We start from the raw sequence: 57671 nt of genomic DNA, 5'->3' as shown, positions 1-57671 counted from the left end.
GGACCGGATATTTTTATGAAAACCCGGATAAAGGTGACAGGCGGTACCTGACCCTGGGCGGAGGAGTTCGTTACAGGCGTTTTAACCTTGATTTTTCATACCTCATCGCGAGTCAGCAGCGGAGCCCTCTGGCAAACACCCTGCGTTTTACTTTTACATATAATATAAAATGAAGATTAGAGTAGGATTTGGATTTGATGTTCATCAGCTAAAGGAGGGACATCCTTTTGTATTAGGAGGAGTAACCCTTGATCATCATTCAGGAGCTTATGGGCATTCGGATGCAGATGTGCTGCTGCACGCTATTTGCGACGCCCTTTTGGGTGCAGCTAATCTGCGTGATATTGGTTATCATTTCTCCAACAAAGATGAGCGGTGGAAAGGGATCAGCAGTATTGTATTGCTGAAAGAGTGTGTCAGGCTTCTTGCTGAAAAGGGCTGGCGTACAGGTAATATCGATGCGATGATCTGCCTGGAAGCCCCTAAGATCAATCCTCATGTATCTCAAATGAAAAAGAATATTGCAGAAGCTATTGGTATTTCAGAAGAGGATGTGTCTATAAAGGCGACAACCAATGAACAAATGGGCTTTATAGGCAGGGAAGAGGGTGTAGTTGCTCATGCGGTGTGCCTGATAGAAAAGTAAAGGAACCGATCAGGCTTCTACTTTTCTTTTACCGGGCGGGATGGCTGTATACCGGAGAAATCGACGCCGCATTTGCCACATCCGGATGCGCAACCTTTTTTGGAATTGAGGTTTCTGTAGATGATTCTGATAATATATCCGAGCGCTATGATAAATAACCCGGTAACGATAATTTCCTGAGCTCCCATAACACAAAGGTAAAATAATCTTAATGCCTGATTGTCATTTGTTTTTAAGCTTTGCAAAAGCACTGAAATACGAATTTAAAACCGTATCTTTGCCGAAATTTTTTGAGAGCATTTTTCATGCAGAACATTAGGAATATTGCAATTATTGCACACGTTGACCACGGTAAAACTACTCTGGTAGACAAAATTTTACACACATGCCAGCTATTCAGGGACAACCAGGAAACCGGTGAGCTGATATTGGATAACAATGATCTCGAACGTGAGCGTGGGATTACGATCGTATCTAAAAATGTGTCGGTAAACTACAAAGGAGTAAAAATCAATATTATTGATACTCCGGGGCACGCGGACTTTGGGGGAGAAGTGGAGCGGGTATTAAAAATGGCGGACGGTGTGTTACTTCTGGTGGACGCATTTGAAGGTGCAATGCCTCAAACCCGTTTTGTTACACAGAAAGCACTTGCGTTAGGTTTGAAGCCTATCGTAGTTATAAATAAGGTAGACAAGGAGAATTGCCGTCCTGACGAAGTTCACGAGGCTGTATTCGAACTTTTCTTTAATCTTGAAGCGACAGAGGAACAGCTTGAGTTTCCTGTTATTTACGGATCCTCCAAGCAGGGCTGGATGAGCACAGACTGGAAGAAGCAGACTGAGGATATCACTCCTTTGCTGGATGCTATACTGGAGCATATTCCTGCAGCGCCTGTGAATGAAGGTACTCTGCAGATGCAAATTACTTCTCTTGACTATTCGTCCTTTGTTGGCCGTATCGCTATCGGAAGAGTTGCACGGGGACTTATAAAGGAGAATATGCCGGTATCCCTGGTAAAAAGGGATGGCAAGATACAGAAGTCACGTATTAAAGAGCTGTATACATTTGAAGGTCTTGGAAAGATCAAAGTTCAGGAAGTTAAATCAGGTGATATCTGCGCTGTTGTTGGTATCGAAGGCTTCGAGATTGGTGATACTATCGCTGACTTTGAGAACCCTGAACAACTTGAAGTGATCCACATCGACGAGCCGACGATGAATATGCTGTTCACTATCAACAACTCTCCGTTTTTTGGCAAGGAAGGTAAGTTTGTGACATCCCGTCACCTTCGTGACCGTCTTCATAAGGAGATGGAGAAGAACCTTGCTTTAAAAGTGGTTGAAACTGATTCCCCTGATGCATATCTTGTGTATGGGAGAGGAATTCTTCACCTGTCGGTTCTGATAGAAACGATGCGTCGTGAAGGATATGAACTGCAGGTTGGTCAGCCGCAGGTAATCGTTAAGGAAATTGACGGAGTGAAATGTGAGCCGGTAGAGACACTGATCGTAGATGTTCCGGGTGAGGTTGCCGGTAAGGTAATTGAGCTTGTGACTCAAAAGAAAGGTGAGCTTTTGGTGATGGAGCCTAAGGGTGACTTGCAGCATCTCGAATTTGAGATTCCTTCAAGGGGGATTATCGGACTTAGAAATAACGTGCTTACTGCAACTGCGGGAGAAGCTGTTATGGCGCACCGTTTTAAATCTTATGAGCCATGGAAGGGTAATATCCCCGGAAGGCTGAGCGGAGTATTGGTGTCAATGGAAAAGGGGCAGACGACTGCTTATTCTATTGATAAGCTGCAGGACCGCGGCCGGTTCTTCGTGGAACCGGGCGAAGATGTTTATGAAGGCCAGATCATGGGTGAGCATATCAGAGATAATGACCTGGTAGTAAATGTCGTAAAAGGCAAGCAGTTAACAAACATGCGTGCTTCCGGAAGTGATGACAACGTCAGGATTGCTCCCGCAATTAAATTTTCGCTTGAGGAAGCAATGGAATATATTCAGAATGACGAGTATATTGAAATTACTCCTAAGAGCATGCGGTTACGCAAGATCTACCTGACAGAAAATGAGCGTAAGATAAATGCTAAAAAGTTTGTTTAAACAAAAGTAGCTGTCATAATTAATATAAAGAGGCTAAACTCAATTTGAAGTGAGTTTAGCCTCTTTTTTGTTTTTTAGTATTATAATTAACCTTCCTTGTAATCCGGAATTTACATCAGCCGCGATCTTTATTACACAGAGTTTGTCAGTTTGCTATTTAAGATACTTTCCGGGCAGTCTCTTACTTTTAAATTTTTGTAAGGGCTAACTGCTATTTAAAGACCTTTTTTCTCAAACCATCAATGGTGTCGTTCATCTCAGGAGCGATCTTAAGAGAATATATGATTCCGGTATATAAGAGCGTGATAATTCCTGACCTGATAATGATATCCGGAATAAGAGGTAGCTCCGGCAGATAGTGTATGAGGAATAATATAGCAAACCCTATCAGCATGATGTACAGATTTCGTATATCGAAGGGCTGCAAACCGAATTTTTTCCAGAGAAATATATACCTGTAAAGATTGAATATAAGAGTTGTAAGGGTACTTGCTGCAGCTGCACCGGCTATTCCCCAAACGGGGATGAAAAAATAATTTGCAAGTATTGTTACGAAAATCAGCCCCAGGAAGAAATAAGTATCATAACGGTAGTACCGCGATGTGGCAAGGATCATTCCGTTCATGCCGGTCGCCATATCAATTAAGCCGCTCATGGCGACAAACAGGATGACATATTTGCCCTGCGCATATTCAGGGGGGACCATTTTTAAAATGTTGTCAATATTTGCCCAGATGCCAACGAATAGAAGCAGTCCGATCAACAACTGATTCAGGCAGCTCTTCCTGTATATAGAAGCGATTCCGGGCAGATCATCCGATTTCCATTTTTCTGCGACTATAACACCCCCGATCCGGTACATCACCCGTGCCGGCATAGAAATTACAGTGCCAAAGAACGCCGTGATTCCATATATCCCGGTAAGGGACGTATTCAGCATATCTTTAATCATGATCTTGTCAATGTACTGGATGATCATAGTGGTCAGCCCGGTGATAACGGCGAAAAGGCTTACACTGCTCAGCATTTTAACGATTGGCTTGTCCAGAAAACTGAAGTCGGGAGCCAGATTGATCTTTTCTTTCTTCTTTACATTAATAATGATGAGAACGGTCGGGATAAGGTTGGCAAATAGCCAGATCCAGATAAACTGCGAGAATGGAAGCGGATAGAAGAACACAACCGCCAGGGCACAGGCGACAGTCAGCTTCTGCAGAAATTCCTTTAATATTGAGCCTGTTGCTGCATCAAGGAGTGCCACGCGATTATAGTTGTCAAAGGCACTAAAAAGAAGAGTTCCAGTTGTCAGGATCAATATGACCGGTGAATAATTGTTAAAGAAGTCCTCGTAGTCAGTATACGCAAAAATAACCGGTTTCAGAAGGAGGAAGAGGAGGCAAATGATCAAGGTGCCAACAAGAGGCACCGCAAGCATCAGGAACAGAAATCCATGGTGGTTTTTCTCCGCATTCCGGAAATAGGGGAAACACCTGGTACTCGCAGAAAAAAAGCCAAGCGACCCGAACTGTGTAAGGATTACAGCGAAGGCCATGATCAATTCCAGATATCCGTTTTCCTCAGAACTGAGCCCATGAGACCGCAGAAGCGTAACGCTAAAGAAGCCGATAATTACACCGAGGTAAGAATAAATGCTTCCTTTGATAGTCTGCTTGCCGATCATGTTCATAACTGGCGGCGAAGTTAAAGATTTTCCCAGCTTAAAGGAGTTCCCGCTTTAAGATCCGTATTTGCAGTTTTTCCTATTACAGAATCAATGAATTTTGGAGGGAGACCTATAGCCGGCCTGATGACTTTGAGATTATCTTCAGAAAATGCTTCCCCTTTTTTGATGTCTTTTGATACATAAATGGAGCGTTTAAAGAACACGCTCTTCTCTTCTGCTGGTTGGATGCCATATTGGATCTGACCAAGGGCAAGGAACGCTCTTTCAGTTTCTGTGACGAGTGCCTGCAGCTCCTCCGGTTCTAAAGAAAACGTACTGTCTACCCCGCCATCCGCTCTTCTTAGTGTAAAGTGCTTCTCAATGACGCGCGCTCCCAGCGCTACCGCAGCTACAGAGGCTCCTATCCCCATGGTGTGATCTGAAAGGCCTGTTAGGCAATTGTGTAGTTGCCTGAGATGCGGGATGGTCAGGAGATTGGTATTTTCAGGACTTGCCGGGTATGTGCTCGTACACTTTAATAAGATGATATCCTTGCAGCCTGCAGCCCTGAGTACCCTGACGGTTTCGTCTATATCTGCAATTGTGGCTACCCCGGTAGAAACGATCACGGGTTTTCCGGTAGCGGCCACTTTACGTAAAAGGGGATGGTGCGTGTTTTCAAAAGACGCGATCTTATATGCGGGGACATTGAGACTTTCAAGAAAGTCTACTGCTGTTTCATCAAAAGGAGAGCTGAATGCAGCCATGCCTTTTTCTTTCGCCCTGTCAAAGATCGCTTCATGCCATTCCCATGGAGTATACGCCATTTTATACAGGTCGTAGAGTTCGCGGCCGTTCCATAACGACTTCTCATCATGAATGGTATAAGCGCCCTGCATTGTGATGGTATTTGCCGTATAGGTCTGAAGTTTCAGTGCATGAGCCCCCGCCCTGGCTGCAGCATCCACAAGCTCCAGCGCCCTCTCAAGTGATTGATTGTGATTACCGCTCATTTCAGCAATTACGAAAGGCTTGTGCTGGTCGCCTATTGTGAAATTGCCAATTTTAATATCATTCATAAATGTCTTTCCTTTCCAATTTGTAGCTTTTGCATCCGCTGATATCTGTTATTGCCGCTGTTATGAACCCAGCTTTTATAAACGATTTATAGGACGCCGTATTTTCTATCTTTATGTAGGCGCTTACTTTTTCTTCCGGATGGTGGGCAAGATAGTGCCTGCTTGCTTTCCTAATCATTTCAGGAGCCAGCGACTGGCCTCTGAAGTTCTCATCAACTGAAATACCGATAGTGGTTTCTACTCCGTCCCTGCTAATCCTGACCTGTCCGGCAGGAGAGCCCTCTTTATCCAGAAAGAGATAAAAATAATAATCAGGATCGTGAATATGCTCATGAAACCACCGGAGATGGTGTTCAAGACTGATATTGTGCTGTTGAAATGAATTAGCTCTTACTACGGGGTCGTTCGTCCATTTAAAATATAACATGGCATCTTTCTCCTCCGCGAACCTGAAATGAAGTTTTTCATTCTTAAGTTCTTCAAATACACTCCTCAATCTATCAGCGGAACGGCCGTCTATCAGCTTTTTCTGATTTTGTATCATTCCGGAGATTTGATGCGGCTCTTTAATCAGGCTTTCTACATGAAGCTTAATGCCGCTCGTGCTGATCTTCTGCAGATCTCCCAGGTCTTTCAGAACCTGTGCCGACTTTAAGCCATTTAGAATGGACTTTTGGTTATCTGCCGAAAACCCTGATAACAGCCCTATACCAACAGCACAAGCTTCCAGCGCAATCGTGCTTGCAGGGCAGATTGCCAGATCGCTTCTTTCTAATAATTGCCGGAGGCCGGCTGCATCTATGTTGATGTGGATGCTGATCTTTACCTCTGTAACAGTCATGGCAAGATGCCGGATCTGTTGAAGGTGAGGATTAACCGCTCCCAGCATAAGGTGAATTTCCTCAATTTGGCGGATATCCAGTAAGGCCTCTGTAAACTTCCAGGTCAGATTGTCTTTGTCTGCCGCCCCCATGCTGATAAAAATACTTCTCAGAGGTCCGGGCTTGCGGGATTCGGTATCGGCCAGAAAGGGTTTCCTCAGCATGGCATATTTTGAGCCAAGACAAAAGCGTACATCATCTTCGGCCTCATAATCCAGAGGTGAGATCCCTTCAGCGTGATTGATGACAACATCTGCCACCTGGCGCCAGCTATGCAGGTCGTCTATATAGACCAGTTTGCATCCTTTTCGTTTTATCCCGTTTTGATACCTGGCAGTGAATCCATAACCATCCAGTATAACAATTACTCCTGGCCGGAGATATGGTTGAAAATTCAGGAAGTCTTCTTCAAAATCGGAGGTTTGCGGCAGGGCTATGATTTCAATCGCCCTTTCCCTGATCATTTCAATGACCGGATTGCCGGGCTCCTGAACGGCAAAACTAATGCTAAAATGTTCTTTGAGCATGTCTGCGAGTGCCAGACAGCGGACGATATGCCCCATTCCAATGGAAGTTCCGCCGTCTGCTCTTATGATAATATCCTGTTTCAATAAGAAGTCCTATACTTTTTTCTGCTCAATATCAGCATTAATAGACGTCAGCTCAGGGTGGCCTATCAAAAGTTCCTCAATACTATGATAATCAAGTTTGTCAGCCTGATACTTTTCAATTAATATCTTAATCAGCTCATAGTCCTCAGGGGTGTCCACTGTAATTCTCAGGCTGCTATGATCCGTGTCCTGCTTTATATGATAAAACTCTGTGTTTCCCGAAGTGTTTTTCCAGATATATGGAGTTACATGCTCCTGGTCTGCTTTGTCAACGGCCTTCAGAAATGCTTCTTCCAGTAATTTAAAGCTGAAAATCTCAAAATCGAAACCCCTGGCAAATGTTCTTTCAATAGCATTGCTCATGTAAAGGTTCTCATTGTTGATTTTAAGATACTTTTCTATGCTGTTTCTTATTAGATGCGGGTCGATGAGAGGACAGTCTGACGTGACCCGCACAATAAGACCGAAATGGTGTTTGGTAGCCGTTTCGTAAAACCGGCTCAGTACATTCTCTTCGCTTCCTCTGTGAACTTTTAAGTTGTTCTGAGCCGCGAAGTCTGATACACAGTCGTCCGTTGAATTCAGGGTTGTTGCTATAGCAAGGTCAAGTCCTGTTTTCTGCAGCCTTTCAATGTGATAAGACAGGAGAGGCCGACCGTGAGCCTCTCTGAATATTTTACCCGGGAGCCGGGTACTTGTCATTCTAGCCTGCGTAATAATTCCAATATTCTTCACAGTGTCCTGCTTTATTAAAAAACGGCAAGGTTGAAATATCTCAGGATGGTATTAATTACCCTGTCCTGGTCTTCGTCTGTTAAAGCGTGATACATCGGGATGCTCAGACACCTTTCGTAGTAAGCCTCAGCTGCCGGAGCTTCACCTTTCGAGTGTCCCAGTCCTTTATAGTAAGGAAGTAAATGCACCGGTATATAATGTACCTGTGCATAGATATGCTGTTCTCTTAAGTAGTCGTACAGTCCCTTTCTGTCATCAACCTGGATGACGTAGAGGTGCCAGGCGTGCCCTCCCGTATTTACTGGCTTGATCACGGGGCTGTTTTCAAACGCTTTATCATACCTGGCTGCCAGCACCCTTCTTCTCTCAAGGTTTGCTTCTGCGCGTCCGAGCTGCGAAGAACCTAAAGCGGCCTGAAACTCTGTTAACCGGTAATTATAGCCAAGTTCCTGCATTTCATAATACCAACCTCCCTGGGCGACCTCATCGGGTGAATTGAGGAACATAGACGGATCTTTCGTGATGCCATGTGTTCTGTAAAGGATCAGCTTATCATATAGCTGTTTGCTGTTTGTGGTAATCATTCCCCCTTCTCCGGTTGCAATATGTTTTACGGGATGGAAAGAGAAAATGGACAGCTCGGCAAAGTTTCCGTTTCCACAGTTCTGATGGTTGCCCTGGCTGTCTGTAAAGTACCCGCCCGGAGCATGGCATGCATCTTCGATGATCCACAGACCATATTCATCTGCCAGCTTCCTGAAGGCCTCGAGGTCAGCTGCCTGTCCCGCGAAATCTACAGGGATGATACCCTGGAAAAAACCTTTGGGGTGAGCTTCCAGCAAGCTCCTCACTTTATTGATATCCAGTAAATATGTTTCAGGATCAATATCTGCAAACCAGACCTCTCCGCCACAATACTTTATGCAATTCGCGGAAGCGGCAAAAGTAATAGGGGTGGTGATCACCCGGCTTACGCTGTTTACGCCAAGTGCCATTGCGCAGAGGTGAAGTGCAGCAGTGCCATTAGATACTGCAACCGCATACTTTGCGCCGACATATTCTGCGAATTTGTTTTCGAAGGCGGGAATTTCCGGCCCCTGCGTGAGATAATCAGATTTAAGGACGCTGACAACGGCTTCAAGATCTGATTCTGTAATTGTCTGACGTCCGTAAGGAATTGGATTCATATTCTATGCTTTGAAATCAGGATCTACATGTTCAATGATAAGTTTTCTGATCTCATCGACCGATACCCATTCGGAGTTTTGCCCTGAGTTATACTGAAATCCCCTTTCCACCGGCTTTGCACCGAAGTGCCTGATATAATCATTCAAATCGAAATTGGTTACCTGGGGAAGAATCGCATAATACTTTCCGAGATCATAAGTAGTGAATGAGTCGGACGAAGTGATCATTTCCTCATGTACCTTTTCACCAGGCCTGATCCCTACAATTTCCTGCCGGCATTCGGGGGCGATGGCTGTTGCCAGCTCTGTAATCCTGTAGGAAGGAATTTTAGGGACAAAGATTTCACCGCCCCAGGCTGTTTCCATTGCATGGAGAACCATATCCACTCCACCCTGGAGGGTGATGTTAAAGCGGGTCATTTCCGGATCTGTAATAGGGATCACCCCATCCTTTCTTTTGTTAATAAAGAAAGGAATAACTGAGCCGTTCGAGCCCATTACATTACCATAGCGGACGACTGAAAACCTGATGTTCCTTTTTCCACGGATATTATTAGCTGCGATGAAGAGCTTGTCGGATGTTAGTTTTGTGGCTCCGTAGAGATTAATCGGGGCAGCAGCCTTATCTGTTGACAGGGCAACAACGGATTTTACATCCGTTTCGAGGGCAGCGTTGATGACATTTTCTGCACCCAGGACGTTTGTTTTAATACACTCACTCGGGTTATATTCTGCAATTGGTACATGCTTCATTGCAGCTGCATGTATTACATGATCAATGTCTTTGAAAGCCCGTTTTAAACGATCCGCATCCCTCACATCGCCTATAAAATACCTGATACCAGGATATTTTGAGTTCGGGAAGAGCTGCGACATCTGGAACTGTTTTTGTTCATCCCTTGAGAAAATGACAAGTCTCTTTATCCCGGGATACTGGGATAAGATCGTCTTTGTAAGATGCTTTCCAAGGGATCCGGTCCCTCCTGTTATCAATACCGATTTTTCGTTTAAGTCTAACATTACTCTTTAGTTTGTGTGATTTCCACCCTTTCAAAACTGTCAATATAGCTTTTGGCAGAGGCATTCAGAATTTCAGACCCTTGCGATGCCGCATATTCCTTCATTACCTGGTAGCTTTTAAATGCTTTATGAAAAGACAGGAAACAATCTGCTATGGTTACCTTTTTGTCGTTGATCCGGTCGTGAACCAATATAGGTTTTACCGGCTGTTTGTCGTAGAAGTGAACATCCGAGATCATGATCCTGTTGTCTTCCAGCTTAAACTGCTCATGCCATGAATGGTCGGCCCCGAATATAAAGATCTTCTTAAATCCCCGGTTGACGGCAAGATACAGGCAGGAGGCGAGTACATTTTCGCATTGAAGCATTCCCAGGCCATTCCTGAAAATGAAGTGTGTGAACCATTTAAATCCTTTTGTGATCACATAGTTAAAATAGAAAACCTTAATATGTTTGTTTTCTTTCTGAAGATTCCTGATAAAATAGGAATTTCTCCCGGTATAGGGGACAAACAGTTTTATGTCCCAGCTTACATTTTTAAAAAGCTCGAATGTGGCCCTTATATCTGCCCGGTTGTGAGTGGTGTCGTTAAATATAAAATAATAGCCATCTAGCAGAACATAGTTCTGAGGCATTAGAATTTCGAAATACTCTGACTGGATGAAATTATTGACGCAGAACATCTCGTTCTTCTTTATAAAGTCAATGTCCTTTTCAAGTGAGGTATTCAGGGAAGGGCCGTTTCCAAGAACGGAACAGACGGAACCTGTTGCAGGCGGCAGTTTTAATCCGAACTTTGATCTTACCAGTATTTTTAAGGTAGATGTTATGACGGAAACAGTTAAGGCAATAAATTTATCTAACTGTTTATAAATCGACTCAAGCATAGTAAATCCCCGGCATTAAGCCAGCATACCTGCAAATATAGTATATTGTATACTGAAAGAGTGAGAGGCCGGGGCTTTAACTTATTTTCTTGCCTGAAGGATGATGTAGGGGGATAATTGTTTTGACTCGAACCGGAGTGTTTTTGTCAGCACCTTTCCGGCCAGCCAGAGAGATTTGAGAAATGCCCTGATGAAGGGGGAAACCTGATCCTTATTTTCAAGCCATAAACTAAAGCCTCCAAAATAATCTGCTTTTATATCCTTTAGCTCAAGTTCGTTGGCAATAGACCTCAGCAGGTCAATATCCATAGAGTTGATATTGTGTTTTTCGTAGTTCTCAGGATCAAATTTTTTCTGCACCCATCCGTTGACTCCCCTGAAGTTCGGCAGCGTAATAAATAATTGTCCACCAGGCTTCAGAAGGCTGAGATGTCTGGCGATAATGTCCTTTGTATCGTGGAAGTGTTCTATTAACCCGCAGGACAGGACCAGATCATATTGCTGACTGCTTTCGTAATTAAAAAGATCGGCTTCGATTACCCGGATGTCTCCTGATGACAGGTTATTTGCATGAAGCACATCCTTTAATATGCCGGGGTGAACAAAATAATCGAGTAGTGTACTATTAATATTGAAGTGCTTTTTAAGAAAAATAGCATAGTATCCGGGGAAGCCTCCCAGCTCAATAGCGTTTTGGGGATGGTTTTCAGCAATGATCCCGGACAGCTGCTGGTGGAACAGGTAATTTCTGCCAACAGGGAAGGCCAAACCCGATTTAGACTCCCAATAGTTACTCCAAAAGCTACGGTCAGTGAGTGTATTAGACATACTTGTGCAAAGAAAGAAAAAAAAGAGGAAAGACATTAATGAATTGTATTTTTGGCGGTTGTGAGAGTTGCACATCTAAATGCATATGACGGAAACGGTGGAGCAGGACGTGCCTGCCTGCGGTTAAATGAAGCGCTGCGATCTGAGGGGATTGATTCGGAAGTTTTAGTGAATTATAAGTTTGGGAAAGATCCCGGTATAAAAAGCTTCAGCAATAGTTTTTTTTCAAAAGCTTTTACTGCTTTTTGCATCCTGACCGAACGCTTTATTACTTCTTTTTTTTCGAAGAAGGTCAAGGTACCCTTTTCAGTCCCCGTGTGGGGCAAGAATGCAGCTGCCAATAAGGAGCTCAGCAATGCAGATGTCATCCATCTGCATTGGGTGAACCATGCATTCCTCAGGCCGCGGGATGTGGCCAAATTGGCGCAATTAAATAAACCTGTTGTATGGACCTTTCATGACAGCAACGCCTTTACCGGCGGATGTCACGTGCGTTACTCATGCGAACATTTTGAAAATGAGTGTGGTATGTGTCCCCTGCTGAAACGATCCTCGCCCGGCGATCTTTCTCACAGGATCTGGAAAGCTAAGGAAGATGCATATAAGAAAGTTCTTCCGTCGGTTATTGCACCAAGTACATGGATGGCTGCATCGGTTAAAAGAAGTAAACTTCTGGGAAATGCAGGAATACAGGTTATTCCGAACACCCTTGATACCTCTACTTTCAAGCCGCTCGATAAATCAGAGGCGAAGAGAAGAGCTGGACTTTCAGCAGGAAAGTTTATTATGCTCAGCGGGTTTATGCCATCACGCAAAGATCTTCATAAAGGAACTCCTTATCTCCTTGAATCTCTTCAGCTCCTGGTTGATGGAGGGAGGATTGATCCTGAAAACGTAGAACTGGTGGTGTTCGGAAATCGTGACGAAAAAAACGTTCCTGATTTTCCGGTAAAGGCAACTTTTCTTGGTACTATTTCGGACGATGAGCAGCTTGCGATGTTTTACAGTGCTGCTGATGTTTTTCTGACCCCTTCCCTGGAAGACAATTTACCCAATACCGTGATGGAAAGTCTCGCGTGCGGTACTCCTGTGGTCGCTTTTACTACCGGTGGAATTCCGGATATGGTGCGGCACAAGGAAAACGGCTATCTTGCGGAATACAGATCTTCTGCGAGCTTCGCACAGGGAATTGAATGGGTATTATCATTCGGGGACCGCGAAATGCTTAACAGGTCTGCGAGAAGAACGGTCGAAGAGAATTTTTCAGAAAGGGTTATTGCTGAGCAGCATATTGCGCTCTATAAGAAATTGTTAAATAATACTGATGTCATCCAAGCCGATGAAGAATAATTCAAAGCCCCTGCTGAGCGTTATCACTGTCGTTTTTAATAACGCTGAATGTATTGAGCGGACGGTATTATCGGTTGTCAATCAAACTTATCCGAATATAGAATACATAGTAATTGACGGAGCCTCAACTGACGGTACCTTAGATATCATAAAAAGGTACGAAGATAAAATTGATGTGCTCAGGTCTGAAAGGGACAAAGGGATATATGATGCCATGAACAAAGGGCTTAATCTGGCTACGGGAGATTATGTGCTTTTTATGAATTCCGGCGATGAAATTTATTCTTTAAATACCGTGGAGCGTATATTCAATTCATCTTCTGATGCCGACATTTATTATGGAGAGACAGAGATGTATGATGAACACTGGAACAATCTGGGCGTAAGGCGGCATAAAGCACCGGAACAACTCACTTATCACAGCTTCCGGTATGGTATGAGTGTAAGTCATCAGGCTATTTATATCAGAAGAGATATTACTTCACCTTACAATCCCGAATATCAGCTAAGCGCTGATATTGACTGGATATTAAAAGCCTTAAAAAAGGCCGGTAAAGTGGTTAATACAAAGATGTTTGTTGCGAAATACATGGTAGGGGGGATGTCAAAAAAGAAGCACAGACAGAGCCTTATAGAACGGTTTAAGATTTTTAGTGAGCATTATGGCTTTATACCAAATGTGTTAAACCATTTTATTATTGCAATCAACTTGTTTGCTTATTATCTGAAGCATGGAAGAACAAATGACTAAAAAGAAAAAGCGTCTCCTAAGGGGACGCTTTTTCTTTTTAACTTTATTTCCAGGCTAACTTTTAGCCTTTTTCTTTTCATTATCAGGCTCTCCCCCCCGCTTCCTTTCTCTGAAACCTGCAAAGCCAAGGCCCCCTATGAGAAGGATAGAAGCTGCCAGCGAAATTTTCTCTCCGGCAAAATATGAAGTTGGCTCGAATTTAAACTCCAGCTTATGATTCCCTCCGGGAAGCTGTGCTGCGCGAAGAATATAGTTTGCCCTGAAATGAGGGATTTTTTCTCCGTCGACATATGCGTTCCATCCCTTGTCATACCAGACTTCGGCGAACACCGCTATCATATCTTTGCCGCAGGAATACTCATAGGTGAGATGGTCGGGATGATAATTTGTTAACTGTATAACAGCATTAGGGTCCGGCGTCCCTGCCTTTTTTGTATCTATTACAGACTTAAAGCTTTCATCAACAATAGCTTCTTTGTGAGGGTCGAAGCTGTTAATGCCTGTCATCTCTTCTTCCGCGTTTTTAACGTACAGGATATTTGAAACAAACCAGGCGTTCCCACATGCGGAACTTCTGTTTTGAATACGCTGTGATTGTCCTTTCTCGTCTGCCGTAATAACATACTTTGTATTGAGCATATCGAGAACGTCTTCGTTGATCGCATTGTTAAACTGCTTGTCCAGTACTTCCTGAAAACGCTTCAGCTTAGCAGCATGGTAGCCACCTACTGTGTTGTGAAAATAAGAGGCAGAGGCATCAGAAAATGTATTAATGGTGAGATCAAGTACCCTGTAATTGGGACTGGTATCACGCATAATGAGATCATCCACTTCGCGCTTTTTAAAAGTCTGGTTAATGGTTGCCTGATCCACAAACTTATCGTTATTCAGATAGCGTTTATCGACAGACCACATGTCAATCAGGATTGTCAATCCTATCAGGATGAAGGCCAGTTGTGAGTTGATCTTTTTCTGAATCAGCATCCACAAAATAGCAGCCCCGATCAGTACAAATATCAATGACCGGAAGGCGTCCATTCGTGCAATGCTTGTCCTGTCGTCTACCAGGCTGTTTACTAACAGACTGGCAAAACCCTGGTCGCCGCCAGTTACCTGTGTAAGTCCCTGCAGGATTGATTCATTGTTGGGGGATTTGAAACTAAGAATAAGCCCCGGGATAACTATCAGGATAAGCAAAAGGCCTCCTGTTATATAGACAGAATATTTCAGATTCTTCAGTAATTCTTTGGCGTCACGTTTACCGTCTGTAATTTCTTTTATAGCCAATACAGCTAAAACCGGGAATAGTAACTGCGTGACTGCCAGAATAGATTCTACTGCTCTGAATTTGTTATATAAAGGAAAATAATTGAAGAACAGATCGGAGACAAAAGGGAGATTCTTTCCGAAGGAAAGGAACATGGTCAATATGGTAGCGCTTAAGATCCACCATTTGATCCGGTCACGCACAATGAACAGTCCTAATACGAAAAGAAAGCAGATAGCCGCCCCAAAATAGTATGGTCCGGAAGTGAAAGGCTTAGAGCCCCAATAGGTATTAACGAGCCCCATGCCCTGCAATTGCTGCAAAGCTCCTTCTACCTGGGCTTCGGGAATACCTTTTGTCATCAGTGCTTTTGCGACTTTCGAATCTTTGTCCAGCTTCTTACCTGATTCACCTCCATAGGCGTCGGGTACGAGGAACGTCAGAGTTTCGCCGACACCCTGGCTCCATTGATAAGCATATTCCCTGTCAAGCCCGTTGGATGGTTTATCTCCTTCTGTTTTGATATTAGATTTTCCGCGAATAGATTCCTGGCCGTATTCATAGGTTGTCCAAAGCGTTCCTGCGTTTACCGCTGCTCCGAGTATTACTGCCGCCACAATCCATACCGCTGATTTCAAAAAGTCTGATGTTGTTTTTGACTTAACAGCATGGTAAAGTTCTATGAAGCCAAGAATGAGCAGCACCAGGAACAGATAGTAAGTCATCTGGATGTGGTTTGCTCTGATTTCAAGAGCAATAAACAGTGCCGTAAGACTGGCTCCCAGTAGGTGTTTACCCCTGAAAGTTAGTATGATACCCGCCGTTATAGGACCAAAGAAAGCAATAGCCATTGCTTTATTAAGGTGTCCGGCTTCAAGAATGGTGAAATTATATGTGGAAAAAGCAAAAGCTATGGCACCCGCGGCGGCAAGCCATGGGTTTACCTTCAGCAGTGAAAACATAAGATATGATCCCAGCAGAAGCAGCAAAACGATATGAATCGGATTAGGAAAGAATGTAGTGAACGCCTGTATTATATAAGAAGCTACATTCATGTAGTATTGTGTCCAGATCTGGTAAGATGGCATTCCTCCAAACATAGCGTTCGTCCACAATGGGGCTGTTCCATCTTTGGCCTTGAAATCCATAATCTCCCTTTGCATGGCTTTGGCCTGCAAAACATCTCCCTGGTAAATAATCTTACCTTGAAGAAGCGGGCTGAAATAGATAAAACACAGTACAATAAAAAAAACTATAACGGCTATATGAATGCCATTTCGCTTAAACCAGTTACTCATTATTCAAATATTGGTCACCAAAAATAGAATTTTTTAGCCTATGCTATAGCGGCTTTTACTATTGGGGCGAAATATTTTGAAAACGGAGCCTTAAAAATAAGGCACGTGAGTGGTTGCGTTTATTTAATTTCTTCGAAATCTATAAAATCGCCTGCTCTGTCTGCAGCCCGGGCTTCCTTGTCTTTGGGAGGGATATAATCTATATTTAATTTGCCGGATGGCTGACTCTGTTTCCGCTGATACGTTTGCTGCTGGTAAGGATTGTTAACCCGTTGCTGTGCCTTATTTACCAGTTTTTGGAACAAAATAGGTAGGAGAAGGCGCACAAGCATTCTTATAAGCCAAAGTACGCAGATTATTATGAGAAGAAATTTTAGTAATGCTGTCATTTTTATATGTTACAAATATGACGAATAAACTCTTTAAATATTACACCCGTAAAGGAACATTTACAATCCCGTGAATTTCGGAATGCTAATCTTCTTCGACTATTTCTGCTACACGGCCTATCTGTCCGTCTTCGAGGCGCACTTTAATCCCCCGGGAGTGAAAGGCTGAGCTTGTCAATAGATTCTTTACAATTCCCCGCGTCAGTTTACCTGAGCGCTGATCTTTTTTGAGGATTATATCCACCTCCAGTCCCGGGAATATATCTTTTCTGTATTGTCCGTTCATTATTAGATATTAGTTGTCAGCAATTGGCTTTTGGTAATTAGCTTCTGGCTGACTGTTATTGTTTATCTTGTTTGCACTAAAGTTATTAGTCACTCATAACACATAATTCATGTGTCCTTAGCCTCTTCCTTCCATCTCTTTCTCCAGGGCGAACATTTCGTCCCTGAGCTTTGCAGCAAGTAAGAAGTCCATGTCTTTTGCAGCAGCAAGCATATCCTTTTTTGTCTTTTCGATAGCCTTTTTGAGCTCCGGTTTGCTCATGTATTGCACTATCGGGTCTGCTGCCACAGATCTTACTTCGTCGTTTCCTACATACACCTTCTGGACTCCCCCTTTAAAGTCGACCACCGATGTTTGCTCAATTATGGCTTCTTTGGACTTGCCAACTGTTTTCGGAATAATGCCATGTTCTTCATTATATCTAATCTGTTTTTCGCGGCGCCGGTTCGTTTCGTCAATTGTAATACGCATGCTGTCGGTGATCGTATCAGCATACATGATTACCTTTCCGCGATCATTCCTGGCAGCCCGGCCGATGGTCTGGATGAGAGAACGTTCTGAACGCAGAAATCCTTCCTTATCGGCGTCGAGTATTGCGACGAGTGATACCTCCGGAAGATCCAGTCCTTCCCGCAGTAAATTAATCCCGACCAGTACATCAAATTCGCCGAGACGGAGGCCTCTCAGGATTTCAACCCTTTCCAGGGTCTTCACCTCTGAATGGATGTATCTCACTTTTACACCCAGCCTGTCCATGTATTTTGTAAGCTCTTCCGCCATTCTTTTGGTCAGTGTTGTCACCAATACCCGGTCTCCCTGTTTTACGGTCCGGTCTACTTCGTCAAGGAGGTCATCCACCTGGTTGATGATCGGCCTGATCTCTATCGTTGGGTCAAGCAGGCCGGTTGGTCTGATCACCTGTTCCACCACTACACCTCCTGATTTCTCAAGTTCAAAGTCGCCAGGGGTGGCACTCACATAAATCGTCTGAGGTGCCAGGCGTTCAAATTCCTCAAAATTCAAAGGCCGGTTGTCGAGCGCCGCAGGAAGACGGAATCCATACTCTACGAGCGACATTTTTCTCGAACGGTCTCCGCCGTACATTGCCCTTACCTGAGGAACAGTTACGTGGCTTTCATCAATAACCATTAAATAGTCTTCAGGAAAATAGTCGAGCAGGCAGAATGGTCTCATTCCCGGGCTGCGTCCATCGAAGAAGCGTGAATAGTTTTCTATACCACTGCAGTATCCCAGTTCCCGCATCATTTCCAGGTCGTAATTTACCCTTTCTTCAAGCCGTTTAGCTTCCAGGAACCGCTGATCTGAAATCAGCTGCTGCTTACGTGTTTCGAGCTCCTGCTGAATTGCCCATACTGATTTATTAAAACGGTCTTTTGGCGTAACAAACAGGTTTGCCGGATAGACCACCATTTCGGTCATCTTTTCAAGTGTTTTTCCTGTTCCGGGGTCAATCACACTTAATTCTTCAATATCATCCCCAAAAAAAGACACTCTGTAAGCATAATCAAGATAAGCCGGGTAGATATCGACTGTATCCCCCTTAACCCTGAACGTTCCGCGTTTGAAATCTGCTGTAGTCCTTGAATAGAGGATTTCGACAAGGCGGTGAAGAAACGCGTTACGGCTGACCCTGGTTCCGACTGCGAAGCGGAATACAGAATTATAGAAGTCCTCAGGATTCCCCATACCATATATGCAGGAGATAGATGAAACTACTATGATGTCCCTTCTTCCCGACATAAGGGATGACGTGGTCCGTAACCGTAATTTTTCTATTTCGTCATTGATTTGAAGATCTTTTTCAATATAGGTATTAGTGGTAGCTATATATGCCTCAGGCTGATAATAATCATAATAGGAAACGAAGTAGTTAACCGAGTTTTCCGGGAAGAACTGTTTGAACTCACCGTAGAGCTGTGCTGCCAGTGTTTTATTGTGACTTAAGATCAGCGTAGGCTTCTGCGTTTGCTGGATGATATTTGCCACAGTAAATGTTTTTCCCGATCCTGTAACCCCGAGGAGGGTTTGGTAGTTTTCCTCATTCCGGACTCCCTCAACGAGTTGCCTGATTGCTTCAGGCTGATCGCCGGCAGGCTGGTAGTCAGATATTAATTTGAAATCCATGAAATATCAAAGATAAAGAAATCTAAAATAGAATGTAAAGAGGACCCCGAATAACAGAAGGGTTCCTTCATGCCGTATAAATGAAAAAGGGGGGAACTACGCCGTAGCTCCCCACCAAATCAAACTTTATTTAACAACAGCATTAAAATAACGCTATGTAGAGATAACGCTGTTTCTGACATTTTAGTTTATCTAACCAGCGTGCAGTCCGTTGCGTTTTAAACTTTTTTTCAATTTCTTTAAATGATATCTGCTGTAAATCTCCATAAACCGGAGCCACTGAATACAATTGAGCATCCCTAGTCTGGGATGTTTAATTCTTTGCTCTGATGAACATTTTGATATTTTGGGTAACAGCTCCTTCAGTTTCACGGTGAATCTGATCATGTCATTTTTTGCCTCTTCCCGGGTTGTCACCCTCACAAGTGCCAGTATATTCGAAGGGATATTGAGCTTGCCCGGTGGAAATCGCCCGAAATAGAGGATAAGCCTGGTAACAAGCGGAAGTCCATGCCTCCTTTGTTGCTGCTTGCCGTAGATGCATTTTTCAATGGCCAGCAGGGAACGCACGTTAACCTGCACAATATGGCAGAAGATTTCCGAACAGGACCAGCTTCCATCTTCAGGCTGACGGCAAAATTCCTCATCTGTGAGATTTTTCAGAATTTCCTGATATTCACTGGTGATATCCAGGATAGAACGTGCATTTATCCCCATACTCATAATAAAGATCTTAATTCATCCAGATTCTTTATCTGAACCGGTACGTCTTCGGGCTTGGGTTTGTCTGCAGGGTTAAAATAGATAGCATCTATTCCATAATCCAATGCACCGCGTACATCTGCTTCCAGACTATCTCCAATCATGATACATTCATTCTTCTCTGCGCGGGCTTCTCTTAATGCATATTCAAAAATGGCCTTGTCAGGTTTATTGGAACCAACCTTTTCAGAGATTACTATTGTTGTAAAATACCCGGCCAGTTCACATACCTTAATCTTGGTAGTGGTGGCTTCGGTGAAGCCATTAGATATTATGTGAAGACGATATCTCCTGTTAAGATATTGTAATATATCGTGAGTTCCGGGGAATAAGCCCGTTTTTGTTGGGCAGATCCTGACGTAGTCCTCCTCAAACAGGGATGGAATTGCGTCTGGTTTCACCCCGAGGTCGATAAAGGTCTTTCTGAACCTTGTAGTCCTTAAATATTCTTTTGAGATTTTACCGGTATGATAGGATGCCCACAGAGCATGATTGTTCCGGGTGTAAGTCTCTATGAATGTATAAGGGCAGGAAACTCCCAAAGATCTGAGCTGATGAGACTGGTACAGCTCATGAAGGGTTTCTTCCGCATTCTTATCGAAATCCCAAAGAGTGTGATCAAGATCAAAGAAGATATGTTTATATTGCATCTTACTCTTTTGTTCCATAGGCGAGGTCGCCGGCATCACCCAGTCCCGGGACAATATAGGCCTTCGTGGTCATTTCTTCGTCAATAGCTCCAAGCCATAGCCTGGCTTTAGGTAAATTAGCTTTAACATAGGCCACTCCTTCACTGCTCGCAATAATAGAAACGATATGTAATTGTTTTATGGTATACTGATCGAGAAGTTCTTTACAGCTCATCACAATGCTTCTGCCCGTCGCCAGCATGGTATCTGCAACAATTACGATCTTATCGTTAAGATCCGGTGTTGTTACATATTCTTTCTGGATAACAAATCCATCTCCTTTAGTGTGCTGACGGTATGCAGCTATAAATGCAGAATCAGCTTTGTCAAAATAGTTGAGCAATCCCTGGTGCAGGGGCAGTCCTGCGCGAAGAATGGTTGCCAGGACCGGCTGTTCGGATATTACCGGAACTAAAGCGGTTCCCAGGGGCGTCTCAAATTCGGTCTCACTATAGCTCAGTGTTTTGCTGATCTCAAACGCAAAGATCTCACCCAGGCGTTCCAGATTTCTTCGAAAGCGCATGCTGTCCTGCTGGATCTGGGCATCGCGTAATTCAGCTAAAAAATTATTCCCTATAGATGGAGTGTCGCTCAGAATGTACATATTATGTTAAAATTAATCAATTCCAACGGCTTTAAAGATAAATAATTGGCAAATGTTACATATTCGGGAATTAATAAATTTTCTGCTTCTGCGGCTTTTATCCTAATATTGCTTTTTTTAACACCCTGTTTGTGGTATGATTAATCAGTTCAGAAATTTAAATCCTGTAAATCTGATATTGCTAGTTGTGATAGCCTTTGTGTTAAGGATAGGGGTGTTATTGCAATTGCCTGATCATTTGGATTTTTCTCTCTTTGAACCCTATGCAGGAATCCTGATCCAGTTGCCTGAAGATCTTTTCTCACCTTTCAGCAACATTTTCTATTCAACAGTCATCATCCTCCTTCAGGCGATGGTGCTAAACCGCATTGTAAATAGTTACAATCTTTTAGGGAAGCCTTCTTTTCTGCCCGCTTTGATGTATGTCACCGTTTCAGCCATGCTTGAGCCCTTTGTTGTACTGAATCCCGTTCTGATAGCCAATTTTCTTATTTTGTGGATGATCGAGAAGTTTTTCAGCATTTACCGGCGCGAAAGTGTACTTCCGGTGTTATTCGATCTCGGGATGATCACAGCGCTGGGCACCCTGATTTATTTTCCTTTCATAGGAATGATGCCGTTATTGTGGGTCTCTCTGGTGATTTTCAGGCCATTTAACTGGCGCGAATGGGTTGCCGGCCTGGTTGGATTTATAGCGGTTGTTTTTTTTCTCTGCACCATCTATTATCTCACGGATTCCCTGGGCGGTTTTGTGAACATTCTTCCCCGGGTTACCCGTTTTCGCACAGGTTTTCACGTTAACCTATATGATTATATTGTGCTCATTCCTGTTGCAGTGATCCTGATCCTGTCTGTTTTTACGCTCCAGCAGAAGTTTTACAGGAGCAATGTACACGTACGTAAATCGTACTTCATATTGATTTTTCTTGTCTTGTTTACAATCGTATCCTTCAACATCACGAGAGAGTACAACATTCACCATTTTCTGCTGGCGATGCCTCCGCTGGCTATCCTGATGGCTCACTTTTTTACAAGTTCAACCAAACGCTGGTTTTATGAAAGCCTTTACCTGATTTTGGCGGCTTTTATTATATACTTCCAATTCGTGTGATGCAGATCCGGGTATTTCAATTAACCTTTTTTAACATTTCTCCGGTAACAGCCAATTAAAATTTGAATAGCTTTGCAATATGTTGGTTTCGATAATAAAATGCTTATTATCTGATGTTTAATCTGGTTGTGGATATAGGGAATACGTTCTCTAAAGTTGCGGTGTTTAAAGATCGTCAGATTTTGGAACTGGAGGTTTCTGAAAATCTCAGCGCTGATCATCTGGCAGGCTGGTTTCAAAAATATCCTCTCAGTAACGCTGTGCTGTCGACCGTGAGAAAGGATGCCGGGGAGCCTGGTGCATTTTTGCAGTCGCGCTGTCGTTATATCGAATTCAGTACGAAGATAAGCGCAGGAATAATTAATCATTACAAAACGCCGTCTACCCTTGGGCTGGACAGATATGCAGCAGTCATTGGAGCTAAAGCTTTGCTTCCGGAGAGAGATTGCCTCGTGATAGATGCCGGGACGTGTATCACCTATGATTTTATAGATAGCAAAGGGAACTATTGGGGCGGGAGTATTTCCCCGGGAATCGGAATGCGGTTCAGGGCCATGAATACTTTTACAGGCCGCCTGCCGTTAATTGAGTTCGACGAATCATTTCAGGAAGAGTACGGGCTGGATACAGCCGATGCATTATTGTCGGGCGTTAATAATGGGATTTTCTTTGAAGTGAAAGGATTTATAGAACAATATAGCCGGAACTGGCCGCAGGCAAAGGTTCTTCTTTGCGGTGGAGATGTTAATTTTTTTGATAGACGGTTGAAAAATAGCATCTTTGCGGCCAGCATAAAAGCTGAGCCCAACCTGGTTCTTATTGGTTTAAACGAAGTTATTCATCAGTATAATGATTAAATTTATAAAGTATATATTCTTCTCTTTGGTATTAGTGCTCAGTTTGGATACGAATGCACAGACTACAACCGGTTCTACATATTCTCAGTTGGGGATAGGTTTGTTAAACCGGCCGGTGCTTCCCCAGAACCGTGCAATGGGAGGGATCTCCGCAGGGATAAGGAGAGCGGGGGCTTACAGCAACATCAATCTGGCCAATCCGGCTTCGTATTCGTCTATCCTCCTGACAACCTTTGATGGTGGTATCGGAGGAGAGTTTTTAACCAGAAGTAAGGGCAACCGTTCTGAAGGAGATTTCACCGGATCTCTCAGCCATCTGGTATTTGGAGTTCCTGTTAATAAAACATCGGCACTCAGTTTTGGTATAATTCCTTTCAGCAGCCAGGGTTTCCAAACCCGGGAGCCGAACAGTGCGGATACGGTGACCGTTGATAATATTTATGCAGGAGACGGTGGGTTGTCTAAAGCTTATCTGGGATATGGCGTTCAATTAGGGAAAAATTTCAGTGTAGGTGCAAACGTTTCTTACATATTCGGCAAGCTTGAAGAAACCGAGTCTCATGAGTTTGTATATGATTATTCTGCTTATAGTTCCAGAATGCAAACTTCCAGCAGCATAGGTGGTTTCAACTTCGATTACGGACTCCAGTATTCAGGAGCTCTTTCAAACAAGCTGAGACTGGTACTTGGTTATTCGGGAACCCTGGCATCCAAGCTGGACCAGGACGATAAGATGGTTTTTTACCGTTATACCAAGGGCACCGGAGGAGAAGAGGGTGTAGCGACTGATTCTATAGGTTCGGAGAAGAAGTATGCCACCAAAACCTTAAAGCTTCCTCTTACCCATACTGCTGGGTTTACCATAGAGAAGGCAAATCACTGGCTGGTAGGAGCGGATGTCAGAATGGGGCAGTGGAGTAAATACCGGGAGGGGAATTCCAATCCTGATAATCTTCAGAACTCTTATGGTTTCTCGGTAGGGGGACAGATCACCCCGGACATAAATTCTGTGGGCAGTTATTTTAAGGTTATCGATTACAGGCTTGGATTTTCATATGATAAGAGCAATATCAGGTATAATAATACAGATATTGAGCAAATGGCTGTAACCTTCGGATTTGGTTTTCCTTTACAGGCAAGTCCTACCCGAACCACTTTCTATAAAATAAACGTTTCAGCTGAACTCGGACAGCGCGGAACATTATCAAACAATTTGGTGCGTGAACGGTATGTAAATATACACTTTGGCTTTACACTGAACGATCAGTGGTTCCGTAAGTATAAATTTGATTAAGTTGGCGCAGTACCGGGTTTTTGGTATCATTCTGATAATTGTGTGTTTTTCTCTGACGGCCTGTGAAAATGACCTCAGGGAAGTAGAGAAGATTTCTGCAAAAGGCTCTTCAGTCAGAGTGGATAAATCTAAAGGTGTAGAGATCATCTATAGTGATTCTGCGCGTGTAAAGGCCAGGATACTCACCCCCCTGCTTAATTACTATAAAGTAGATAAACCTTATTACGAGATGCCCAAGGGAGCTACTGTTATATTCTTTGACGAAAACCTGAAGGAGAGCAGCAGGATCGTGTCAGATTACGCACTTCAGTATGAAACCTCGCGTGTGGTAGAAATGCGAAAGAATGTAGTTGGCACAAGCGCTAAGGGCGATGTATTTAAATCTGATGAACTAATCTGGGATCCCGGGAAAAAGGAGCCCGTATACTCAAATAAACTGGTGACGATCACTCAGCCCAACGGAAATATAGTTTTTGGGAACGGTTTTTCCAGTGATGAGCGTTTTAAGCGCTGGCAGCTTACAGACGCAACAGGAAACTTCCCTTCAGGCACGAATTTAATTGAGTGATTGCTAAAAGGTTCTTAGTGTAAATATTGTCATTTTTTTTTGAAAAGTTGTATCTTGCGCGCTCTTTTTGAATACGAATAAAGTTAGATTATATGGGAATAATGAGTTTTTTGCGAAACCGTGCAGGTGTTATCCTTGTAGGTGCAATAGGTTTGGCAATAGTAGCCTTTTTATTAGGAGACGCTATCAAGATCGGCAGTCCCTTTATGAGAGGCAACCAAACCGACGTTGGTGAAGTTGCCGGAGAAAAGATCAATATTGATGATTTTCGTCAGAAAGTGGAGCAGAACGAGGCACAGTTTAAGCAGCAGATGGGGCAAGGTGCCCTTAATCCGCAAATGGCCTCCTATGTTGTGGAGAATACGTGGAACCAGGAAGTGATGACTGTGCTCCTGAATAAGGAGGTTAAACGCATTGGTATCGAGGTTGGTGAAAATGAGTTAGCCGATATGATCACAGGTAAAAACCCTGATCCGCAGGTTGTGCAAGCTTTTGCTGATCCCCAGACCGGACAAATAAACAGGTCGCAGTTAAGTGCTTTTATTTCAAATATGAAATCCCAGGATCCGGGTAGTGCAATGGGACAACAGTGGGGAAACTTTCTTTTGTCGATAAAAAGAGGTCGTCTCTTTCAGAAATATAACGGTCTGGTGAAGAATTCAATCTATGTGACCTCTCTGGAAGCGAGAGAAGATTACTCCCAGCGTAATAAACTTGCAAATTTCAATTATGTTAATCTTGAATATGCTTCCATTCCTGACAATAAGGTTCAGCTGACGGATGGTGACTATCAGGAATATTATAATAAGAATAAAAAGAGATTCGTTAACCGGGAGGAATCCAGGACGTTTGAATATGTAATATTTGATGCGAGCCCTTCAAAAGCCGATTCTGCAGATGCCCGGAATTTAATAAACAAGCTGGCAGCAGATTTCAGAACTACTACCAACGACTCCCTTTTTGTAAGTGTGAATTCTGATACCAAAGCTCCTGTTGCATATGTAAGAAAGGGACAGTTGGATCCGGCACTGGATTCTTCAGTTTTCAAAGCTTCAACTGGCACAGTAATCGGTCCGGTATTCAGTAACGGTGCCTTTAAGGTTGCGAAGGTTGTGGACGTCAGGATGAGCCCCGACTCTGTTAAGGCAAGTCACATTCTGATCAATCCGGCTACAGTTGGAGGAGTGGACAAAGCAAAGAATATTGCTGATTCTCTTCTGGCTATATTACAAAAGGGAGGTAACTTTGCTGAGCAGGCTGCAAAATTCGGATCAGACGGCACGAAAGATAAAGGCGGAGAGCTCGGAACATTTGCCCGCGGTGCCATGGTTCCGGCGTTCGAGGAAGCTGTATTTAACGGGAAGCCCGGTGAACTGAAAGTGATCACAACCCAGTTCGGTGTACACGTTATACGGATAGACAAGCAGGTGGGCTCTTCCAGAGTTGCTAAAGTAGCAATAGTAGATAAAGCCGTTGCCAGTAGCAGTCAGACTCAGCAGGCCGCTTACGGTAAGGCTTCTGCATTTCTGTCGAATGTAAAAGATGCTGAATCTTTTAATGAGCAGATCCAGAAATCGAAGCTGCGTAAACTTGTCGCAGAGAATATTACCCCTTCACAGTCTATGGTCTCAGGTATTGAAAATCCCAGGGAGATCGTAAGATGGGCTTTTGAGGCAGATAGAGGAGATGTTTCTGATAAGGTGTTTGAATCCGAGAACACTTATGTGGTAGCCTGCCTTACCGACGTAAGAGAGAAAGGAATTCTTCCTGTAGAGAAAGTAAAGAAGGATATCGAACCAATGGTAAGAAATCTGGTTAAAGCCAGAATGCTGTCGGAGAAGATGCAGAAAGCACTTTCCGGCGCTTCTACTATCAACCAGGTTGCGTCAAAGCTCGGCCGTCCTGTTCAACCTGTTCAGAACGTTGTGTTTGCTAATCCTATTATTCCCGGAATTGCCCAGGAAAATAAGGTAGTAGGTACCGTGTTTGGCCTTGAGCCGAAGAAGCTTTCTAAAGTCATTGAAGGTGAGCAGGGAGTCTATGTAGTTCAGGTGAACGGATTTACCAATCCTGCCCCTCTCACTAACACCTTCAGCCAAAAACAGCAAATGTATCAGACTGTAGGACAGAGAGCGCAGGGACAGGTGATGGAAGTGCTGCGTGAAAAAGCAGATATAAAGGACTATCGTCTGAAGTTCTTTTAAAAAATTATATATCGCAAAAAGGTCTGGAGGTTCCCTTCAGACCTTTTTTTATGTTTAGGCAAATTTGTTTTAAAACATTATGCCGTTTAAAGTTTTTACTTTATGCTTATAGGAATTGAATTTCAAGATCTGAACTTTGCATACTAAACATGCAGAAAATGAATATTCAGGAAAACATAGTAAACAGAGTAGCTCAAAGCGGGCTGGTGACTTTCGATCTTGCCGATCTTTACCCCGCTGGTGAAAGGGTAGTTTATGATATCAAGAATAACTTATTTCACGGGTTGATCCTTAAAGAGAAGGACTTTCGCGAATTTGTGAAAGAACATGACTGGTCTCAATATGAAGGCAAGAACGTTGCAATTACCTGCTCGGCAGATGCTATCGTGCCCACCTGGGCTTATATGTTGCTGGCTAACAAGCTGGCCTCTTATGCGGCAGAGGTGATGTTCGGTAGTCTGGAAGCGCTCGAGACGGTTTTATTCAGGAAAAAAATTGATAGTCTGGACATGGAAAACTTTAGAGATAAGAGGGTTGTTATAAAGGGATGCGGTGATATCGCAGTTCCCGAATCCGCGTTTGTGGCGATAACTGTTGAGCTGACGAGAGTGGCGAAAAGTATTATGTACGGAGAACCATGTTCTACCGTGCCTGTTTTTAAGAGAAAAGACTAATGTGATTGACAGTACGTTTAAGTTTGAAGTAGTGACGGGGCCCGGAATGATAACCGGCTGATCTCTTTGCTCTATTGTATAGTATGAGAAAATTTGTATTGCTTCTTCCGCTTTTTCTATTTATTCAGTTAGTGTTTCCCCAGGAGCTGGAGAACCGCAAAGAGACGGCGTTTAAACCCGGAGAAGAATTGAAGTATCGTCTCAGGTACGGGTTTATCACTGCAGCAGAAGCCACTTTGAATGTACTCGATTCAGATGTTAAGTTTGATAATAAGCCGGTGTTTCACCTGGTCGCCCAGGGCAAAACAGCGGCGTCTTTTAATCTTTTCTATAAGGTGAGGAACAGATACGACTCTTATATCGATCGTAAAGACCTCACACCTTACCTCTATACAGAAAATATCAGGGAGGCTAATTACCGGCGTACCGATAAAGTACGTTTCTACCAGGATCAAAATAAAGTAGTTGGTAATAAGGGGACATTCAAAGGAAGGGATAAGACATTCGATCTGGTATCCGCTTTTTTCTTTGCAAGGAGTCTTGATCTCTCAGGCGTCCGGCCGGGTACTTTGTTCACTATTCCTTATTTCCTGGATGATGAAGTGGCCGATATGAAGATCACTTACGTAGGTAAGGAGACAATCAAAACTCCTATAGGTACGTTTAATTGTCTGAAATTTAACCCGTCGATTAAGCCGGGCCGTATCTTCAGGAAAGACAGCAAATTATATCTCTGGATTACAGACGACGGGAATCGTATCCCTGTAAAAGCCCAGGTAGAGATTCTTGTAGGCTCTGTCACCCTTGAAGTTACTTCAGCCAAAGGGCTAAAGTATTGATTAAGCCTGCCCTTCCCGCCTTTAAAAGCCTGTATTTACATATTGCTCATCTCACATCCTCCTGCCATTACTATTTTTAAAAATATTTACGACCTTTACGCAGCAATGGGATTGAATATGATTGAAGTACAGCACACTTTGGTGCATGAGGATATTTTAGAAGAGAGTTTTGTGTGTCATCTTGATAAATGCAAAGGAGCGTGTTGTGTAGAAGGAGATGCCGGTGCTCCGCTTGAGCGTAGCGAACTTAAGATACTGGAGGAGATTTATCCCCATGTAAAACCTTTTATGACAGAGAAGGGTATTGAGACTATAGAACAGCAGGGGACCTGGGTGCGGGATCAGGACGGGGATTATACTACTCCGTGCGTTGACGGGAATAAGGAATGCGCTTATGTTATTTGGGAGGGCGGTGTCAGTAAATGTGCCATTGAAAAAGCATATCTTGAGAACAAGGTTCATTGGAAAAAACCCATTTCCTGTCACTTATATCCGATCAGGATAACTGCTTACCCGGAATTTGAGATATTAAATTACGACCGCTGGCATATATGTAAAGCTGCATGCTCATACGGGAGAGAGCTTAAGGTACCTGTTTACCGCTTTCTGAAAGAGCCGCTTATCCGTAAATATGGCGAGGACTGGTACAATGAGCTCGACGGAGCTGCTTCCCTGTCATAAACGATCTTATCACACCACCAAATATGAGTGAATACGAACATAGAAATTTTTCGCTGCTGGACAGAGGCGGGGTACCCGTAGATCTTGGTTCACGGATAGTCGTCTTCGGGGCATCGGGTCAGCTTGGACAATGTCTGCAGCATGTTGCTATACAAAGAGGAATTAAAAATATTCTTTTTCTTCCGGAAGAGCGTGCCAATATTCTGGACAAGGACGCGATTGCACAGGTTCTGGCGGATGAAATGCCGCTTTATGTCATCAACTGTGCTGCATATACTGCAGTGGATAAAGCTGAAGATGAAATTGAGCTCGCCCGCAGTATTAACAGGGATGGCCCGGCCAATCTAGCAGCTGTTTGCCGGTCCCATCATACTACATTGATCCATATATCGACTGACTTTGTTTTCGAAGGTGAAATTCCAAAGTTGCTGGTAGAAAGTGATCCGGCAAGGCCCATTAATATTTATGGGATCACCAAGCTTCAGGGCGAGGCCGCTATAGCAGGGATCTTTCATAAATATTTCATCCTCCGGACAAGCTGGTTGTATTCGGAATATGGGAATAATTTCGTGAAAACCATGCTGAGATTAGGGAAGGAGCGTGAGGAGATTGCGGTGGTGGCTGACCAGGTTGGTACTCCAACCTACGCCATTGATCTCGCGGAAGCGATCTTTGATATTATTCAGTCGGGGTCTAGTGAATATGGGACTTATCATTACAGCAATGAAGGACTTACCTCGTGGTATGATTTCGCAAAGGCAATCTTTGCGGTAGGCGGACTTCAGGTCAATGTAAGGCCTCTTAAAACCTTCGAATATTTTACCAAAGCCGCCCGGCCAGCTTTTTCGGTAATGGATAAGTCAAAGATAAAGAATACTTTTGCTATGAAGATTCCATACTGGCGTGACAGTCTGGAGACTTGTATAAACCGTTTGAATGCTAATGGCGAATAATTATTTACTAAACACTTAAAAATGAAAGGTATTATACTCGCAGGCGGATCGGGCACCCGCCTTCACCCCCTCACCCTTGCTACCAGTAAACAGATGATGCCTGTTTACGACAAGCCGATGATCTATTACCCCTTGTCAATTCTGATGCTTGCCGGAATCAGGGAGATTCTTATTATTTCGACCCCGCATGATCTTCCTAACTTTGAGAAGCTATTGGGCGATGGTTCGCGGATAGGTTGTCACTTTTCTTATGCAGTACAGGAGCAGCCTAATGGGCTGGCGCAGGCGTTTGTCATTGGAGAGAGGTTTGTAGGAGATGACAGTGTCGCCCTGATCCTGGGAGATAACATATTTTATGGCGATGGCCTTTCTGTGCTTCTTCAGAAACTGAATGATCCCGAAGGAGGTGTTGTATTTGCGTATCCGGTATCCGATCCTGAGAGATACGGAGTGGTTGAGTTTGATGAAAATAATAATGTCATTTCCATAGAAGAAAAACCGGAAAATCCCAAGTCTAATTACGCAGTTCCAGGTCTTTATTTCTACGATAATTCTGTTGTAGAGATTGCAAAGAATATAAAGCCCTCATTCAGGGGTGAATATGAGATCACTGATGTGAATAAAGAATATCTTAAACGGGGACAACTGAAGGTTGGGGTGCTGAGCCGGGGCACAGCATGGCTGGACACCGGAACCTTCACCTCTTTAATGCAGGCGGGACAGTTTGTCCAGGTTATCGAAGAACGGCAGGGGCTGAAGATCGGTTGTATAGAAGAAGTCGCATACAGGATGGGTTTTATTTCTGATGAAGAGCTTCGGGTTGCGGCGCAGCCGCTTGTAAAGAGCGGTTACGGACAATATTTACTTAAGATACTGGGATAGAATCCTGGTTCTGATAAACAAAAAAGGGGCATCCGCCCCTTTTTTGTTTATGGTTCTTCCGGTTTTTACACCGTTGTTTTAATACTCAGTTCTTTTAGCTGCTCATCCGATATCGTAGCAGGGGAATCGATCATGACATCTCTTCCTGAATTGTTTTTAGGGAATGCAATTACATCCCGGATAGAATCCAGTCCCGCGAAGAGAGACACCAGCCGGTCGAAACCGAAAGCGATCCCTCCATGAGGCGGCGCTCCGTACTCGAATGCGTTCAACAGGAATCCAAACTGCTTTTGTGCCTCTTCAGGAGTAAAGCCGAGATGTTTAAACATCAGAGACTGCAGGTCTTTGTTATGGATACGGATAGATCCTCCGCCCACTTCAGTACCATTGATCACCATATCATAGGCGTTGGCTCTCACTGCGCCCGGATCAGTGTCCAGCAAAGCGATGTCTTCCGGCTTCGGAGAAGTGAAGGGGTGGTGCATGGCATGATATCTACCCGTTTCTTCATCCCATTCGAGCAATGGAAAATCTACTACCCATAATGTAGAGAATTTGCTCTTATCGCGAAGTCCCAGCCTGTTACCCATTTCAAGACGAAGTTCATTGAGCTGTTTCCTTACCTTGTCTGCCGGCCCTGCCATAATCAGCATTAAATCACCTGGCTGAGAATTAAATGCTGCCGACCATTTTTTCAGTTCATCTTCACTGTAAAACTTATCAACGGAAGACTTTAATGATCCATCATCATTGTGACGGCAATATACCAGGCCTGTAGCTCCAATCTGCGGGCGTTTAACGAAGTCGGTCAGTTCGTCCACCTGTTTACGTGTGTAATGGGCACATCCACTAGCATTTATTCCAACAACAAGTTCTGCATTGTCGAATACCGGGAAGCTATGGCCCTTTACCAGGTCATTTAATTCGGTAAATAACATTCCGAAACGGGTGTCGGGCTTGTCAGAACCATACATCCGCATTGCGTCCTGGTAAGACATCCGCGGAACCGCTTCAAGTTCAATGCCCTTGAGTGTTTTAAAGAGGTGTCTGATTAATCCTTCAAATGTATTTAATATATCTTCCTGCTCAATGAAAGCCATTTCACAGTCAATCTGGGTGAACTCCGGTTGCCTGTCGGCCCTCAGATCTTCGTCCCTGAAACATTTAACAATCTGGAAATAGCGGTCAAAGCCCGATACCATCAGAAGCTGCTTAAACGTCTGAGGAGATTGCGGTAAAGCGTAAAACTCTCCCGGGTTCATACGGCTTGGAACCACAAAGTCGCGTGCACCTTCAGGCGTTGACTTGATAAGTACAGGAGTTTCGACTTCGAGGAAGTTTTGCAGATCCAGATATTTTCGGACTTCCTGAGCGGTTTTATGCCTCAGAACGAGATTGTTGCGTACCGGATTGCGGCGAAGGTCGAGATACCGGTATTTCATCCGGAGATCATCGCCTCCATCAGTATCATCCTCAATAAGAAAAGGAGGAAGCTTAGCTGTATTCAGTATTTCCAGGGCCGATACCTTGATCTCAATATCTCCCGTGGCAATCCTGGGGTTCTTGTTAGAGCGTTCAACTACCTGTCCCGTAACTTTAATGACAAATTCACGAGACAATTGCCTTGCCTGTTCACATAGATCTGTGTTTTCATCCATGTTGAACAGCAACTGGGTGATTCCGTAGCGGTCACGAACATCGATGAATGTCATTCCTCCCAGGTCCCGTGATTTCTGTACCCAGCCGGCAAGAGTTACTATCTTGCCCAGATCGTTCAGATTTAATTCGCCGCAAGTATGTGTCCTATGCATAAAATTTGTTGTTTGACCTGCAAAAGTACTTTTTTTGGTGAAGGATAAGGTTCAGTAAATGAATTTTTTCCTAAAACTACCTGCAACGGGATTTGTTTAACCGGATATAGATCTTCGTATGAAACTAAAGACCTCTCTTCTGACTGCTTTTATTTGTGCCTCGGTGATTGCCTGCAACAGTGTCCAGAAATCTGTAGACCCCACGGGGCAGAATCCTATCCCACGCGGTACCGAAAGGAATATAGATGAAGATACTATAAAAGCACCCGGAAGCGATACGAGCGGCTTAGGGCTTCCCGATAGTGTAAGAAGAGAGAAATAACTACTTAAGAGCCAGCAGGTATTTTTATTCCCCCTTCGAAGACGAATTCTGCAGGCCCCTCGAGGAAAACATTTGTAAACCGCTGTCCGTCATAGTGAAACCGGATATTCAGGTTGCCGCCAAGAACTCTTACAGGCGTACTGATTTCTCCTTTTTGACCGTTTTGCTTCGCCATAGCAAGAGCTACGGCTGTAACGCCGGTACCGCATGCGTATGTTTCATCTTCCACTCCTCTTTCGTAGGTTCTGACAAAGTACCCTTCTCCCTCAGGTTCCACCAGATTGACATTAATTCCTTTTTCTTTATACCGGTCGTTGTATCTGATCTTTCTGCCTTCGGCAAAAACGTCCGCTGAAGCTAGTTCTGAAGTCCTGCACACATAATGAGGAGAGCCAGTATTCAAAACGAAGGCATCTCCGTCATTTTTAATTTCGTCTACATCTATCATTTGCAGGCTAACCCAGTCGCCTGATCCTGAAATTGTGGCATAGTGAGGGCCGTCGACTGCCAAAAAGTTAGTTTCTTCGCCGATAACCCCGAGATGTCTGGCGAAAGCCACTATGCACCGTCCCCCGTTTCCGCACATGCTGCTTGGGTTTCCGTCAGAATTATAATAAACCATTTCAAAGTCGTACCCTTCTTTCGTCTGCAGGAACATCATTCCATCTCCTCCGATCCCAAACCTTCTGTCACAAAGCGCGGCGATAAATGCAGGATTATGATGATTTACAGCCATATTACGGTTGTCTACCAGAATAAAGTCGTTTCCGGCCCCCTGGTATTTATAGAAATGAAGTGTTGAGATGTCAGACATGAGAATTGAGTTTCGCTGCACTTTTTATATTTAACGGAACAGGATGTAAAGATAACAAAAGCTCTTTACAACCCTTAAACTTTGCTCATATGTCAAATCCGGTGCCTGACATCCGAATCTATCTTTAACATTTTTTAACACAAATTGCAATACCAAGGAGTTGCATAATCAGTTTTAGTGGTATTACTTTTGAACAAAGGAATTTGAATAAGTAAATAAGAAACACGCATAGAAAAAATAAAGTATGAGAAAGACAGGAATAACTCTTCTTACTGCATTTTTTGGAGGTGCAGTAGCAATAGGCGGATATAAGCTTGTCGAAAGCAACAATACCGATAAGATGGGTATTGAGGACAAGCAGAAAGTTTATTTTGCCAGTAATCCAATGAATGTATCGTCCGCAGGCGATGTCGATTTTGTTCAGGCAGCAGCTGCTGTAACACCGGCAGTCGTTCACATCCAGACCACCTATGAAGGAAAGGGCCGGGACGCCGGCGGCGGGGATCCTTTTGAGGATATGTTCAGAGACTTTTTTGGCTCTCCGAGGAACGCCCAGCGACCTCCGGCAATGGCGTCGGGATCCGGCGTGATTGTAACTGATGATGGTTATATCGTCACAAACAATCACGTAGTGGAAGATGCCACTAAGATTGAGGTGATACTGCCCGATAACCGTTCTTTTCAGGCTAAGGTTATCGGACGTGACCCTAATACCGACTTAGCACTTATTAAAGTGGCCGGTACAAAGTTGCCTGTGGTTAAACTCGGGAACTCTGATAATGTACAGGTTGGAGAATGGGTGCTCGCAGTTGGTTATCCGCTTACCTTAAATACAACTGTAACCGCAGGTATAGTAAGCGCAAAGGGGCGTGCAATCGGTATCCTTGGTCAGGATGAGTCGGAAGGCCGTAATTTCGACCGCAACCAGCCGAGGGTCAATTCGGCAATTGAGTCGTTTATACAAACGGATGCAGCTATCAACCGCGGTAACAGCGGTGGTGCACTGGTGAATACAAGAGGCGAGCTCATTGGTATCAATGCTGCAATTGCTTCCCAGACCGGATATTATGCGGGCTATGGATTTGCTATTCCGGTTAATCTGGCCAAGAAGATCATGGACGACTTCATCAAATACGGTGCTGTACGCCGGGGTTTTGTTGGAGTGACCTTCCAGGAACTTAATTCAAGCCGTGCAAAAGAACTTGGTGTAAACGAGATCAGCGGTCTTTATGTCAATACAGTCGTTGAAGGCGGGGGAGCAGCAGCTGCCGGAATTAAAAAAGGGGATGTGATCACCAAAGTTGACGGAGCAAGGATCATGGGCTCGTCTGATCTGCAGGAGAGGGTAGCGAGACTGCGTCCCGGTGATAAGGTTCAGCTTACTTACGTACGCGACGGAAAAGAACGTACCGTATCCGTAACGCTTAAAGGCGAGGATGAAGTGAAAATAGCAGGTGGAAGTGGCCGGTCAGCGGAGGAATTGTATAACAGGCTGGGAGCCAGTTTCTCACCTCTGCCTTCAGCTCAGAAACAGCGCTATAATATTAGCTCAGGTGTAGTCATCACCGAGGTAAGACGGGGTGGTGTTTTTGCTGAGAACGGGATAGAGAAGGGCACCATCATTACCAGCATCAACGGTAAAGCTGTTGGTAAACCCGATGATATTGATGCTGCTCTTTCATCAAGCAGGAACAATATGATCCGCCTGAACGGAATTTCACCTGATGGATCGAGGATCATGATGACGTTCCCTGTTACCAATTAAGAGGATAATAAATGTCAAATAAGAGGCCTCCTGTGAAAGCAGGGGGCTTTTTTGGTATATTTGGAGGATGATGACGGCGGGAATGAAATGGGAGCTGCTCGGCCAGGAAATTATCCTTTTTCCTCAAAAAGCAATGTACTGGGCAGAAGAGAGGGCCTTGATTGTCGCCGACCTGCATATCGGGAAGGTCGGCCACTTCCGGAAGGCCGGGATCGCGATACCTAAGCTGCTCGAGCAGGAAGACCTTGCTGTGCTTTCAGATCTCGTAAACCTTGTGAAGCCTGAAAAGATCATTTTTCTGGGAGATCTTTTTCACAGTGATATCAATAATGACTGGGACTGGCTTAAGCTGTGGTGCGAGCTTTTCAGCAGCACTGAAATGATCCTGGTCAGGGGGAACCATGATATCCTCCACGATAAATATTACAGGGAAGCCGGCTTTACAGTCTGTGAATCGTTGCATCTCTCTCCGTATATTTTCTCGCATGAACCTTTAGAAAAGTCCGGTAATGGCTATGTTATAAGCGGGCACATACACCCCGCTGTCCGGCTGCGGGGGAAAGGCCGGCAGTCGCTCATTTTACCATGCTTTCATTTTGGTGAAAAACAAGCTGTTCTGCCCGCATTCGGTCGTTTTACCGGTAACTGCTGTATCGCTGTCAACCAGGCTGATATCACTTTTGTAGTGATGAAAGATAAGATTATGATGCTTTCATCTTAGATTTGTTCTAAATAACTTAAATAAAATGTTAGATAGCAAAATAGGTCATATTATTGCGTCCATAATAATACTTTTGTACCACAATCAAATAAATGAAAGGTAATGAGCAGTTTCACTAAAGCTTTCTCGTCGACGTTAGGGAAGAAATTGATCATGAGTTTGACAGGCTTGTTCTTATCCCTGTTTCTCATTATCCATCTTCTTGGTAATCTACAATTATTTAAACACGATGGGGGCAAAGCGTTTAATGAGTATTCCTACTTTATGACGCATTTTGCACCTATCAAAATCATCTCTTATCTATTATATCTATCTATAGTATTGCATGCTGTTTATGCCCTGGTTATTACTATTGGTAATGGAAAGGCAAGAAAAGTAAAGTATGCCGTTTATAAAGGTTCTGCAAACAGTTCCTGGAGCTCAAGGAATATGGGGATCCTCGGGACGGTTTTACTGGTCTTCATTGTATCTCATATGAGCAACTTCTGGGCTGAATATCACTGGGGAGGCCTTCCGTACGCAAAATATGAAATGAGCCTTACAAATCCTGAGGATGTGAAGGTGACCAATATTCCGTATGAAGGAAAGCCATTGGTTCATTCAGAGTATGTAGATACCCAGGCAGGTACACAAGTGGTAGTTGCAAAGGACCTCTATATACTGGTAATGGAGCTTTTCAAGAAAGAATGGTATGTAGCTCTCTATGTGATTTCTATGATCGCGATGGGCTTTCACTTATACCACGGTTTCCAGAGCGGATTTCAGACCCTGGGCTGGGATCATAAAAAGTATAAGCCAATAATTGATGTTCTGGGCCTCTGGGTGTTCGGTATCATCATTCCCGCAGTTTTTGCGGCGATGCCTCTTTACGTTTATTTTTTCAAATAGAATGAATCACCCCGTAAGGGACAATAAAATATTTCTGAAATGGTATTAGATTCAAAGATTCCTGAAGGCCCTTTGGCAGAGAAGTGGTCAAAACATAAATTCAATCTGAAGCTGGTTAACCCTGCGAACAAGAGAAAGTATACTGTCATCGTTGTAGGTACTGGTCTTGCCGGAGCATCTGCTGCTGCCTCACTGGCAGAGCTGGGATATAACGTAAAAGCGTTTTGCTATCAGGATAGCGCCCGCCGTGCTCACTCCATTGCGGCTCAGGGCGGTATCAATGCGGCGAAAAACTACCGTAATGACGGGGACAGCGTTTACCGGCTTTTTTATGATACAGTAAAAGGAGGAGACTATCGCGCACGGGAAGCCAATGTGCACCGGCTTGCCGAAGTTTCTGTAGATATTATCGACCAGTGTGTGGCCCAGGGTGTTCCGTTTGCGCGTGAATACGGAGGCCTGCTTGATAACCGTTCTTTCGGGGGAGCTCAGGTTTCCCGTACATTCTATGCCCGCGGTCAGACAGGACAGCAGTTGCTGCTCGGTGCTTACTCTGCCTTGAATCGTCAGATTCATGAAGGGAAAGTGAAGATGTACAACCGCCATGAAATGCTTGATCTCGTGGTTGCAGACGGTAAGGCGCAGGGTATCGTGACCCGTAACCTGCTCACTGGTGAAGTTGAAACATTTGCCGGCCATGCAGTTCTGCTGTGTACAGGAGGATATGGAAACGTATTCTATCTGTCCACGAATGCGATGGGCTGTAACACCACAGCTATCTGGCGCTCATATAAGAAAGGTGCCTTCTTTGGAAATCCTTGCTTTACCCAGATTCACCCAACCTGTATTCCGGTAACGGGAGACCATCAGTCTAAGCTTACCCTCATGTCCGAGTCATTACGTAATGACGGAAGAGTTTGGGTGCCTAAGACCAGGGAGATGGCTGAGAGGCTTCGTAAGGGTGAAATCAAGGTCTCAGACATTAAGGAAGAAGACCGGGATTACTTCCTGGAACGCAAGTATCCTTCCTTTGGTAACCTCGTTCCGCGTGACGTAGCTTCACGTAATGCCAAGGAAGCGGCTGATGACGGACGTGGCGTTGGTGCATCCGGCAAAGCTGTATTCCTCGATTTTGCTGAATCTATTCAGCGTTTAGGCCGGGCTGCTGTAGAAGCAAAGTATGGAAACCTGTTTGATATGTATTATCAGATAACGGATGAAAATCCATACGAGATGCCGATGCGTATTTATCCTGCTGTTCACTATACCATGGGCGGACTTTGGGTGGATTATAACCTGATGACTACAATTCCGGGATTATATTGCCTGGGAGAGGCTAACTTCTCGGACCACGGAGCGAACAGACTGGGTGCTTCAGCACTGATGCAGGGACTTGCCGACGGTTATTTCGTTATTCCTTACACTGTGGGAGATTACCTGGCTACAATCGGACCCAAACCTGTAGATAACTCTCATCCGGCATTTGCGCAGGCTAAGAAAGATACTCAGGACCGCATCAACAAGTTCCTCTCAATGAAAGGAACCAAAACTGTCGACGAATATCACCGGGATCTCGGACATATTATGTGGGAATACTGTGGTATGGCCCGTAATGAAGCCGGATTGGCAAAAGCCAAGCAAATGATTCGCGAACTGCGTGAGGATTTCTGGAAAAATGCAATTGTTCTTGGTGAAAACGAGGAAATGAATATGTCCCTTGAGAAAGCCGGACGTGTGGCTGACTTCCTGGAACTGGCAGAACTAATGGTTGACGACGCCAGGGAGCGTAAAGAATCCTGCGGCGGGCACTTCCGTGAAGAAAGTCAGACAGAAGAAGGTGAAGCAAAACGTGATGACGAAAACTTTGCTTATGTATCTGCATGGGAATACAAAGGAGATGATGCAGCAGCAGAGCTTCACAAGGAGCAGTTAATCTTTGAAAACGTCAAGTTAACACAAAGAAGTTATAAATAGAGTATTGAGAGATTAGAAAGTGAGACATTCGTCTGGCTTCTGATCTCAATCTCAAAACTAAAAATATTATGAGCGGAAACATGAATTTAACCCTGAATGTCTGGAGACAAAAGAACGTCGCCGATAAGGGCAGATTTGTAACATATAAAGCTGATGACATTTCTCCCGATATGTCATTTCTGGAAATGCTGGATGTGGTGAATGAGAGATTAGTGAAGAAGGGGGAGGATCCGATTCATTTTGATCACGACTGCCGTGAAGGTATCTGTGGCATGTGTTCTCTTTATATTAATGGTCGTCCTCACGGGCCAAAGAGAGGGATCACTACCTGTCAGCTCCACATGAGGAGCTTCCATGATGGTGAAACCATCACCATTGAACCCTGGAGAGCTGAAGCCTTCCCGGTGATCAAGGATCTTGCAACAGACAGAACTGCCTTCGACAGAATCCAGGAAGCAGGCGGTTTCGTTTCAGTTAATACAGGAGGAATTCCTGATGCAAATGAAATCCCGATTCCTAAAGTAATAGCCGACGAAGCGTTTAATTCTGCCACATGTATTCAGTGCGGGGCTTGTGTGGCTGCATGTAAAAATGCATCAGCAGCCTTATTCGTTTCTGCTAAGATATCGCAGTTGGCGTTGTTACCACAGGGACAGCCGGAAAGATATCGCCGTGTTCAGGCAATGGTTGCTCAGATGGATGCAGAAGGCTTTGGAAGCTGTACCAATACCGGGGCTTGCGAGATAGAATGTCCGAAGGGAATTTCTTTAACAAATATTAACAGAATGAGGCGCGATTATTTTACAGCCAAATTTTTTAAAGAAGAAGAAATTAACTAATTTTGTGCCACGAGGCAAGGAGGAAACTTTAAGAGCCCTGATGCATTTGCGCAGGGCTCTTATTTTTTTAATGGCTTTTTGTACGAAATAACGTTCTTTCGCCTGCTACTATTGCTTCGGAGGAGTAGAGGTTTCCGGTTTGGGCTGAACCATGATAGGAAGTGTATACATTACCCTGACCGGCTTCCCGTTTTGGGTGCCGGGTACCCATTTAGGCGAGTTTTTTAGCATCTTTACCGCCTCTTCTCCCAATCCGTTACCCAGGTCGCGCAGAACCCTTATCCCATTCAGACTCCCATCTTTTTCCACGACAAAATTGATGATCAATCTGCCGGTTATCTTGTTTTTCTGAGCCTCCAAAGGATATTTGAATTCTTTTGAGACGTACTGATAGAACATCGGCATGCCTCCCGGGAAATTGGGTAGAACATCAATGGCTGCAAAATCGTGGATGGATGTATCGCCCGCTGCTGTGCTTTTTCCTGCAGTATCTACATTTATTCTTGTTTTGCGGATCACTGAGCCGGCGTCCAGTGTTGCGGAGGAAAAGATGATCATCAGGAGAAACAAGGGCGCAGTCAGCCCATATTTTATCAAGGCAGATTTTTTTGATTTTGTTTTGGTTAGCATAATTATCCTTTTTTTTAGGAGTGATTCGTTAAAGAAATTGTTAGCGAGGAAAGATGCCGGAGTGCCCAGGGTTTCGCCAAGCAGCAATAATGAATAGTCGGACACGCTGCCTGCTTTCTTTACAGCAGAGCCGTCAGCAATAAATTCGTGTACCGACCGGATAGACTTTTTGTATAAGTAAGTAACCGGGTTGAACCAGTTAACAGCTGAAATAAGCTCAAATAAAATAATATCTGCTGAATGCCATTGCTTTACATGGATTTCTTCATGCTTCATGACAGGCTCTTTAACCTTGATATGATCCGGAACGACAATCCGGTGGAAGAACGAATAGGGCTGCGTAGCCTCCGATGGACGGTAGCGTAAAGCACTGAAGAGCCGCAGGAGAAATCTGCCCAAAAACAGCGCCATGCCTGAGACATAAATAACTAAAAGCCAGTTCGTATCGTTTTGCTCCTGTAAAAGTACGTTCGCCGGCGTTAAATAGATAGTCTTAACGGACCTGGCCGCCTGATACACTGTATTCGTTATGAAATAGGACCGGATATGGTCAGACTGTATTAAGGGGATTATAAAGGAGAAGGTGCCCGAACCTACCAGGACGATCCTGTTTAACGTGAAATAGTTTCATTCCGGAGAAAAATGAAATAGAACGCATAGAAAAGTGTCAGGTAAACATTCACCTGAACCAGGTAAGCAAACCATGTCATGATTTTTTATTTTTGAGGTCTTCAATAAGTTTCAGAATTTCATCAGCTTCGTTCAGGTCAATCTTCTCTTTTTTTACGAAGAAAGAAAACATCTTTTCTATCGAATTACTGAAATAGTTGGTCAGCAACTTTTCGGTAGCAAAGCTCTTGTATTGTTCTTTACTGATCACCGGGAAGTACCGGTGACTCTTTCCAAAAGCCTCATGATCCACAAAGCCTTTTGTTTCAAGGATCCGGATGATAGTTGAAACCGTATTATACGCCGGTTTGGGTTCCGGCAATGCATCGATTACCTCCTTTACAAAGGCCTTCTCCAATTTCCATAAAACCTGCATGATCTGCTCTTCTGCTCTCGTTAACTCTTTCATAGCCCGTATGCTTAAATGATAAGTTAAAGGTATAATTGAATATTTAGTTATACAACTATTCTTTTAGTTTGTATGATTCCAAACTTAAAATTCACTGGCGTGTTGTGTGTAAACCTTTATCAGAAGATACATTTATGACGATAACGTTTCATGGTGCTGCCAGATGTGTAACCGGCAGCAAACACTTAATAAAGTTGAACAACGGTACTCAGATTCTGCTTGATTGCGGCCTTTTCCAGGGAATGGGAGAAGAAACAGAGGACCTTAACGGACATTTTGGATTTAACCCTGCAAAGGTGGATTATCTTATATTGTCTCATGCGCATATCGATCATTGTGGTTTAATTCCCAGGATGGTTGCCGAAGGGTTTAAGGGGACGATCTTCAGCACAGCACCGACGATGGACCTGGCACGGGTGCTTTTGGATGACTCAGCAGGAATCCAGCAGCAGGAAACAGAATCCATAAATGAAATGCGGACCAGGCGTGGTTTATCTCTTTTCAAGCCGCTTTACACGGAAGAGGATGTGATGGAAGCCATGAGGCTTTTTAAAATAGTTGACTATAATACCGATTTTGAGATCGAGCCCAGGATCAAGCTTCGCTTTACCGACGCAGGGCATGTGATCGGAAGCGCCGCCGTGCATTTGACAATTCTCGAAGATGCGAAATATACCCAGCTCACATTCAGTGGAGACGTAGGCCGGTATGGCGATTTGCTGCTGAAGAACCCGCAAAGCTTCCCACAGGCAGACTATATTATTCTCGAATCCACTTATGGTGACAGCTTTCACCAGGATATGGAGCCACTTGAAGAACGTTTACAGGAGATTATAAATCAGACCTGTAACCTGAAGGGAGGAAAGCTGGTTATTCCCGCATTCAGCGTCGGGCGGACACAGGAATTGCTGTATGCCCTCAACTCGCTGGAGTTAAGGGGACTTTTGCCTGATTTTCCCTATTATGTAGACAGTCCGCTTTCCCAGAAAGCAACACAAGTTTTAAGGGAACATACGGATGTCCTCAACCGCGGGGTTAAAGAAGTAATGAAACAGGATGATGATGTCTTTAAATTTAAAGGGCTGAAGTTTATCCAGTCGGTAGAGGAATCCCGGGCTCTTGTTAACGATCCGCGGCCCTCTGTTATTATTTCCTCTTCAGGGATGGCCGAAGCCGGACGGGTAAAACACCATATAAGGAGTGTGGTGAGCAACGACAGGAACACTATTCTCATGGTAGGCTACTGCGAACCGTCTTCATTAGGCGGAGAGCTGATCAGAGGGAAAAAGGTGGTTTCAATTTTTGGAGATGAATATGATGTGAGGGCAGAAGTACGGGTCATAAGATCTATGAGTGCCCACGGAGATTGTGATGATCTTCTTAAATTTCTTTCCTGCCAGGACCCTGAAAAGGTAAAAGCCCTGTATCTCGTTCACGGGGAGTATGACACTCAGACCGTCTTCAGGAACCGTCTTTTAGATATTGGCTTCAAAGAAGTCCGTATTCCCGGACAACACCAGATGGAAGAGCTGGAATAAGCAGCACGGACTTAGAATATTGCCTGTACCACACCCGTCCATGAGGGCATCCTGAAATAAGAGGCTGCTTCATACTTTTCGGGATTCAACTCTGGCTTTGCATAGCTTATGGTGAGCACGATGGCCAGGATCACCGGAACCAGTAGTATAATAAAGGGGGATATTGAGTTAGTTGCTGTTTTCATTTTGCTGTTATTGATAATCAAAGCAACAGCAACTTTCCCTTATTTGAAAATTAATTAGACTAAGTGCATAGAATATTAGATGAACGGCAGTTTTTGGCACCTCAACAGAAAACGGCCGTTCGTCGAATAATTTACCCTGAAATCCTGTGACTGTTGGTGAAGATCAGTTCAGTATTGAAGACCTTCGTCTGGAATTCTTCGACAGGCCTTTTGCTTTCTATAAGCTGCAGCAACAGTTCAGTAGCTGTTTTTCCCATGTCAAACGCAGGCTGTCTCACAGCAGTAATGGAAGGAGAAAATAAGTCGACAACATTTGCATTCGTAAAACCGGCAATAGCAATGTCTTCCAGGTGTGCAGGAGCAAGCTTCTTAATTGCCATCAGGCAGAAAAGGCTAAGCTTATCCTGGGCAATAAATATAGCCTCAGGAGGTTCAGGCAACTCGAATAGTTCACGTATTGCCTGGTCTATTTCTTCCTGCTCAATCCCCTGCGACTTCCCATGTTTCACATAGTCCTCATTAAACGGCAGCTGGTATCTTTGAAGAGCGGCCTTATATCCCTCAAGTCTTTCCCTGGTAATGGATAAATGTGAGGCATTCGTAATATGAGCAATCCGTTTATGCCCCAGGCTGATCAGATACTCAGTAGCTTCGAAAGAGCCTTTCAGGTTATCTGCAATAACCCGGTGAGTATGAATCTCCTCGGTGATCCTGTCAAAGAACACCATCGGCAACCCTTTATCGTGAAGAGATTTGAGATAAGAAATATCCGAGCTCTCAGAAGAAAGGGAGATCAGCAATCCATCAACGGAGCGCGATGCCAGGTGTTCAACGTTCATCACTTCCCGGTCAAAGCGCTCATGGCTTTGAGTAATAATAACATGATAGTCCCGGTTGTATGCCACAGACTCAACACCATTAATTGCCTGCGAGAAGAAGTTGTTTGCAATCTCAGAGACCACAACACCTATTGAATGACTCCTTCGCTCTTTCAGGCTGAGTGCAATGGGATTAGGACGGTAATTAATTTTCTCGGCGTATTCAAGAACAATCTTTTTTGTTTCTTCACTAATCTCATACCCTCCTCTTAACGCTCTGGAGACGGTTGATGTTGAAAGCCCTAACGCTTTCGCTATATCCTTAATAGTTACCGTATTGAACTTCATCTGAATTTTAGAACGATTTTCTAAAACGCTAATATACTTATATATATTGACAAGAAGGAATCGCCAAGCCGTCTGACCCTGCTCTGTCTTACAACTATAACGATTGCGGGAACGATTGCATAAATATAGTTTAATCATCCGGGTACAACTATCACTGCAAAAACCTAATATTGTTTGTAATTGCTTATAAACCAGATACTCGTAAACTTATAAAAATAGCATTGGGGCTTAAAAACAAAATATTTTTCCGATAAACCGGGAGAGTAAACAGTGTTTTTTAGCGTGGGTAACAGCTAAAATGAAATGGAAATTAATCTTTTAGGAACTTTAAGGCTCGTAACAACAATGTTGCTCCTCGGTGGAGCATCGTACCCGGTTTGTGCACAAAGTCCGGCTGCATTCCCCGGCGCAGAAGGCTTTGGCAGACATGCCAGCGGAGGGAGAGGGGGCCGGGTAATATATGTCAGTAACCTGAATGATGCAGGCGAAGGCAGCCTGAGAAAAGCCATACAGGCCAAGGGGCCAAGGACCATCATCTTTTCTGTCTCCGGAACCATTGCCCTTGAGGGGCCTCTGGATATCAATAACGGGGATGTCACCATTGCAGGACAATCAGCTCCTGGTGACGGCATTTGTATTAAGAACTATCCGGTAAGTATAAAAGCCGATAACGTAATCATCCGCTATATGCGTTTCCGGATGGGAGATGAAAAGAAAGTCGAAGCAGATGCTCTGGGAGCCAACAAAGGCAATAACAATATTATCATTGATCATTGCTCCATGAGCTGGGCAACGGATGAATGTGCCTCTTTCTATCATAACCGGAACTTTACGATGCAATGGTGTATCATAGCAGAAAGTCTCAATTCATCCGTCCACGCAAAGGGGGAACACGGGTATGGCGGGATCTGGGGAGGAGAGGGAGCGTCTTTTCATCATAACCTGATCGCCAGTCATAAAAGCCGTACACCCCGCTTTAGCGGCTCCTCAACCACTCCCAACTCAAAGGACGAACTGGTGGACTTTAGAAATAATGTTATTTATAACTGGGAAATAAACAGCGTATACGGGGGAGAGCGCGGACGGTATAATGTCGTGAGCAACTATTTTAAAGCAGGCCCTGCCACTCTTGCCTCCAAGAAGCAGCAAATACTGAATCCCTGGTCGCCATACGGGCAGTTTTATTTGTGCGGGAATGTTCTGGAGGGCAATAAGAAGGTTTCAAAAGATAACTGGACAGGAGTCAAAGCTGATCACCCCGATTCTGCAAAAACAGAACAAGCCTTTACTACGGAGGCTGTTGGATGCCAGGATGCCGCAAAAGCGTACGCAAGCGTACTGAAACTTGCAGGGGCAAGCTTTAGACGGGATAAGGCGGATGTCCGCCTTACCGAAGAAGTCAGGACCGGAAGTTCCGCAGCCGGCAAACTGAAAAACGGAATTATTGATTCGCCCAAAGATGTGGAGGGCTGGCCGGAACTCAGGTCTCTTCCTGCTCCGTTGGATTCGGACAAGGATGGAATTGCTGACGAATGGGAAAAGAAGAACAACCTGAACCCGTCTGATCCGGCTGATGCCGCCGGATACACACTTAGTAAGGAGTATACCAATATTGAAGTGTATTTAAACAGCTTAGTACTTAAATAAACAGATAAATAGAATGAACAGGAAAATCTTTCTCTTTTTGTTTTCCATCGTATTAATGTCATTCGCATTAATACAAAATCATAAAATCACCGTGTGGATGATAGGAGATTCCACTATGTCCGTAAAGCAGCCAAAAGCTTATCCTGAAACGGGGTGGGGCATGCCGTTTTCAACGTTCTTCAACAAGAAAGTAACCGTAGACAACCGGGCGATGAATGGCAGAAGCACTCTCTCGTTTATCAATGAAAAACGCTGGCAGGCTGTTTACGATAATCTGAAGGAGGGCGACTATGTCCTGATAGAATTTGGCCATAATGATGAAAAGATCAATAAGCCGGGAGTTGGAACCACTATAGAACAGTATAAGGCGAACCTTGCAACCTTTGTCAGCGAAGCACGTGCAAAGAAAGCCATTCCGGTATTGATGACCCCTATTGTGCGCCGCAACTTCCAGAACGGCAAATTAACCGATACTCATCTCGGTTATCCTGATGCGGTCAGAAAAGTGGCCGACAGCCTCCATGTACCGCTGGTCGACATGCAGAAAAAGACAGAAAGATTGTTAAGTTCTTTGGGGGATGAAGGCTCTGTGAAGTTATTCAACCACGTACCTCCAGGTACGGAAAACTATCCCGACGGAAAAAAAGACGACACCCACCTCAGCCCCGAAGGAGCGAAGCAAATCGCACTTCTGGCTGCTGAGGGCTTAAAAGAAGCGAAAGTTGAGCTGGTTCGCTATTTAAGAGAAAAGTAAATTTGCCGTCCCTTTGTTATAGTGAATCCTATGAAAGTATTCTTATTTTTTCTTTTTAGTATTTTATGCGGGCCTGCATTGCTAAGTGCGCAGGAAAGACATTTTACCGTCGCACAGGACGGGAGCGGAGATTTTAAAACAGTGCAGGAAGCCATTAATGCCGTGCCCGATTTTCGGAAGGTACAGACAGTCATCTTTATTAAGAATGGCGTCTATAAAGAGAAACTGCTTCTGGCGCCATCGAAAAGGATGGTAAGGCTGATTGGCGAGAGCCCGGACAAAACGATCCTCACCTACGATGATTACGCGTCAAAAAAGAACCGGTTCGGCGAAGAAATGGGAACATCTGGCTCTGCCAGTTTTTACATTTATGGTGATGACTTCAGTGCCGAAAACATCACTTTCGCGAATTCCTCGGGGCCGGTGGGGCAGGCTGTAGCCGTTTGGTCAGCAGGCGACAGGATGAAATTTAAAAATTGCAGATTCCTGGGATTCCAGGATACGCTCTATACGTATGGGTATGGCAGCCGGCAGTACTTTTTCAATTGTTATATTGAAGGTACTGTAGATTTCATATTCGGATCCTCAACAGCGGTATTTAAGGATTGTGATATTTTCTGCAAAAAGCAAGGGTATGTAACGGCTGCTTCCACGCCCGATTCGGTAAAGTATGGCTATGTTTTTATGAACTGCAGGATAAGGGGAGACGGTTCAGTAAACTCCTTTTATCTGGGAAGGCCCTGGCGCCCGTTTTCTAAAGTGGTGTTTATGAATTGCGACCTTGGAAAGCACATTCGCCCCGAAGGCTGGCATAACTGGGACAAAGTGAGCAATGAGAAAACTTCATTTTATGCTGAGTATAATAACCGGGGTGAAGGGTTCCGGCCGAAACAGCGCGTTGCCTGGTCGCATCAGTTGACAAAAGAGGAGGCAGGGGAGTACACGTTAGAAAAGGTGTTCCGCGGCTGGAATCCAGAATAGAACGCTTCGCACTTTATGCCGTGCCAGCATACTGACCCCTTGCGTTTTATGTAATGCATCTAAAGTGATCATGATCATTTTTTTAGTCTTAAATTGTTACTATATATGTATAATACAATTAGACTAAAGAATGCGGACATTTAAGGATGCCCGGTTTAAATAAACGAAAAGTTATAAACCATGATGACCTACAAAAGCAAGATGGGGCTTTGGGCGTATATTTACATCGTCTTTTTTCTCGCTCTTACCGTATATTTTTGGCTGACAGGCGATCTTCTGGCGGGAGCCATTTTTACGGGTGTTTGCGCTTTGCTGCTCTGGTTTTTTCTTAATATCAGTTATGTGTTAACCCAGGAAGAACTGTTGGTCAGGCCTTTTGGCCCTTCCATCCCTTTAAAAGATATTACAGCAGTAGATGCTCATGGTAAATATCATTTCATGGCATCTCCTGCTCTTTCCCTTAAAAGGTTGAGAATTAAGTACAAGGGCTCTGAGGTCTTTATATCACCTAAAGATGAGGCTCTGTTTGTCGGAGAGCTGAAAGCCCGGTGCGAAAATATCATCCGTTGATCCTCATCTCCGGTATACTGGCCGGCCCCGATCACCAGACCGCATCAATTCTGAACCAATCGTAGTCAGCCCATCCGGAATCGTTGATCTGCGTTTCCCTCGTGGCGTAAATCCCGAGTTTAGCTCCGATCCATTTTCCGGGTGTTGCCGGAAAGACATCGCCGGTATTGATGTATTTCTTATTATCGGTACTATAACTAAACTGGCATTTTGCGCCATTGCGGACTGTCACGCGAAGATATACTTCTCCTGATGCTAGTTTAGTAATAATTGTTTCTTTTTCCGGATTACCTTTTTCAGCGTTGTTGCTAACGCCGTGTACCAGATACAAACCGTCTTTTTTACTTCGGATACTGATCCCCGCATAGCTCAGGCCCATCACCACAAGCCCGGTTCTTTCATTCTCCAGCTTAGGATTAGGGCTGAAGGTAACTTTAGTTGTTGCCATAAACTCGTCAGCAGGGAATTTCTGCATCAGTATATTGGGGACATCCCAAAGGTTCTTAGCGCCATTGGGCACCTGATGAGTATACAATTTCAGCGTTCCACTGATAGGAGCCATGAAAGACCATGTCGCGAGGGGATTGGCCTGCCACTGCCATTGAAGGCCCGGCCTGAGGTCATTGAACTCATCGCTTTCAGCGGGTGTTGCAGCCGGATAGCTTTTACTTACGTTAGGTTTTCTGTAAGTGAGCACAGGTTCGCCTTTTCCGTCGCCGTCCTTATCAATCCCGATTACCGGCCAGTCTTTCACCCATTTCATTGGTTGCAGATGTACTACACGGCCGTAAGCTTCTTTATCCTGGAAGTGCAGGAACCAGTCTTCCCCACCCGGTGTATCTACCCAGGCTCCCTGATGAGGTCCGTTGACAGGAGATTTTCCCTGATCCATCACCACTTTGCGTTCGTAGGGGCCATAGATGTTCTTTGAGCGAAGTACCAGCTGCCATCCTGTTGAAACGCCTCCGGCAGGGGCGAAGATATAATAATAACCGTTTCTCTTATAAAACTTTGGCCCTTCGATAGTCGGGTCACTTTGATGCCCGTCGTATACAATAACACCCTCGTCAAGGGTTTTCGAACCATCCTCATTCAGTTGCTTCACCGCAATGACACTCTTTATTCCGGCGCGGCTGCCCGCATAGGCATAAACGAGATATACTTTCCCATCTTCATCCCACAGCGGACAAGGATCTATGAGGCCTTTTCCGGCTTCCACCAACAGGGGGTCAGACCAGGGGCCTTCCGCCTTTTTAGCTTTGGTAAGATAAATGCCAAAATCAGGATCGGGGTAATAGATATAGAATTCGTTATTATGATAGCGGATAGACGGAGCCCAAACACCGTTGCCATGCTGTGTTTTCTCAAACACATCGAAAGGAGGCTGACGTTTCAGCGCGTGGGTTAGAATGGTCCAGTTTACCAGGTCCTTTGAATGAAGGATAGGGAGGCCGGGAACAGCATCGAAACTGGAAGCTACCATGTAAAAGTCATCCCCCACGCGCACCGCATCAGGATCTGAATAATCGGCATTCAGAACCGGGTTTTTATAATTCCCGTTTCCCAGGTCGGCCACCCATACTTTTGAGGCCAGCTTATCTTCGCCTGTTTTAATTCTATTTTGTTGTGCAAAGGCGCTTACACCGAGGAAAAACAGTGATATACAAATGCTCAGTTGCTTCATGATCTTGTCTGTTGATTAATGAGTTCAATTGCCTGGTGGAGAGCCATCGCCCGTTCATTTAGTTTATTATCCATCTGTTAGTTTCTGAAGTTTACAATTAGCAAGGCTCACAGCAAGATTAATAAGTTTAGCCAGGCAAACGAACAAAAGAGATAGAAATTTTTGTGCAATCGTTCCCGGTTTTTACCGCTGCACATAATGAAGCCGGATTCATGTGAAATCCGGCTTAACTTTGGAAGTAAATAAACGTGATAAGGAGAAGCTCCGGGTGACCGGAGTTTCCCCTTTTAAAATATTTTATTCGTTTGCAGCTTTACCGAGAGATGCAAGGATCCCTCCGTCTACGTAAAGAATATGACCGCTTACGAAATCAGAAGCTTTAGAAGAAAGGAAGATCACAGCTCCCTGAAGGTCCTCCTGCTCGCCCCAGCGTGCAGCAGGAGTACGGCTGATAATAAAATCATTGAAAGGATGTCCGTCTACACGGATAGGCGCAGTCTGTGAAGTGGCAAAGTAACCAGGACCGATACCATTTACCTGGATGTTGAACTGAGCCCATTCAGTTGCGAGGTTCTTGGTCAGCATTTTCAGCCCGCCTTTTGCAGCTGCATAAGCACTAACTGTATTTCTGCCTACTTCGCTCATCATCGAACACATGTTGATAATTTTACCGGCACGTCTTTCAATCATGTATTTTCCAATCACCTTAGCCATAATGAAAGGACCGGTAAGGTCGATCTTCAATACCTGTTCCCAGTCGGCAACTTCCATTTCTACAACGGGAATTCTTTTGATGATACCGGCATTGTTTACCAGGATATCGATCGGGCCTATTTCCTTTTCAATTTTATCAACGTGAGCTTTAACGGCAGCTTCATCAGTAACATCAAACACAAATCCATGTGCTTTGATTCCGTTTGCTGCATATTCCTGAATGGCACTGTCCAGCTTTTCCTGAGAAATATCGTTAATAATTATTTCAGCACCTGCTTTTGCGAGACCAGTTGCCATAGCCATTCCGAGGCCGTGTGTTGCACCTGTTACCAGTGCTCTTTTACCTGTAAGATCAAAAAGTGAAAGTGACATATTTGTGGTTTATTTAATATTCAAGAATTAAAAATTAGTCTTTTGAATTGAGCTTTCAGGCGTTGGTCTCCGAAACTCATCCGTTTAATTAAGCAGAGCAAATATAGAGCGATATTTAAAATATTTAATAAAAATCTTTTTCACTTTTTTCTAAAGAGCAGCTTTTTAATGCAAAATTTCAAATACACATCAGCCAATAGCGATTAAGGTTAATGCTTTATTAAAACGAAGATCGGTGTTCCATATCTTATCTATAAACGCTAATTTGCGGCCGCATTAACCTCTTAAATTATGGGCAACAATTCTTTATTTGATCTGTCAGGAAAAATTGCGCTGGTGACGGGCTGCAACCGGGGGATAGGAAAGGCCATGGCAGTTGCCCTGGCTGAAGCCGGAGCCGATATTATCGGTGTTTCTTCTTCCATTGCTTTAAGCGGCAGCGAAACAGAACAGGCAGTGACTGCAAGGGGCAGGCAGTTTAAGGCCTACCAGTGCGATCTGAGCAACAGGCTGTCTGTGTACGGTTTCCTGGAAAAGGTGCTCGGTGAAAATGAGAGGATTGATATCCTGCTGAACAATGCCGGAACCATTATGCGCCAGCCTGCTGCTGAGCATTCTGATGAATATTGGGACAAGGTAATTGATATCAATCTGAACAGCCAGTTTCTGATCACCAGGGAAATTGGATCAAGAATGCTGAAACAAGGAAAGGGAAAGATTATTTTTACTGCGTCATTGCTGACATTTCAGGGAGGAGTGAATGTTCCCGGATATGCAGCAAGTAAAGGAGCTATCGGGAGTCTGGTGAAGGCGCTGGCAAATGAATGGGCATCGAAAGGAGTAAATGTAAATGCCATTGCACCCGGGTATATTTCGACTGATAATACGGAAGACCTGAGGAACGATCCCGAGCGCAGCAATGCGATCCTCGGTCGTATTCCGGCAGGCAGATGGGGCGAACCGGAGGACTTCAGAGGGCCGGTGGTTTTCCTTGCATCCAGTGCTTCCGATTATGTGCATGGGACAATCCTGACAGTAGACGGCGGATGGATGGGACGATAAAGAGAATTAAGTTGACTATAAATAAATTAGTTTTAATATGATAATGAATCAGAGATACGCGCAGAGCCCTAAAGAGGTGGCGGGATTGAATACCGCGGAGCTCCGTGCAAACTTTTTGCTGGAAGACCTGATGCAGGCTGATCAGTTCAGTTTTACGTATTCGCACTATGACAGAGCGATAATCGGCAGTGTAGCACCTGCTAACGAAGTGCTTGAACTTCCGGTATACGAGAATCTTCGAGCTGATTATTTCCTGGAAAGACGCGAGTTAGGAGCTATTAACGTTGGCGGCGACGGAGAAGTGATTGTTGACGGAACAACATACCAGGTTAATAAGCTTGATGCCGTTTATGTAGGTAAAGGAACTAAGTCGGTTCAGTTTAAAAGTGTTTCTGCCGGAAACCCCGCAAAGTTCTTTTTATACTCTGTTCCTGCGCACAAGGAATTCCCTCATCAGCTGATTAAAAAGGAAGACGCATTCCCTACTACTATTGGAAGTAAAGATACAGCCAACGAAAGAACTATTTATAAGTACATCCACCTGGAAGGAGCAAAAAGCTGTCAGCTGGTGATGGGCTTAACGATATTAAGTACCGGTTGTGTTTGGAATACAATGCCTTCACACGTCCACGACCGCAGGATGGAATCTTATTTCTATTTTGACGTTCCTGAAAATCAGGTGGTATTCCACTTCATGGGCCAGCCCCAGGAAACACGTCACCTGGTAGTTCAGAATCACCAGGCTATTATATCTCCTCCATGGTCAATACACTCTGGCGGCGGTACTTCTAACTACGGCTTTATCTGGGCTATGTGCGGTGAAAACCTCGTGTACTCTGATATGGATGCTGTAGCGATTAAAGATTTACGATAAACGTAAATATCCGGGATATCCCGGAATAAAGAAGGAGGATATTTCTGAAGAGGAGATATCCTCTTTTCTTTGGAAGCAAGTGTCCTGCAAGGTAACTATTAATTCGCTTTCTTATTTTAGCATTCTTTAATCCCTAATCAGCCGGCGAGATCTTTAAAGTATTAAAGAATATGTATTAAGAAGTCTGGGTGTCCAGAAGAGATAGACTGTTACATAACCTTTCGATCCATTTGTGATTAGGTCTGTTTCACTTTTTTTCTTTTATTTGCAGTAACAATAGAATAAACGTAGATTAGGAAAGGGTTCTAAACAATTATAAGCCAGACATTCTGTTCTTAGGTTTATGATTCAATTCTTGAGTTCACGGTATGAAAGGGGAAATGAAGGATTTTAACGAAGGGCTTGAAGATCTGCAATTGCGGATTTCAAAGGGGGATCAGCGTGCATTTGAGATAGTTTATCTTCGGTACTACAGAAAACTTGTTGTTTTTTCAAAGAACTTTCTGAAATCCAGGGAACATGCGGAAGAAGTGGTGGAGGATGTTTTTGTAAAGCTCTGGAGTAAAAGAGAAGAGATCATCTATATCCAAAACCTAAACGTTTACCTTTATTCAGCAACGAAGAACAAATCACTTAATGCTCTGTCCTCGAATGCAGCAAGATTTGTCACGGAAGCACTGGATATTGCGGATCATGATAGTATTGCTGAAGGTTCAACACCCCACGACCTATTAGTTACCTCCGAAGTAATGCAATCTGTACAGAGAGCGATGGATCTTTTACCCGAAAGGTGCAGAATAATTTTCCAGTTAGCACGCGAGGACGGATTACGGTATAAGGAAATAGCCCAGATCCTGAATATCTCTGTTAACACGATTGATGCCCAGATGGCTATCGCGGTGAAGAGACTTTGTGCCTCTCTTGGGGTAGAAAAGGACCGGAAAGCGCCTGTTGTTCAGGTAAAATAAAAAAACTGTAAATTTCTTTAGTAGATTATCTTCTTACGCCTGTCTTTACTATAAACCAGGATATAAATCCTAAATGGACACTGACGACAGGATATGGATATTAATGGCCCGGACACTAAGTGGCGAGGCTAATCAGGCGGAAGTTGAAGAACTTTCTGTGTGTTTCAAACACGACCCTGAGTTGCGCCGGCAATATCTGGTGATGAAAGAACTATGGGGACTTGAATCTGACCCTTACGACACTATCGCTGACACAGGCAACGAAAAAATACATGTCAGGAATATCCTGAAGCGAGCGGAAGAAGAAAGGGTAGAAGAGGATGAGACCGATGAAGCTCCGAAGACTATATGGCGGTTTTTTACCGGCAAATCTATGCAGCTCCTGTATGCCGCCTCTATAGCAGTTGCTGCCATATTGTTTTTTTATCATAAACCAGTTGCTTCTCCAGCAGAAAAGGGAGAGGAAGTGGTAGCTGTTAAAAATGGTTCCAGAACGAAGATCCTCCTTCCTGACGGGACGAGCGTTTGGTTAAACGGCGATTCTAAACTTTTTTACGACTCCACCTTTAACGGAAAGGTTAGGAGGGTAAAGCTTGTGGGAGAGGCATTTTTTGATGTCGCAAAGAAAGTTAATCAGCCATTTATTGTTGAAGCGGGCGACATTCGGATAAGAGTTTTGGGTACGGCATTCAACGTAAAGTGCTATAAAGACGACAAGAACATCGAGACGACGCTTCTTAGAGGCAGTGTTGAAGTTTCCAAGAACGGAGAAGAATCCATTGCAGCGTCCAGGATATTACTGAAGCCTAATCAGAAACTAATTGTACCTGCCGAGGAAGATCTTTCGCTGTTGCCCGAAAAGAAAGACTTTAAGGTTTTAAACCTGGATGATAAACTGAAAGAAGATGAGCATATAGAGACTTCCTGGGTGTATAACCGCGTAGAATTCAGGGGGGAGACCTTTGAAGAACTGGCAAGGAAACTTGAACGGTGGTATGATATTAAGATAGTATTTGAAGACGCCGGAGTAAAGCAGATCAAACTTAACGGATCGTTCGAAAAAGAGACGATTGAGGAAGCTTTTCTTGCAATGCAGAAAGTTGCCTCGTTTAAATTTAAAATATATGGGCGCGAAATATTTATTAAATCATCTGAATAATCTGACTCCCGGTTAAGGGAAAAAACGGAGAATGGTGACGCATCCTCCGTTCAATAAAGATTAAATTTTTGAAGTGGAACCCCAACTGTGACGGGCTGGGTATGTTTAATTTAACCTAATGTAAAAGTATGAAATGTTTTTTTACGATTTCAGAAAAATCGTTATTACAAAAACTTGTCCTATCCATGAAACTAACCATCTTGCTGATCTTCATTTTTACAGTCTCTGTGTCAGCGGCAGGTTTTTCTCAGAATAAGATAAACCTGGAGGTAAAGAAGTCGGCGATAGCGAGTATAATCAGCCAGATTGAAAGCCAGACATCTTACAGGTTTCTTTATAACGAGAACCTTGAAGGAATAAGAAATAAAGTTTCCGTAACTCTTTCCGGTGCTACTATTGATGCCACCATGGGAGAATTGTTAAAAGGAACCGATCTGACGTATCAGATCCTTGAGAATAACCTGATCGTGATCAGGAATAAGGCTGAATCTTTAGCCGATATTTCGGTTACGGGAAAAGTTGTTGACGAAAAGGGTGAGGAGCTTATCGGAGTATCCGTTAAAGTAAAGGGTACGACCCGCGGAGCATCCACTGATGTAACCGGAAGTTTTAAGCTAACCGCCCCGGAAAATGCTACTCTGATTTTCACTTATGTAGGCTATCAGACCACAGAAGTGCCTTTGCAGGGAAAAAAGACTCTGAGAGTGGTACTGAAAGGCTCGAATAGTCAGTTAGATGAGGTGGTGGTTATTGGGTATGGTACTGTTAAGAAAAAGGATTTAACGGGACCGGTATCTTCTGTAAATGCAGATGTCATTGCAGCTGCTCCAGTATCTTCAGCCCTTGAAGCTATATCAGGAAGGGTATCCGGAGTCCAGATCACAACAACGGAAGGGTCTCCGGACGCTGAAATGGTGGTAAGAGTGAGAGGAGGAGGATCTATCACGGGAGATAATTCTCCTTTATATATTGTCGATGGATTCCCTTTAAGTTCGATCTCAGATATTGCACCTGCGGATATTGAATCTATTGATATTCTTAAAGATGCATCTTCTACTGCGATCTATGGATCAAGAGGGGCTAATGGTGTAGTAGTTGTTACGACAAAGAGTGGAAAAGCTGGCAAGACAAGTATCAGCTATAATGCGTTCACCGGGATTCGGAATTTAGCAAAAAAGCTTGACGTGCTATCTCCGTACGACTATGTATCGTGGCAATATGAGCGCGCTCTGCTTGATAACAATAGCTTGAGTGATTACACTAAATATTTTGGAAATTTTCAGGATATAGATCTCTACAGAAATCTGCCGGCGAATGATTGGCAAGAAATGGTGTTTGGGCGGACTGGAACTACTTTTAATCAAAATTTAAATATTAGTGGAGGAGGTGAAAAAACCAAATTCAGCGTAAGTCATAGTTTCGTGAAGGATAAGGCTATTATGCAGATGTCTGGTTTTGAAAGGCAGAACCTCAACTTTAAATTAAATCATAAACTATATGACCGTCTCAGTCTGGATTTAGGATTGCGTTATGCTAATACTAAAACGGAAGGAGGGGGTGCGAATGAGCAGAACGAGAAATCATCAGCGGATTCACGTTTGAAAAATGCCATGATTTACCCTCCTATGCCTGTATTTGGACTTACAAACTCTACCGATACAGATCCTGATTTTAATCTTATTAATCCACTGGTGTCTATCTCGGATAACGATCAGTATGTTGATCGTAAAACCTATAACCTAAATGGGGCGCTGACATATACCGTGATTGATAATTTAAATTTGCGATCGGAAGTTGGTTATGACGGATATAGAAATGATCAGGATAGATTTTACGGGACTACAACTTATTATGTCACAAATAACGTTGGCGAAGCATCTAAAGGTCTCCCTGCGGTAATCTT

The 57671-nt window shown here is 44.0% G+C and carries 55 protein-coding genes (1 of these 55 only partly in view); 31 read left to right on the top strand and 24 right to left on the bottom strand.

Translation table 11 applies throughout. The features are described from left to right. Both porV and ispF read left to right on the top strand, forming a co-directional pair. Window positions 1-173, top strand: the 3' portion of a protein-coding gene (gene porV / locus DDR33_RS00275; RefSeq protein ID WP_158280601.1) for a type IX secretion system outer membrane channel protein PorV. 952 nt of this gene lie to the left of the window's left edge; the window shows 173 of its 1125 coding nt (coding positions 953-1125); its start codon lies beyond the left edge, outside the window; its stop codon occupies window positions 171-173. Further along, window positions 170-646, top strand: a complete 477-nt coding sequence (ispF, locus tag DDR33_RS00270) for a 2-C-methyl-D-erythritol 2,4-cyclodiphosphate synthase (protein WP_109413762.1) — start codon at window positions 170-172, stop codon at window positions 644-646. The genes porV and ispF overlap by 4 nt, the downstream gene beginning before the upstream one ends. A gap of 17 nt (window positions 647-663) precedes the next feature. Here the strand turns inward: ispF and DDR33_RS00265 are convergent, their stop codons facing one another. Continuing rightward, on the bottom strand, window positions 664-834 hold the full coding sequence (locus tag DDR33_RS00265; RefSeq protein WP_109413761.1) for a FeoB-associated Cys-rich membrane protein: 171 nt from the start codon (window positions 832-834) through the stop codon (window positions 664-666). 117 nt (window positions 835-951) lie between these two features. On the opposite strand from DDR33_RS00265, the gene typA reads away from it, so the two are divergent. Further along, entirely contained in the window at window positions 952-2757 is a 1806-nt protein-coding gene (gene typA, locus DDR33_RS00260) for a translational GTPase TypA (RefSeq protein ID WP_109413760.1), read from the top strand. A 211-nt stretch (window positions 2758-2968) separates the two neighbouring features. Here typA and DDR33_RS00255 read toward each other — a convergent pair whose 3' ends face one another. The 8 genes from DDR33_RS00255 to DDR33_RS00220 form a co-directional block, all read right to left on the bottom strand. Further along, on the bottom strand, window positions 2969-4444 hold the full coding sequence (locus DDR33_RS00255) for a lipopolysaccharide biosynthesis protein (protein ID WP_109413759.1): 1476 nt from the start codon (window positions 4442-4444) through the stop codon (window positions 2969-2971). Window positions 4445-4458: 14 nt separating this feature from the next. Continuing rightward, a complete protein-coding gene (gene pseI, locus DDR33_RS00250; RefSeq protein WP_109413758.1) occupies window positions 4459-5499 on the bottom strand; it encodes a pseudaminic acid synthase in 1041 nt (346 codons plus the stop codon). Further along, entirely contained in the window at window positions 5492-6991 is a 1500-nt protein-coding gene (gene pseG / locus DDR33_RS00245) for a UDP-2,4-diacetamido-2,4,6-trideoxy-beta-L-altropyranose hydrolase (protein WP_109413757.1), read from the bottom strand. Before pseG ends, pseI begins: the two co-directional genes overlap by 8 nt. 9 nt (window positions 6992-7000) lie before the next feature. After that, window positions 7001-7726 carry a cytidylyltransferase domain-containing protein gene (locus tag DDR33_RS00240; RefSeq protein ID WP_109413756.1) on the bottom strand — a complete coding sequence of 242 codons (726 nt, stop codon included), beginning with the start codon at window positions 7724-7726 and terminating at the stop codon, window positions 7001-7003. 14 nt (window positions 7727-7740) lie between these two features. Then, entirely contained in the window at window positions 7741-8913 is a 1173-nt protein-coding gene (pseC, locus tag DDR33_RS00235; RefSeq protein ID WP_109413755.1) for a UDP-4-amino-4,6-dideoxy-N-acetyl-beta-L-altrosamine transaminase, read from the bottom strand. Window positions 8914-8916: 3 nt separating this feature from the next. Further along, window positions 8917-9933 (bottom strand): UDP-N-acetylglucosamine 4,6-dehydratase (inverting), encoded by a 1017-nt coding sequence (gene pseB / locus DDR33_RS00230; protein ID WP_109413754.1) that lies wholly within the window; start codon window positions 9931-9933, stop codon window positions 8917-8919. Beyond that, a complete protein-coding gene (locus tag DDR33_RS00225; protein WP_109413753.1) occupies window positions 9933-10820 on the bottom strand; it encodes a motility associated factor glycosyltransferase family protein in 888 nt (295 codons plus the stop codon). Before DDR33_RS00225 ends, pseB begins: the two co-directional genes overlap by 1 nt. 81 nt (window positions 10821-10901) lie before the next feature. Continuing rightward, a complete protein-coding gene (locus tag DDR33_RS00220; RefSeq protein WP_109413752.1) occupies window positions 10902-11648 on the bottom strand; it encodes a class I SAM-dependent methyltransferase in 747 nt (248 codons plus the stop codon). Between the two features lie 60 nt (window positions 11649-11708). On the opposite strand from DDR33_RS00220, the gene DDR33_RS00215 reads away from it, so the two are divergent. Beyond that, window positions 11709-12998 carry a glycosyltransferase family 4 protein gene (locus tag DDR33_RS00215; protein ID WP_109414158.1) on the top strand — a complete coding sequence of 430 codons (1290 nt, stop codon included), beginning with the start codon at window positions 11709-11711 and terminating at the stop codon, window positions 12996-12998. After that, entirely contained in the window at window positions 12988-13749 is a 762-nt protein-coding gene (locus DDR33_RS00210; RefSeq protein ID WP_109413751.1) for a glycosyltransferase family 2 protein, read from the top strand. Before DDR33_RS00215 ends, DDR33_RS00210 begins: the two co-directional genes overlap by 11 nt. Before the next feature lie 54 nt (window positions 13750-13803). Here DDR33_RS00210 and DDR33_RS00205 read toward each other — a convergent pair whose 3' ends face one another. From DDR33_RS00205 to upp, 7 genes are all read right to left on the bottom strand, one after another. Continuing rightward, on the bottom strand, window positions 13804-16314 hold the full coding sequence (locus tag DDR33_RS00205) for a glycosyltransferase family protein (RefSeq protein ID WP_109413750.1): 2511 nt from the start codon (window positions 16312-16314) through the stop codon (window positions 13804-13806). A gap of 119 nt (window positions 16315-16433) precedes the next feature. Further along, window positions 16434-16703 carry a DUF4834 family protein gene (locus tag DDR33_RS00200; RefSeq protein ID WP_109413749.1) on the bottom strand — a complete coding sequence of 90 codons (270 nt, stop codon included), beginning with the start codon at window positions 16701-16703 and terminating at the stop codon, window positions 16434-16436. 85 nt (window positions 16704-16788) lie between these two features. Beyond that, a complete protein-coding gene (locus tag DDR33_RS00195; protein WP_109413748.1) occupies window positions 16789-16989 on the bottom strand; it encodes a YwbE family protein in 201 nt (66 codons plus the stop codon). A 117-nt stretch (window positions 16990-17106) separates the two neighbouring features. Then, complete coding sequence (uvrB, locus tag DDR33_RS00190; protein ID WP_109413747.1) at window positions 17107-19134, bottom strand: excinuclease ABC subunit UvrB; 2028 nt, start codon at window positions 19132-19134, stop codon at window positions 17107-17109. 192 nt (window positions 19135-19326) lie between these two features. After that, complete coding sequence (locus DDR33_RS00185) at window positions 19327-19857, bottom strand: DinB family protein (protein ID WP_109413746.1); 531 nt, start codon at window positions 19855-19857, stop codon at window positions 19327-19329. Beyond that, window positions 19854-20546 (bottom strand): YjjG family noncanonical pyrimidine nucleotidase, encoded by a 693-nt coding sequence (locus DDR33_RS00180; RefSeq protein ID WP_202913616.1) that lies wholly within the window; start codon window positions 20544-20546, stop codon window positions 19854-19856. The genes DDR33_RS00185 and DDR33_RS00180 overlap by 4 nt, the downstream gene beginning before the upstream one ends. A gap of 1 nt (window position 20547) precedes the next feature. Further along, window positions 20548-21189, bottom strand: a complete 642-nt coding sequence (upp, locus tag DDR33_RS00175) for a uracil phosphoribosyltransferase (RefSeq protein WP_109413744.1) — start codon at window positions 21187-21189, stop codon at window positions 20548-20550. A 136-nt stretch (window positions 21190-21325) separates the two neighbouring features. Between upp and DDR33_RS00170 the strand changes: the two genes are divergently transcribed. From DDR33_RS00170 to rfbA, 10 genes are all read left to right on the top strand, one after another. Next, window positions 21326-22300 carry a DUF6427 family protein gene (locus DDR33_RS00170; protein ID WP_109413743.1) on the top strand — a complete coding sequence of 325 codons (975 nt, stop codon included), beginning with the start codon at window positions 21326-21328 and terminating at the stop codon, window positions 22298-22300. Between the two features lie 113 nt (window positions 22301-22413). Beyond that, window positions 22414-23157 (top strand): type III pantothenate kinase, encoded by a 744-nt coding sequence (locus DDR33_RS00165; protein ID WP_109413742.1) that lies wholly within the window; start codon window positions 22414-22416, stop codon window positions 23155-23157. After that, entirely contained in the window at window positions 23150-24451 is a 1302-nt protein-coding gene (locus DDR33_RS00160; RefSeq protein WP_109413741.1) for a PorV/PorQ family protein, read from the top strand. Before DDR33_RS00165 ends, DDR33_RS00160 begins: the two co-directional genes overlap by 8 nt. Window position 24452: 1 nt before the next feature. Next, complete coding sequence (lptC, locus tag DDR33_RS00155) at window positions 24453-25019, top strand: LPS export ABC transporter periplasmic protein LptC (protein WP_238387602.1); 567 nt, start codon at window positions 24453-24455, stop codon at window positions 25017-25019. Window positions 25020-25120: 101 nt separating this feature from the next. Beyond that, on the top strand, window positions 25121-27223 hold the full coding sequence (locus DDR33_RS00150; RefSeq protein ID WP_317047403.1) for a peptidylprolyl isomerase: 2103 nt from the start codon (window positions 25121-25123) through the stop codon (window positions 27221-27223). A 158-nt stretch (window positions 27224-27381) separates the two neighbouring features. Then, on the top strand, window positions 27382-27897 hold the full coding sequence (locus DDR33_RS00145) for a DUF2480 family protein (RefSeq protein ID WP_109414156.1): 516 nt from the start codon (window positions 27382-27384) through the stop codon (window positions 27895-27897). A gap of 83 nt (window positions 27898-27980) precedes the next feature. Then, window positions 27981-28736 carry a DUF3108 domain-containing protein gene (locus tag DDR33_RS00140; RefSeq protein ID WP_202913615.1) on the top strand — a complete coding sequence of 252 codons (756 nt, stop codon included), beginning with the start codon at window positions 27981-27983 and terminating at the stop codon, window positions 28734-28736. Window positions 28737-28853: 117 nt separating this feature from the next. Then, window positions 28854-29417 (top strand): DUF3109 family protein, encoded by a 564-nt coding sequence (locus DDR33_RS00135; protein ID WP_109414154.1) that lies wholly within the window; start codon window positions 28854-28856, stop codon window positions 29415-29417. 23 nt (window positions 29418-29440) lie between these two features. After that, a complete protein-coding gene (rfbD, locus tag DDR33_RS00130) occupies window positions 29441-30370 on the top strand; it encodes a dTDP-4-dehydrorhamnose reductase (RefSeq protein ID WP_109413739.1) in 930 nt (309 codons plus the stop codon). A 21-nt stretch (window positions 30371-30391) separates the two neighbouring features. Continuing rightward, window positions 30392-31252, top strand: coding sequence for a glucose-1-phosphate thymidylyltransferase RfbA (gene rfbA, locus DDR33_RS00125; protein WP_109413738.1), 861 nt, complete (start codon window positions 30392-30394; stop codon window positions 31250-31252). A 65-nt stretch (window positions 31253-31317) separates the two neighbouring features. Here rfbA and aspS read toward each other — a convergent pair whose 3' ends face one another. Further along, the gene (gene aspS / locus DDR33_RS00120; RefSeq protein ID WP_109413737.1) at window positions 31318-33063 is read right to left on the bottom strand and encodes an aspartate--tRNA ligase; all 1746 of its coding nucleotides are present in this window, start codon (window positions 33061-33063) and stop codon (window positions 31318-31320) included. Between the two features lie 118 nt (window positions 33064-33181). Between aspS and DDR33_RS00115 the strand changes: the two genes are divergently transcribed. After that, a complete protein-coding gene (locus DDR33_RS00115; protein WP_109413736.1) occupies window positions 33182-33385 on the top strand; it encodes a hypothetical protein in 204 nt (67 codons plus the stop codon). Between the two features lie 4 nt (window positions 33386-33389). Here DDR33_RS00115 and dapF read toward each other — a convergent pair whose 3' ends face one another. Continuing rightward, window positions 33390-34199: a diaminopimelate epimerase gene (dapF, locus tag DDR33_RS00110; RefSeq protein WP_109413735.1), complete on the bottom strand. Its 810-nt coding sequence runs from the start codon at window positions 34197-34199 to the stop codon at window positions 33390-33392. Between the two features lie 244 nt (window positions 34200-34443). Here dapF and DDR33_RS00105 point away from each other — a divergent pair, with 244 nt between their 5' ends. The 5 genes from DDR33_RS00105 to DDR33_RS00085 all read left to right on the top strand — a co-directional run bounded on the left by DDR33_RS00105 (window position 34444) and on the right by DDR33_RS00085 (window position 40386). Continuing rightward, complete coding sequence (locus tag DDR33_RS00105) at window positions 34444-35964, top strand: Do family serine endopeptidase (RefSeq protein ID WP_109413734.1); 1521 nt, start codon at window positions 34444-34446, stop codon at window positions 35962-35964. An 82-nt stretch (window positions 35965-36046) separates the two neighbouring features. Further along, on the top strand, window positions 36047-36685 hold the full coding sequence (gene pdeM, locus DDR33_RS00100) for a ligase-associated DNA damage response endonuclease PdeM (protein WP_238387601.1): 639 nt from the start codon (window positions 36047-36049) through the stop codon (window positions 36683-36685). 102 nt (window positions 36686-36787) lie between these two features. Beyond that, window positions 36788-37573, top strand: coding sequence for a succinate dehydrogenase cytochrome b subunit (locus DDR33_RS00095; RefSeq protein WP_109413732.1), 786 nt, complete (start codon window positions 36788-36790; stop codon window positions 37571-37573). 39 nt (window positions 37574-37612) lie between these two features. After that, window positions 37613-39547: a fumarate reductase/succinate dehydrogenase flavoprotein subunit gene (locus DDR33_RS00090; RefSeq protein ID WP_109413731.1), complete on the top strand. Its 1935-nt coding sequence runs from the start codon at window positions 37613-37615 to the stop codon at window positions 39545-39547. Window positions 39548-39615: 68 nt separating this feature from the next. Then, complete coding sequence (locus DDR33_RS00085; RefSeq protein ID WP_202913614.1) at window positions 39616-40386, top strand: succinate dehydrogenase/fumarate reductase iron-sulfur subunit; 771 nt, start codon at window positions 39616-39618, stop codon at window positions 40384-40386. A 108-nt stretch (window positions 40387-40494) separates the two neighbouring features. Here DDR33_RS00085 and DDR33_RS00080 read toward each other — a convergent pair whose 3' ends face one another. Both DDR33_RS00080 and DDR33_RS00075 read right to left on the bottom strand, forming a co-directional pair. Next, window positions 40495-41427, bottom strand: a complete 933-nt coding sequence (locus tag DDR33_RS00080) for a M56 family metallopeptidase (RefSeq protein ID WP_146198668.1) — start codon at window positions 41425-41427, stop codon at window positions 40495-40497. Between the two features lie 295 nt (window positions 41428-41722). Then, window positions 41723-42094: a BlaI/MecI/CopY family transcriptional regulator gene (locus tag DDR33_RS00075; protein ID WP_109413729.1), complete on the bottom strand. Its 372-nt coding sequence runs from the start codon at window positions 42092-42094 to the stop codon at window positions 41723-41725. Between the two features lie 134 nt (window positions 42095-42228). Here DDR33_RS00075 and DDR33_RS00070 point away from each other — a divergent pair, with 134 nt between their 5' ends. After that, window positions 42229-43632, top strand: a complete 1404-nt coding sequence (locus DDR33_RS00070; RefSeq protein WP_109413728.1) for an MBL fold metallo-hydrolase RNA specificity domain-containing protein — start codon at window positions 42229-42231, stop codon at window positions 43630-43632. 11 nt (window positions 43633-43643) lie between these two features. On the opposite strand, the gene DDR33_RS25660 is transcribed toward DDR33_RS00070, so the two are convergent. Both DDR33_RS25660 and DDR33_RS00065 read right to left on the bottom strand, forming a co-directional pair. Beyond that, entirely contained in the window at window positions 43644-43817 is a 174-nt protein-coding gene (locus tag DDR33_RS25660; protein WP_158280600.1) for a hypothetical protein, read from the bottom strand. 131 nt (window positions 43818-43948) lie between these two features. Beyond that, on the bottom strand, window positions 43949-44983 hold the full coding sequence (locus tag DDR33_RS00065; protein ID WP_109413727.1) for a LacI family DNA-binding transcriptional regulator: 1035 nt from the start codon (window positions 44981-44983) through the stop codon (window positions 43949-43951). A gap of 303 nt (window positions 44984-45286) precedes the next feature. Between DDR33_RS00065 and DDR33_RS00060 the strand changes: the two genes are divergently transcribed. The 4 genes from DDR33_RS00060 (at window position 45287) to DDR33_RS00045 (ending at window position 48935) form a co-directional block, all read left to right on the top strand. Next, complete coding sequence (locus tag DDR33_RS00060; protein ID WP_202913613.1) at window positions 45287-46630, top strand: pectate lyase family protein; 1344 nt, start codon at window positions 45287-45289, stop codon at window positions 46628-46630. 13 nt (window positions 46631-46643) lie between these two features. Then, the gene (locus tag DDR33_RS00055) at window positions 46644-47384 is read left to right on the top strand and encodes a rhamnogalacturonan acetylesterase (protein WP_109413726.1); all 741 of its coding nucleotides are present in this window, start codon (window positions 46644-46646) and stop codon (window positions 47382-47384) included. A 30-nt stretch (window positions 47385-47414) separates the two neighbouring features. Further along, window positions 47415-48365, top strand: a complete 951-nt coding sequence (locus DDR33_RS00050; RefSeq protein ID WP_109413725.1) for a pectinesterase family protein — start codon at window positions 47415-47417, stop codon at window positions 48363-48365. A 180-nt stretch (window positions 48366-48545) separates the two neighbouring features. After that, entirely contained in the window at window positions 48546-48935 is a 390-nt protein-coding gene (locus tag DDR33_RS00045) for a PH domain-containing protein (protein ID WP_109413724.1), read from the top strand. 31 nt (window positions 48936-48966) lie between these two features. Here the strand turns inward: DDR33_RS00045 and DDR33_RS00040 are convergent, their stop codons facing one another. Both DDR33_RS00040 and DDR33_RS00035 read right to left on the bottom strand, forming a co-directional pair. Next, window positions 48967-50619: a glycoside hydrolase family 43 protein gene (locus DDR33_RS00040; RefSeq protein ID WP_109413723.1), complete on the bottom strand. Its 1653-nt coding sequence runs from the start codon at window positions 50617-50619 to the stop codon at window positions 48967-48969. A 297-nt stretch (window positions 50620-50916) separates the two neighbouring features. Beyond that, window positions 50917-51705 carry a gluconate 5-dehydrogenase gene (locus DDR33_RS00035; protein WP_109413722.1) on the bottom strand — a complete coding sequence of 263 codons (789 nt, stop codon included), beginning with the start codon at window positions 51703-51705 and terminating at the stop codon, window positions 50917-50919. Window positions 51706-51996: 291 nt separating this feature from the next. Here DDR33_RS00035 and kduD point away from each other — a divergent pair, with 291 nt between their 5' ends. The 5 genes from kduD to DDR33_RS26545 all read left to right on the top strand — a co-directional run. Next, window positions 51997-52767: a 2-dehydro-3-deoxy-D-gluconate 5-dehydrogenase KduD gene (kduD, locus tag DDR33_RS00030; protein WP_109413721.1), complete on the top strand. Its 771-nt coding sequence runs from the start codon at window positions 51997-51999 to the stop codon at window positions 52765-52767. Between the two features lie 43 nt (window positions 52768-52810). Next, window positions 52811-53641: a 5-dehydro-4-deoxy-D-glucuronate isomerase gene (gene kduI, locus DDR33_RS00025; RefSeq protein ID WP_317047402.1), complete on the top strand. Its 831-nt coding sequence runs from the start codon at window positions 52811-52813 to the stop codon at window positions 53639-53641. Between the two features lie 380 nt (window positions 53642-54021). Further along, the gene (locus tag DDR33_RS00020) at window positions 54022-54609 is read left to right on the top strand and encodes an RNA polymerase sigma-70 factor (protein WP_109414151.1); all 588 of its coding nucleotides are present in this window, start codon (window positions 54022-54024) and stop codon (window positions 54607-54609) included. 73 nt (window positions 54610-54682) lie between these two features. Then, entirely contained in the window at window positions 54683-55768 is a 1086-nt protein-coding gene (locus DDR33_RS00015) for a FecR family protein (protein WP_109413719.1), read from the top strand. Window positions 55769-55953: 185 nt separating this feature from the next. Continuing rightward, the coding region (locus tag DDR33_RS26545) for a SusC/RagA family TonB-linked outer membrane protein (RefSeq protein ID WP_238387600.1) at window positions 55954-57671 on the top strand (1718 nt) is incomplete at its 3' end.

Origin of the sequence: Pararcticibacter amylolyticus, assembly GCF_003130405.1 — a bacterium.
GTDB lineage: Bacteria > Bacteroidota > Bacteroidia > Sphingobacteriales > Sphingobacteriaceae > Arcticibacter > Arcticibacter amylolyticus.
The sequence above is the reverse complement of the archived record's forward strand: the minus strand, read 5'-3'. Positions and strand labels throughout refer to the sequence as shown.

Bases quoted from the DNA above. Each gene is read 5' to 3' on its own strand.
- DDR33_RS00105 (WP_109413734.1), top strand. From the start codon at position 34,444: ATGAGAAAGACAGGAATAACTCTTCTTACTGCATTTTTTGGAGGTGCA.
- DDR33_RS00070 (WP_109413728.1), top strand. From the start codon at position 42,229: ATGACGATAACGTTTCATGGTGCTGCCAGATGTGTAACCGGCAGCAAA.
- DDR33_RS00050 (WP_109413725.1), top strand. From the start codon at position 47,415: ATGAAAGTATTCTTATTTTTTCTTTTTAGTATTTTATGCGGGCCTGCA.
- rfbD (WP_109413739.1), top strand. From the start codon at position 29,441: ATGAGTGAATACGAACATAGAAATTTTTCGCTGCTGGACAGAGGCGGG.
- DDR33_RS00135 (WP_109414154.1), top strand. From the start codon at position 28,854: ATGATTGAAGTACAGCACACTTTGGTGCATGAGGATATTTTAGAAGAG.
- DDR33_RS00045 (WP_109413724.1), top strand. From the start codon at position 48,546: ATGATGACCTACAAAAGCAAGATGGGGCTTTGGGCGTATATTTACATC.
- DDR33_RS00200 (WP_109413749.1), bottom strand. From the start codon at position 16,703: ATGACAGCATTACTAAAATTTCTTCTCATAATAATCTGCGTACTTTGG.
- DDR33_RS00255 (WP_109413759.1), bottom strand. From the start codon at position 4,444: ATGAACATGATCGGCAAGCAGACTATCAAAGGAAGCATTTATTCTTAC.
- DDR33_RS00205 (WP_109413750.1), bottom strand. From the start codon at position 16,314: ATGAGTAACTGGTTTAAGCGAAATGGCATTCATATAGCCGTTATAGTT.
- DDR33_RS00225 (WP_109413753.1), bottom strand. From the start codon at position 10,820: ATGCTTGAGTCGATTTATAAACAGTTAGATAAATTTATTGCCTTAACT.
- DDR33_RS00195 (WP_109413748.1), bottom strand. From the start codon at position 16,989: ATGAACGGACAATACAGAAAAGATATATTCCCGGGACTGGAGGTGGAT.
- uvrB (WP_109413747.1), bottom strand. From the start codon at position 19,134: ATGGATTTCAAATTAATATCTGACTACCAGCCTGCCGGCGATCAGCCT.
- DDR33_RS00090 (WP_109413731.1), top strand. From the start codon at position 37,613: ATGGTATTAGATTCAAAGATTCCTGAAGGCCCTTTGGCAGAGAAGTGG.
- DDR33_RS00185 (WP_109413746.1), bottom strand. From the start codon at position 19,857: ATGAGTATGGGGATAAATGCACGTTCTATCCTGGATATCACCAGTGAA.
- DDR33_RS00140 (WP_202913615.1), top strand. From the start codon at position 27,981: ATGAGAAAATTTGTATTGCTTCTTCCGCTTTTTCTATTTATTCAGTTA.
- DDR33_RS00020 (WP_109414151.1), top strand. From the start codon at position 54,022: ATGAAGGATTTTAACGAAGGGCTTGAAGATCTGCAATTGCGGATTTCA.
- DDR33_RS00015 (WP_109413719.1), top strand. From the start codon at position 54,683: ATGGACACTGACGACAGGATATGGATATTAATGGCCCGGACACTAAGT.
- DDR33_RS00095 (WP_109413732.1), top strand. From the start codon at position 36,788: ATGAGCAGTTTCACTAAAGCTTTCTCGTCGACGTTAGGGAAGAAATTG.
- pdeM (WP_238387601.1), top strand. From the start codon at position 36,047: ATGAAATGGGAGCTGCTCGGCCAGGAAATTATCCTTTTTCCTCAAAAA.
- pseC (WP_109413755.1), bottom strand. From the start codon at position 8,913: ATGAATCCAATTCCTTACGGACGTCAGACAATTACAGAATCAGATCTT.
- aspS (WP_109413737.1), bottom strand. From the start codon at position 33,063: ATGCATAGGACACATACTTGCGGCGAATTAAATCTGAACGATCTGGGC.
- DDR33_RS00145 (WP_109414156.1), top strand. From the start codon at position 27,382: ATGAATATTCAGGAAAACATAGTAAACAGAGTAGCTCAAAGCGGGCTG.
- DDR33_RS00160 (WP_109413741.1), top strand. From the start codon at position 23,150: ATGATTAAATTTATAAAGTATATATTCTTCTCTTTGGTATTAGTGCTC.
- DDR33_RS00115 (WP_109413736.1), top strand. From the start codon at position 33,182: ATGAAACTAAAGACCTCTCTTCTGACTGCTTTTATTTGTGCCTCGGTG.
- DDR33_RS00165 (WP_109413742.1), top strand. From the start codon at position 22,414: ATGTTTAATCTGGTTGTGGATATAGGGAATACGTTCTCTAAAGTTGCG.
- DDR33_RS00080 (WP_146198668.1), bottom strand. From the start codon at position 41,427: ATGGCGCTGTTTTTGGGCAGATTTCTCCTGCGGCTCTTCAGTGCTTTA.
- kduD (WP_109413721.1), top strand. From the start codon at position 51,997: ATGGGCAACAATTCTTTATTTGATCTGTCAGGAAAAATTGCGCTGGTG.
- DDR33_RS00055 (WP_109413726.1), top strand. From the start codon at position 46,644: ATGAACAGGAAAATCTTTCTCTTTTTGTTTTCCATCGTATTAATGTCA.
- dapF (WP_109413735.1), bottom strand. From the start codon at position 34,199: ATGTCTGACATCTCAACACTTCATTTCTATAAATACCAGGGGGCCGGA.
- DDR33_RS00170 (WP_109413743.1), top strand. From the start codon at position 21,326: ATGATTAATCAGTTCAGAAATTTAAATCCTGTAAATCTGATATTGCTA.
- DDR33_RS00265 (WP_109413761.1), bottom strand. From the start codon at position 834: ATGGGAGCTCAGGAAATTATCGTTACCGGGTTATTTATCATAGCGCTC.
- DDR33_RS00035 (WP_109413722.1), bottom strand. From the start codon at position 51,705: ATGTCACTTTCACTTTTTGATCTTACAGGTAAAAGAGCACTGGTAACA.
- DDR33_RS00085 (WP_202913614.1), top strand. From the start codon at position 39,616: ATGAGCGGAAACATGAATTTAACCCTGAATGTCTGGAGACAAAAGAAC.
- kduI (WP_317047402.1), top strand. From the start codon at position 52,811: ATGAATCAGAGATACGCGCAGAGCCCTAAAGAGGTGGCGGGATTGAAT.
- typA (WP_109413760.1), top strand. From the start codon at position 952: ATGCAGAACATTAGGAATATTGCAATTATTGCACACGTTGACCACGGT.
- DDR33_RS00220 (WP_109413752.1), bottom strand. From the start codon at position 11,648: ATGTCTAATACACTCACTGACCGTAGCTTTTGGAGTAACTATTGGGAG.
- DDR33_RS00075 (WP_109413729.1), bottom strand. From the start codon at position 42,094: ATGAAAGAGTTAACGAGAGCAGAAGAGCAGATCATGCAGGTTTTATGG.
- DDR33_RS00060 (WP_202913613.1), top strand. From the start codon at position 45,287: ATGGAAATTAATCTTTTAGGAACTTTAAGGCTCGTAACAACAATGTTG.
- DDR33_RS00065 (WP_109413727.1), bottom strand. From the start codon at position 44,983: ATGAAGTTCAATACGGTAACTATTAAGGATATAGCGAAAGCGTTAGGG.
- DDR33_RS00150 (WP_317047403.1), top strand. From the start codon at position 25,121: ATGAGTTTTTTGCGAAACCGTGCAGGTGTTATCCTTGTAGGTGCAATA.
- DDR33_RS00180 (WP_202913616.1), bottom strand. From the start codon at position 20,546: ATGCAATATAAACATATCTTCTTTGATCTTGATCACACTCTTTGGGAT.
- rfbA (WP_109413738.1), top strand. From the start codon at position 30,392: ATGAAAGGTATTATACTCGCAGGCGGATCGGGCACCCGCCTTCACCCC.
- pseI (WP_109413758.1), bottom strand. From the start codon at position 5,499: ATGAATGATATTAAAATTGGCAATTTCACAATAGGCGACCAGCACAAG.
- pseB (WP_109413754.1), bottom strand. From the start codon at position 9,933: ATGTTAGACTTAAACGAAAAATCGGTATTGATAACAGGAGGGACCGGA.
- DDR33_RS25660 (WP_158280600.1), bottom strand. From the start codon at position 43,817: ATGAAAACAGCAACTAACTCAATATCCCCCTTTATTATACTACTGGTT.
- DDR33_RS00210 (WP_109413751.1), top strand. From the start codon at position 12,988: ATGAAGAATAATTCAAAGCCCCTGCTGAGCGTTATCACTGTCGTTTTT.
- ispF (WP_109413762.1), top strand. From the start codon at position 170: ATGAAGATTAGAGTAGGATTTGGATTTGATGTTCATCAGCTAAAGGAG.
- DDR33_RS00040 (WP_109413723.1), bottom strand. From the start codon at position 50,619: ATGAAGCAACTGAGCATTTGTATATCACTGTTTTTCCTCGGTGTAAGC.
- upp (WP_109413744.1), bottom strand. From the start codon at position 21,189: ATGTACATTCTGAGCGACACTCCATCTATAGGGAATAATTTTTTAGCT.